The following is a 55588-nucleotide window of genomic DNA, read 5'->3' on the forward strand; positions in this document are numbered from 1 at the left end:
GCCGGCGATCTCCACCCCGGCGGGCAGCGTCGCCTGCACCGCCAGGTGGTCGTGCGGAGCGTCGCCCGCGTAGCGAACGGCCGGCCGGACCCCCGTACCGGCCGGCGACGCACGGTCCGGTCAGCTGCCGTCGGAGGCGTTCAGCGTCACCCGGGCGTTGTTGTCGGCCGGCGTGGCGTCAGCCACCGCGCCGTCGCCGTAGCTGGTGCTCAGGACGAAGTCGACGGCCCCCAGCTCACCGGCGACGGTGTCCGCCGACGTGCGGAACAGCACCGCGAAGGTGCGCTCCTCTCCTTCGGCCATCCGCCCACCGGGGACCTCGAAGAACCCGCCGAAGCTCGGCGAATCCTGCGGGTCGGTGCCGGCGATCTCCACCCCGGCGGGCAGCGTCGCCTGCACCGCCAGGTGGTCGTGCGGAGCGTCGCCCGCGTAGCGAACTGTCACCGGCAGCCGGCCCGCGTACGTCCCGTCGGCCTGCCGGGTCAGGGTGAGCGCGTCAGCTCCGGCCGTCAGCGACGCGTTCGGCGAGGTGTCCTGGACGTACGGCCGCGGGTGGCGCAGCGAACCGTTCGTGGCCCGGAACAGTGTGGTGACGTCCCGGCCGGCCGCGACCTGCTGGGTGCGCCCGGGCACGACCTCGACCCGCCCATCCGCCGCCGTCATCGCGTACCGGCGGGGTGCGGTCAGCACCTCGAAGAAGATGTCGACGCTGCGTCGCTCGCCCGGCTCGAGATCCGGCCCGCCCACCGAGCACTCGAAGACCCGCCGGTTCTCCACCGGGTCGGCCTGGAAGCAGGGGCCGCCGGGCGCCAACCCGTCGAAGGAACCGGCGACCGGTTCGGTGACCAGGATGCTGTAGTAGTCGGCGGCCCGGCTGCGGTTGGTGATCGTCACCGGCAGGGTGCCCCGGTAGCCGTTCCCGGTCGGCTCCAGGACCAGCCGGCCCGCCGAGATGGCGGCCGGCGCGCCGGTCGACGCCAACGCGGCGGTGCCCGGCAGCGTGGCCAGCAGCGCCAGCGCCGAGCCCACCAGCACACCTGCGCGGAGCGTGGTACGAGTGTTCATGGACGTTCCCTCCCCGTTGTCGGCGGCCGTGCTCGGCGCGCCATACCCCGTTAGAAGTCCCGAACGGGCCTCGGGGTTGCAGCCGGACGCTGTGGTTGACTGTCGGGAGGGGGACAGGAGGGGGTCGTCGTGCAGCTGCCGGCAGTGCTCGGTGAGCCGATCCGGTTCGTGCTGAACTGGGGGCGCCGCTACTCGCTCTGGGTGTTCAACTTCGGCCTGGCCTGCTGCGCCATCGAGTTCATCGCCACCAGCATGGGTCGGCACGACTTCATCCGGCTCGGCGTGATCCCGTTCGCCCACGGCCCCCGGCAGGCCGACCTGATGGTGGTCTCCGGCACGGTGACCGACAAGATGGCCCCGGCGATCAAGCGGCTCTACGACCAGATGCCCGAGCCGAAGTACGTCATCTCGTTCGGCGCCTGCTCCAACTGCGGCGGCCCCTACTGGGACTCGTACTCGGTGACCAAGGGCGTCGACCAGATCATCCCGGTCGACGTGTACGTGCCCGGCTGCCCGCCCCGGCCGGAGGCCCTGTTGCACGGCATCCTCCGCCTCCAGGAGAAGATCGCCGCCGAGCAGTCCGGCATCGGCGGTGTGCCACAACGGGACGTGCTTGCCGCCCCGCTGGACGCCCCGCCCCGCGAGGCCGCCGCTCCCCGTACTGTCGACTCGCTCACCGCCCCGCCGGTACGCCCACCCGCCGCGACCTGAGGTCACGCACGTCGCGCCGGGCTTTCCACGCAGCATGATCGATGGATGGTCGGTTCGCCACCCCGTCCTGGACCGGCCGCACTAGCCTGCGGACTATGAGCAGCTCAGTGGACCAGCGGTCCACCCACATCGTCGACGTGCTCACCGAGGAGTTCGGCGCGTCGATGGCGATCGACCCGGCCGCCTTCCGCCGCAAGTTCCGCAAGATGGCGGCATCGCCGTTCGCCTTCTACCGGGGCAGCGCCGCGCTGTTCTACGCCGACCAGCGCGGAGAATTCGCCGACGACCGGTTCGCCGACGAACGGACCAGCCGGGTGTGGATCCACGGCGACCTGCACGCGGAGAACTTCGGCACCTACATGAACGCCTCCGGGCAACTCGTGTTCAACGTCAACGACTTCGACGAGGCGTACGTCGGGCCGTTCACCTGGGACCTTCGCCGGCTCGCGGCGAGCGTGGCGCTGCTCGGCTACGGCAAGGCGCTCTCCGACACCGCGATCGGGGACCTGGTGGCCGGGTTCGCCCGGTCGTACCTGACCGAGCTGCGGGCCATCGCCGCCGGCGGTGACGACGCCATCGGTTCGATCACCCTGGACAACGCCGACGGGGTGCTGCGCCGGGTGCTCCAACGGGCCCGGCTCAACACCCGCGTCGACCTGCTGGCCGCGCAGACCACAATCGACAACTACGAACGGCGCTTCTCCATCGGCGACGGGGTCTTCGAGATCGACGACCCCACCCGGGACCTCGTCAGCGCCGCCTTCCAGGACTACCTGGGCACCCTGCCCACCGCCTCGACGCAACTGCGCCCGGTCGCCGCGCGGATCAAGGACGTGGTGCTGCGCAAGGGAGTGGGCATCGGCTCGGCCGGGCTGCCGTCGTACAACCTGCTCCTGGAGGGAAACACCCAGGCACTCGAGAACGACGTCGTCATCTACATGAAGCAGGCGCAGGTGCCGGCCGTGGCGCGGTACGTCACCGACGAGTCGGTCCGGGGCTACTTCCAGCACCAGGGGCACCGGACCGCCGAGTCGCAGCGGGCGTTGCAGGCCCACGCCGACCCGTGGCTGGGCTACACCGAGCTGAACGGGGCCGGGCAACTCGTCGCCGAGGTCTCCCCGTACGCCGCCGACCTGGACTGGTCGGACGTCAACGAGCCGGACGAGCTGACCGGTGTCCTCGTCGACCTCGGCCGGGCGGTGGCCCGGATGCACTCGGTGGCCGACGACGAATCCAGTCACGACCTGGTGGACTACTCCACCGAAGAGGCGATCGTCGCGGCGGTGGACTCCGACGAGCCGGGCTTCGTCACCCACCTGGTGGACTTCGCCCACTCGTACGGGGTGCGCGCCCGGCAGGACCATCAGCTCTTCGTCGACCTGTTCCGCAACGGTCGGCTGCCGGGCATCTGATCGCGGGCGGCGTCGCTCAGGACGCGAACTCCAGCACCACCTTGATGTCGTCCCGCCCCGGGGTGTACGCGTCGGCGTACCGGTTCACCGGCACCCGCCTGGTGATCAGCGACTCCAGCCAGACCTGGTCGGCGCGGGCGAGCGCCTGCGCGGCCATGTTCCAGTGCCGCCGGTTGGCGTTCACCGAGCCGAACACCACGTTGTTCTCCAGCACCAACGTCCGGTTGAGAGCACCGGCGTCGAAGTCGATGATCCGGCCACCGCTGGACACCCCCGCCAGGCAGACGATCCCGGTCGGGGCCGCCTTGCACATGACGTCGAGGACCACTGTCGGAGCGCCGGTGCACTCGATCACCACGTCCGGCTCGAAGGGCAGGTCGTTGACCGGCACCGTGTGGTACGTGGCGCCCAGCCCCGCAACCAACTCCGGCTTCGGCCCGTCGGTCGCCCGATCCAACACGTGCACGGACAGCCCGCGCTGAGTGCCCAGCAACGCGGCCAGCAGCCCGATCGGCCCCGCCCCGGTCACCAGGACGGTCTGCGGCTGCCACTCCGCCCGATGCCCGATCCGCTCGATGTGGTCCCACGCCTTCGCCACCACGCTCGTCGGCTCCAGCAACACGCCGACCTGGGCCAGCGCCGGATCGAGAGCCACAGCGAACTGCGGCTCGACCCGCCAGCGATCCCGGGCGAACCCGGCCAGTGCCTTGATGCCGTGCTCGGTGTACCGACCATTGCGGCACATGTCCCACTCGCCCACCGCGCAGTTCACGCAGGGCACCGGATCGGGATACCTCACGATCCCCGCCACCAGGTCACCGGGTTGCAGGGTGCCGCTCGAATCCTCGATCACCCGGCCCAGTGACTCGTGCCCGATGACCAGGCGGTCGGCACCCGGCGGCGCCTCGCCGTACTCCCCGGCGATGATCTCGTGGTCGGTGCCGCAGATCCCCACCGCCAACGCCTCGACCAGGACAGAACCCTCCTCGGCAGCCGGCTCCGGCTGATCCTCGACAAGGCTCAGCGAGTTGGCGACCCCAGGTCTCACCGTCACAGCGCGCACGCCCCCCATCTTTCCCCGCCGGAGCGTGCGCCGCGACCAAAGCCGGCAGATCGCCGGGCCTCGACGGCGGCCAGGCGTGGACCCGGGCGGCACTAGGATCAGCGGCATGACTCCCGAAGAGGTCGGCGCTCGACTGGTCGCGCTGCTCGCGCCGGTCGAGGCGACCCCGTCGGTCTCCGGCGGGCAACGGTTCGCCCGGGCCACAGTCGACGTGCCGTCGGCGAGTTGGCTGACCGCGATCACCGCCGCCCGCGACGACACCGAGCTGGCCTGCGACTACTTCGACTGGCTGTCCGCCGTCGACGAACTGGCCGAGGGCTTCGACGTCGTTGCCCACCTCTGGTCGACGCGGCTGCGCCACGGCCTGCTGCTACGTACCCGGCTATCCCGCGGCACGCCGACTGTCGCCTCGATCATCGACGTCTACCCCGGGGCCGCCTGGCACGAGCGGGAAACGCACGAGATGTTCGGCATCGACTTCGCCGGGCACGGGGAACTGCTGCCACTGCTGCTGCCCCCGGAATTCGAGGGCCACCCGCTGCGCAAGGAGTTCGTGCTCGCCTCCCGGGTGGCCAAGCCGTGGCCGGGCGCGAAGGAGCCGGGCGAGTCCGAGGCCGGCGGCGGCCGTCGACCCATCCGCCCGCCTGGCGTTCCCGCCCCAGGCGAGTGGGGCACCACGCCCACCCCGGCCGGCGCCGGTGGGGTGGGGGAGGGCCCGCGCGGCGGCACCCCGGCCAGACCAGCCCGGGAGCGTCCGGCGCGGCCCGCCCCAGGTACCCGTCCGGCGCGTACACCCCGGCCTGCCGGCACCGTCGACGGCCCGATCCCCGCCGACCAGCCCGCGCCCGGCGTCGGCCCGGTCGAGTCCGCGCCCGGCGTCGGCCCGGCCGCCGAGTCCGCGCCCGGCGCTGGCCCGGCGGGTGAGTCTGTGCCTGGCGTTGGCCCGGCCGCCGAGTCCGCGCCCGGCGCTGGCCCGGCGGGTGAGTCTGTGCCTGGCGTTGGCCCGGCCGACCAGCGCACGTCCGGTGTGGGCCCGGCAGATTCCGCGCCTGGTGCCGGTCCGGCCGAGTCCGCGCCCGGTGTTGGCCGGGCCGGTGAGTCCGTGCCTGGCGTTGGCCCTGCCGGTGGATCCGCGGGCGATGGTGGCCAGGCCGACCAGTCCGCGCGCGACGCCGGCATGCCGGGCACGCCGGGCGAGGGCCCGGCCGCGTCGGGCGGCGAGCCGATCGCGGACCCGCCAGGCCGTGGGCGGAGCGACCACGACGGGGGTACGGCCTGATGCCGCTCTGGGTGGAGTTGGTGCTCCGGATCGGCGGCGTGGTCGTCGCGTTCCTCACCCTGCCGCTGCTCGTCGGCCAGGCCGAGCACAAGGTGATGGCGCACATGCAGGGCCGGCTCGGCCCGATGTACGCAGGTGGCTTCCACGGCTGGGCGCAACTCGTGGCCGATGGGGTCAAGTTCGTGCAGAAGGAGGACATCACGCCGCGCGAGGCGGACCGGGCGGTGTTCCGGCTGGCCCCCGTGGTGGCTCTGGTGCCATACCTGCTGGTGTTGCTGGTCATCCCGCTCGGTCCGAACGACCTGGTCGGGCAACCGTTGGACATCGGCCTCTTCTTCGTGCTGGCAGTGGTCGGCGTCGGGGTGGTGGCGGTGCTGATGTCGGCGTGGGCCTCGGCCAACAAGTACAGCCTGCTGGGCGGGTTGCGAGGGGCGGCCCAGTTGCTCGGATACGAGCTGCCGCTGGTGCTGGCCGCCGCGTCGGTGGCGATGGCGGCGGGCACCCTCAGCCTCTCCGGCATCGTCGAGGCATGGCAGCCGTGGTGGCTCCTCTGGCAGGCGCCCGCAATGATCATCTTCTTCGTCGCCGGGCTGGCCGAGATTCGTCGACCTCCGTTCGACATGCCGGTGGCCGACTCGGAGCTGGTCTTCGGCTACATGACCGAATACACCGGTCTGCGGTTCGCGTTCTTCCTGCTCGCCGAGTACGTCGGCATCGTGGTGATCGCCGCCCTGACCACTGTGCTGTTCCTGGGCGGCTGGCAGGGCCCGTTCGCCGACGACCAGCTGGGCTGGCTCTGGACGCTGCTCAAGATCTTCGCGGTGTCCTTCGTGATCATCTGGCTCCGGGTGTCCTACCCCCGGCTGCGCGAGGACCAACTGCAACGCCTCTGCTGGCTGGTACTGGTCCCCGCCTCCCTGGCCCAGCTGGTCCTGACCGCAGCCGTCCGCCTGGCGCTGTAAAGCCCCGCCGCCGACCGCCCTTGCCCTGCCTGCCCGGCCCCCTGCCTGCCCGGCCCCCTGCCTGCCCGGCCTCGCCTCGCCCCGCCCCGCCCTGCCCTGCGTCGATCATGGAGTTGTGGTGGGGGACATATAGCCCAAAGAGCTTGAATCCGGGCACCACAACTCCATGATCGACGGGCTCAAGGCCCCGTAACCCGCGATCTTGCACTTGCTGTGCCGGCATAAGGGATGTAGCACTCGAATCGCCATCCGAAAGTGCAAGATCGGCGCAGGAGTGGGGGCTGCGGCTGGGCTGGGCGGGCTGGTGCGTGACGGCCGGCGCTGATGCTGGCGGGCGGTGTTGTCAGGTCAGCGGGGTGTGGTTTGGGTTTACGGGTTCGGCTGGCGGTGGGGGTGGGGTGCCGTTGCCGAAGGGGCGGCCGCCGAGTGCTTCCCGGCCGTGTGGGGTGAGCCAGTTGGACAGGTCGGGGCCGAGCGGGACAATCCCGGTCGGGTTGATGTCGCGGTGCACCTCGTAGTAGTGCCGCTTGATGTGGTCGAAGTCGATGGTGTCGCCGAACCCGGGGGTGTGGAACAGGTCCCGGGCGTACGCCCACAGCACCGGCATCTCGCTCAGTTTCTGCCTGTTGCACTTGAAGTGACCGTGATAGACCGGGTCGAAGCGGACCAGCGTGGTGAACAGCCGCACGTCGGCCTCGGTGATGGTGTCGCCGACGAGGTAGCGCTGGTCGGTCAGCCGTGCGGTAAGCCAGTCCAGTCGGTCGAAGAGTTGGTGGTACGCCTTGTCGTACGCCCCCTGGCTGCCCGCGAATCCGCACCGGTAGACGCCGTTGTTGACGTCTCGGAACACCACGACGTTCACCTCGTCGATCTGCTCCCGAAGGTGTTCGGGGTAGAGCTGCGGGGCGCCCTCGCGGTGGTACGCGCCCCACTGCGTGGAGAGGTCCAGGCTCATCTGCGCGTAGTCGTTGGTCACCACCTGCCCGGTCGGCACGTCCACGATCGCCGGCACTGTGATGCCGCGCTCGTAGCCGGGGAAGCGCTTGAAGTACGCCTCCTGGATGCGCTCGATGCCGAGCACCGGGTCCCGTCCGTCCGGGTCGAGGTCGAAGGTCCAGCTTCGCGCGTCGTGGGTCGGGCCGGCGACTGCCATCGAGATGGCGTCCTCGAGACCGAGCAGCCGCCGTACGATGATCAGTCGGTTGGCCCAGGGGCAGGCCCGGCTGACGGCCAGCCGATACCGGCCCGGCTCCACCGGGTAGCCGTCACGCCCGTCCTTGGTGATCCGGGTGGCGATGTACCGCTGGTCGCGGGTGAACTCCCCGCCCGGCTCGACGTACGTGCCGCCTTTTTCCTCGCCCACGTCACCCTCCCGGTCTGGGTCAGTGTGTCTCTACCCCATCCTCACGGATCTACGGCTCCACGGCGGCCCCGGATACCCTGCCGGCATGATGGATGTGGAGGGGGCGGCCCGGCGGTTCATCGCGGATGTGTGGAATGCCCGCCAGGAGGAGTCGGCGTACGAACTGGTTGCCGAGGAGTGCCCGGGGCTGGGCGGCACCGGGCCGGAGGCCACGCTGGCCTGGCATCGTGAGCGCCGGGTGGCCTTCCCGGACCTGCGCTACAAGATCGTCGACGTGGTCGCGGCCGGCGAGCGGGTGGCGGTGCACTGGCGGGCCGCCGGCACTCACGTCGGGCAGTTCGGGCCGGTGCCGCCGACGGGTCAGGTGGTCAGCTATTCGGGGGCGACGTTCCTGCGTTTCGACGCGGCGGGTCGGATCGTCGAGGTGTGGAGCTGCAACGAGTTGTTCCAGTTGCTGCAACAACTCGGCGTGGAGATGCTCCCGCCGGCCGTCGTCAGCGGACCCGGGGCGTGATGCGGCTGATCGGCAGGTTGATCGGGAAGGGCTCGCCGGTGTCGACGAACTTCGTCCACCGCCCGGTCTCGGTGTAGACCTCGTTCACCGCGTCACGTCGTAGCCGTCGGGGCAGTCCTCGTCGAGCGCAGCACCCAGGAGCCCGGTGATGGTCTGGTGGCTGCCGGTGGGGGAGGGAGGCATCAGCAGCACCCCATCGAGCAGTTCCCGGCGGCGGCCATCCTCGGGCAGCGCATCCAGGTCGTCAGTCGTCCATCCGCCTTCGGGCGGGCAGACGCTCTGCAGCGCGGCGGTCATGGCGGGTCCTTCCAGGCGTGTCGTTCTCTCACGAGCACCGTACGGCCGTCGACCTGTGGGTGGTGGTCGCGCGCGCCGTGGCCACAGGGCAGGATGGTCGACATGAGCGACCCCAGCGAGCGCGGTGACGCCGGCGAACGCGGCCTTCCCGGCGCGGGCCTGGTGAAGGGGCTGGCGGTCACCCTCAAGACGATGACCAGCCGGTCGACCACCCAGCAGTACCCGGACGTGGCCCCCGACCTGCCGCCCCGCTCGCGTGGGGTGATCGCGCTGTCGGAGGAGAACTGCACTGTCTGCATGCTCTGCGCCCGCGAGTGTCCGGACTGGTGCATCTACATCGACTCGCACAAGGAGGAGGTGGCGGTGCCTGGCGCCGCCCGCCCCCGCCAGCGCAACGTGCTCGACAAGTTCGACATCGACTTTTCGCTGTGCATGTACTGCGGCATCTGCATCGAGGTCTGCCCCTTCGACGCGCTCTACTGGTCGCCGGAGTTCGAGTACGCCGAGTACGACATCAAGGACCTGCTGCACGACAAGGACCACCTCGGTCAGTGGATGGCGACCGTTCCGCCGCCGCCCGCACACGACCCGAACGGCGAGCCGGCGAAGGAGGAGACGTCCGCCGCCCGCAAGGCGGCAGCCGCACGTCCGGCTCCTCCGGTGGTACGCCTCGACGCCGACCAGGACCCGGCGTCGTGACCGCCCGAGCCGGTGGGGCGGCCCGGTGACCGGGGCGGATGTGCTGCTGCTCGCTCTCGGCGCGGTGGCGGTAGGTGCCGGTGTGCTGGTGGTGACCACGAAACACCTGGTCCGGGCCGGGCTCTACCTGGTGGTGTGCCTGGGCGCGTTGGCCGGTGACTTCCTGGTGCTCAGTGCCGAGTTGGTGGCCTGGGTGCAGGTGTTGATCTACGTGGGCGCGGTGGTGGTCCTGCTGCTCTTCGCGGTGATGCTGACCCGGGCTCCGATCGGTGTCTCCGACGACCTGGACCGGCCCGGCTGGCCGGCCGCCCTGATCGGTGGTGGCGCGGGGCTGGGATTGACCGCCCTGCTCGTCGACGCGTACCGCTGGAGCACCGTCACACTGCCCGCCGCGGGCACCGCCGAGCGGCTGGGTGAGCAGATCTTCCAAACCTGGGTGCTGCCGTTCGAGGTGCTCTCGGTGTTGTTGCTGTCCGCCCTGGTGGGCGCGATCGTGCTGTCCCGCCCGGACATCGGCCGAGCCGCCCCGCAACGCGACGGCCGGGCAGCCGACCTGGTCGACAGCGAGCCCGGGGGGCACCGGTGAGGCCGGTCATCCCGTACGTCACCGCCGCCCTGCTGTTCGGCCTCGGCGTGTACGGCGTCCTGCGCCGCCGCAACGCGGTGCTGGTGCTGATGTCGGTCGAGTTGATGCTCAACGCGGTCAATTTGATCCTGGTCACCGCTGACACCACCGCCCGGGCCGTGCTCCCGCACTCGGGTCAGGTCTTCGCGCTGTTCGTGATCGTTCTCGCCGCCGCCGAGATCGGGGTGGGGCTGGCGATCGTCCTTCAGCTCTATCGGCTGCGGGCCACTGTGGCGGTGGATGACGTGCCGCTCACCGAGTCGCCGGCTCCCGTCGGCGGACGCGAGCCGGCTGTCCTGGATTCGGAGGCGGGCCGGTGAGCGGGGTGCTCGGGGCGCTGCTGCCCGCCGTGCCGCTGGTTGCCGGGCTGCTCGGGCTGCTGCTGCCACCGGCCCCCCGGCGGGACGGCGTGCCCGGCGGCGACCGGGCCCGCACGGTTGCCGTGACGCTCGGGGTCACCGGCGCGGCCGGGGCGTTGGCGCTGGCCGTGGCGCTGCTGTTCACCGTCGACGGCTCGACGGAGACGTCGACCACCTGGGTCGACGTCGGCGGGCTGGTGGTGACCCTCGGCGTCCGGCTGGACGGTGCCGCCGCGCTCGTCGCGGTGGCGGTCACCGCTGTCGCCCTGGCCGTGCAGGTCTACTCGACCGGTTACCTGCGGCGCGGTCCCCACGACGACGTCGACGTGGATCATCGTTACCCGCCCTACGCCGCCCAGATCAGCCTCTTCACCGGTGCCATGCTGCTGGTGGTGGTAGCCGGTGATCTGATCATGCTGCTGGTCGGCTGGGAGGTGATGGGTCTCTGCTCGTACCTCCTGATCGCCCACGACCGCCGACTGGCCGGCGCCCCCGCCGCGGCCATGAAGGCGTTCCTGGTGACCCGGGTCGGTGACGTCGGGTTCCTGCTCGGCATCGCGCTGCTGGGTGTGTCGACGGGCAGCTTCCGGATAGCCGACGTGCTCGCCCACGACCATTCGGGCGTCACGTTGACCGCCGCCGGCCTGCTGCTGCTCGCCGGTGTGGCCGGTAAGAGCGCGCAGTTCCCGCTGCACACCTGGCTGCCGGACGCGATGGCCGGCCCGACGCCGATCTCCGCGCTGATCCACGCCGCGACGATGGTCGCCGCCGGGGTGTACGCGGTGGCTCGGCTCTACCCGCTGTTCACTGCCGCGCCTGTCACCCTGACCGTGCTGGGTGTGCTCGGCGCGATCACGCTGCTGCTCGGCGCGCTCGCCGCCACCGCCCAGGACGACATCAAACGCGTGCTGGCCTGGTCGACGGTGTCCCAACTGGGTTACCTGACCGGCGCGCTGGCGGTCGGCTCACCGTCGGCGGCACTGTTCCACCTGCTCACCCACGCCGCCTTCAAGGCGCTGTTGTTCCTCGCCGCCGGCGCGGTGATCCACGCCGTGGGCACCACACTGATGTCGGAGATGGGCGGGCTGCGACGCAGCATGCCCGTGACGTTCTGGTGCACTGTGGTGGGCCTGGGCTCGCTGGCCGGGGTGCCGCCGTTGGCCGGCTTCTGGAGCAAGGACGGCGTACTGGCGGTCGCCGAGTCGGCCGCTCTGGAGGGCACCGGCGCGGCCCCGTCCTGGGTGGGCTGGATCGTCTGGGTCGCCGGGTTGATCGGTGTGGCACTCACCGCCTGGTACGCCGGTCGGCTGCTCCTGCGCGCCTTCTTCGGCGCTCCACGTCTGCCGCTGGTCCAGCCGCACGACCCGCCGGCGGTGCTGCGCTGGCCGGTGCTGCTGCTGGCAGTGCCGGCCGCGCTGCTCGGTCTGGCCGGGTTCGCCGGGGCGTTCGCCGACCGGCTGCGGTTCCCCACCGTCCCGGTGGCGGGTTCCGAGGACGGCCTGGTCCACCTGGGGCCGGGGGTGCTGTTGCCGCTCGCGTTCCTGCTTGCCGGCGCGGCACTCGTCACGCTCGGGTGGCGTCGTGATCCGGCCGGCGACCCGGCGGCCGCGCTGGGTCCGCTGCGGCCGGTCTTCGCCAGCGGGTTCCGGCTCGACGACGTCCAGCACACCCTTGTGGTACGTCCCGTCCGCGCGCTGGCCCGCGCCGCGCGCACCGGTGACGAGGTGGTGGTGGACGGCGCGGTCGAGGGCAGCGGGCGAGCCGCTTCCGGCCTGGGCGCGGGGCTGGCCGCGCTGCACCGCGCGGCGTTGCCCCGGGCCGCCGCCGGCGTACTGGCCGGTGCGCTGCTGATCGGCCTGGCCGCCGCCCTCCTTGGAGCTAACTCATGACGTTTGGGCAGGGGTTGCTTGTCGCTGTCCTGGCGCTGCCGGCGCTGGGTGCGGTCGCTGTGGTGGCGACGCCCCGGGACCGGGCGGCCCGGCTGGTCGGCACGGTCGCGGCGGCGCTGACCCTGCTGGCGGCGGTGCCGCTGGTGTTCGGCCGTCGAGGCTGGGTCGCCTGGTCGGCCGACGCCCCGGCGGTGCGCCCGTGGCACCAGCTGGATCTGCAGTGGGTGCCGGGTCTGGAGCTGCGCTTCCACCTTGGCGTCGACGGCATCTCCTGGCCGCTCGTGGTGTTGACCGCGCTGCTCACGTTGCTCTGCTGCGCGTACACGGTGTGGCGGGTGCCGGACGGCGGCACCGGCCGGGCGCTCGTGGCGTTGCTGTTGGTGGTCGAGGTGGGCATCCTGGGCACCTTCCTCGCCCTGGACCTGGTGCTGTTCTTCCTCTTCTTCGAGGTCGTCCTGCTGCCGATGTACGCGATCATCGCCGGCTGGGGTGGGGCGGACAGGCGTCGGGCGGCCCGCAAGTTCGCCCTCTACACGCTGTTTGGCTCGGTGTTGCTGCTGGTCGGCGTGTACGTGGTGGTCGCCGCCGCCGGCACCGCCGACCTGGTGGCGCTCACCGGTGGCGCGGGGATGTCCCGGGGCACCCAGTTGGCCGCGTTCACACTGCTGGCGTTGGCGTTCGCGGTGAAGAGCCCGCTGTGGCCGCTGCACTCGTGGCTGCCCGACGCGCACACCCAGGCTCCCACCGTGGGCAGTGTCGTGTTGGCCGGTGTGCTGCTCAAGATGGGCACGTACGGCCTGATCCGGGTGGCGGTCGGGGTGGCCCCGGAGGGTGCCCGTTGGGCGGCGCCGGTGCTGGGCGTGCTGGCGGTCGCCGCGATCCTGATCGGTGCGCTCGTCTGCCTGGCCCAGACCGACGTGAAGCGGCTGATCGCCTACTCCAGCGTGGGGCACATGGGCTTCGTCCTGCTGGGCGTTGCCACTCTGACCACCGTCGGCATCCAGGCGGCGCTGATCGGCAACGTCGCGCACGGTGTGATCACCGGTCTGCTGTTCTTCCTGGCCGGGGCGGTGAAGGACCGTACCGGCACGGGCACCCTCGCCGAGCTGTCCGGGTTGCGGGAGACCGCGCCCCGGCTGGCGGGTCTGCTCGCGTTCGCGGCGATCGCGTCGCTGGGCCTGCCCGGGTTGGCCGGCTTCTGGGGCGAGGCGTTCGCGGTGATCGCCGCCGTGCAGGTGGGCGGCCCGCTCTGGACCACGCTGGGGGTGTTGGCGGCTGTCGGTGGGGCGCTCACCGCCGCGTACTTCCTGCGGTTGCTGCGTCAGGTCACCCACAACCGGCCGAGCCCTGCGGTCGGGCAGGTCGGCCCCGGTCTGGCCGGGGCGGAGCTGACCGCCTGGGTGCCGCTGGTGCTGCTCGCGTTGGCCATCGGGCTGGCGCCGACGCTGGTCCTCGGCGTCGCCGAGGCTCCCGTCGACGCCCTGATCGGGGTGGTCAAACCATGAACGTCGTGCAGAGCGTGGACAGCGTCGCGTTGCTGCCGGCCTACCTGGCCGCCGGCACTGCCGTACTCGTGCTCGTCACCGATCTGATCGTCGCCCGGCCTCGGGCCACCATCGCGGTGGCCGCGCTCGGGGCGCTCGGCACCGCCGTCGGCGCCGCGCTGGTCGGGGCGGGTGCGGAGCGGCGGACGTTCTGCGTGGGCGCCGACTGCTCCTGGATCTTCGGCGGTCGTGCTGCTCTGGTCGGTGTGGTGGTAGCGCTGCTCACAGTGGGCGTGCTCGGGCTGTCGGTGCCCGCGCTGCGGGCCGGACGCGCACCGGCCGGGGAGTACGCCTTCCTGCTGGCCTGCTCGATGACCGGCGGCGTGGTGCTCGGCGCGGCCGGCGACCTGATCACGTTGATCGTCGCTCTGGAGACGTTGACCCTGCCGCTGTACGTGCTTGTCGGCCTGCGCCGGGGGAGCCTCGCGAGCGCCGAGGCGGCCTTGACCTTCTTCGTGGTCAGCGTGGTGGCGACCACGTTGACTCTGCTCGGCGCGGCGCTGCTGTACGCGGTGACCGGAGGGCTGCACCTGGACCGGCTCGGCGCGTTGCTCGCCGAGCAGCCGGAACTGCGGGACCTGCCGCTGACCACCGCCGCGGTGGCGGTGCTGCTCGTCGGGTTGGCGTTCAAGGTGGCGGCGGTGCCGTTCCACGCCTGGGCGCCGGCCACCTACGACGGCGCGCCGCTGCCGGTGGCCGCGTACCTGTCCACCGCCTCGAAGCTCGGCGGCCTGGTGGCCCTGCTCGCCGTGGTGCAGCGGGCGCTACCCGCCGACCAGACCGGTCCGGTGCTCGCCCTGCTCGCCGTGCTCACCATGACCGTCGGCAACCTGGTCGCGCTGCGTCAGCAACGGACCGTCCGGCTGCTCGCCTGGTCGTCGGTCGCGCAGGCCGGGTACATCCTCGCTCCGCTGGGAGCGTTGGCGCTGGCCGCCGGGCGCACGGATGAGGCACTGTCCGCCGCGTACGCGGCCGCCGTGGCGTACGCCGTCTTCTTCGTGGTGTTGGAGCTGGCCGCGTTCGCCGGAGTGACGGCACTGCGGCCGGCCGGAGCGGACGGGGGCACGCTCGACGACCTGCGCGGCGCGGCCCGGCGGCACCCGTGGCGGGCGGCGGCGTTCGGTCTGGCGCTCCTGGGTCTGGCGGGCCTGCCGCCGGGGTTGGCCGGCCTGTTCGCGAAGGTGACAGTGGTCCGAGCGCTGCTGGACGGTGGCGCGGCCTGGCTGGCGCTCGTGGTGGCGCTGAACGCCGTGATCGGCCTTGCCTACTACCTGAGGGTGACCGCCGCGCTCTGGGCGCCGACGCCCCTCGCTCCCGCGAATGGCGGCGGCGCTGTGGCCGTACCCCTGGGGGGTGTGGTGGCGGTGGTGCTGGGGGTGGCGACGGTGGCCGCCGTGGTGCTCGGCGTCGCCCCGCAGTTGGTGCTCGACCTGGCCGGCCGGTGACCTGACCTGCGGCGCGGTCTCAGTCAACTCTCAGCGTTGGGAAGGATGGTTGACGGGTACCGGGTTGTTGGACCGGTCAGCGGATCCCGGCGATCCGTGCACCGAAGGAGACATCGTGCACCACAACCGTCTGAAGACCGCAGCGCTGCTCGGCCTGCTCAGCGCCCTGATCCTGGCGGTGGGCTACTGGTTCGGCGGCAGCAGCGGCCTGGTCATCGCCGTCGTCGTGTCTCTGGTCATGAACGGCGTCACCTACTTTTACTCCGACAAGCTCGCACTGCGCTCGATGGGGGCGCAACCGGTCACCGAGGCACAGTTCCCCGAGCTGTACCGAATGGTCAGGGAGTTGGCCACCGACGCCCGGCAGCCGATGCCCCGGTTGTACGTGAGCCCGACCGCGCAGCCCAACGCGTTCGCCACGGGTCGCAACCCGCAGCACGCGGCCGTCTGCGTGACCCAGGGCATCACCGAGATCCTCGACTACCGCGAGTTGCGTGGCGTGATCGGGCACGAGCTGTCCCACGTCTACAACCGGGACATCCTGATCTCCAGCGTGGCGGCCGGCCTGGCCAGCATCATCACCCTGCTGGCGAACCTCGCGTTCTTCATCCCGATCGGCGGCGGCGACGACGAGGACCGGCCCAACCCGGCCGTGCTGTTGCTCACCCTGATCCTGGGCCCGATCGCGGCCACTGTGATCCAGTTGGCGATCAGCCGGAGCCGCGAGTTCCAGGCGGACGCCTCCGGCGCCGAGCTGAGCCGCGACCCGCTGGCCCTGGCCAGTGCGCTGCGCAAGATCGACGCGGTGGCCCGACGTCGGCCGTTGCCGGCTCAGGGCCAGCTCACCAGCACCGCCCACCTCATGATCGCCAACCCGTTCCGGGGCGGCGGCATGGCGGCACTCTTCTCCACCCACCCCAAGATGGAGGACCGCGTCGCCCGGCTGGAGCAGATGGCCCGCAACTCCGGGCCGGTGCAGTTCCAGCGCTGACCCACTGATCCACCGCCTCCGCCCGTACCCGGTCGCCCCGGGTGCGGGCGGAGTGCTGTATTTCCGTTGCCTCCCGGCCGGGCAGTGGCGTTAGGGTCATAACGGTTCACGCTCATTACACGTTCGGGAGGTTCACGGTGACCGCGCTGCGTCAGTACCTGGGTGTCTGGCGGATCCCCGGCGCTCCCATGCTGCTGATCACCGGCATCATCGGGCGGCTCGGCATCGGCATGACCCCGCTGGCGCTGCTCCTGGTGGTCGAGCAGGTGACCGGGCGCTACTCGCTGGCCGCCATCGCGGGCGGTATCTACGCGCTCGCCGGCGCCGCGCTCAGCCCGATCGCCGGACGGATCGCCGACCGGGTCGGGCCCAGCCCCGTCCTGCTCCTCACCGCCGTGGCCCACCCGCTGGCGCTCATCGGGCTGCTGCTGGCCAGCCGCTCCGGCGACGACGCCCTCCCCGTCATCTACCTCGCCTCAGGCGTCGCCGGCGCCACCTATCCGCCACTCACCGCCGCCATCCGAGGCGCCTGGAACGACCTGACCAGCCCCACCTCCGGCCGGTACCCCCTCCGCAACACCGCCCTCGCCGCCGAGACCACGCTGTTCGAAATCGTCTTCGTCCTCGGTCCGCTGCTCGTCGCCGGCTTCGTCCTCGTCGCCGACGCCGCAGCCGCGCTGATCGGTGCCGCAGTCGTCACCCTCGTCGGCACGACAGCCGTGGCCCTCGGCCGGGTCATGCGCGGCTGGCGTCCGCACCCGCGGGAACACCACGCCCGCGGCCTCGGCCCGCTGCGCGTCCCCGGCTTCCCCGCCCTGCTGATCTGCGTGGCCGGCCTCGGCATCGCGTTCGGCGCCGCCGGGGTCATCGTGCCGGCATTCGCGGGCGACCACGCCACCAACGACCCGGAAAGCCTCGCCGGCCTGCTGCTCGCCGTCTGGGGGATCGGCAGCGCCATCGGCGGGATCTGGTTCGGCGTCCGCAAGCCAGCACCCAACATGACCCGCCAGTTCGCCCTGCTGCTCGGCGCGCTGGCCGCCACCTTCGCCGTCTTCGCGGTGATGCCCACCCCACTGGCACTGGGAGTCGCGCTGATCGCCGGCGGGGCCACCATCGCGCCCGCGCTGACCCTGGAAAACACCCTGGTCGGCCGGATCGCCCCCACCGGCATGCTGAACGAGGCGTACACCTGGGTGGTCACCGTCGCGGTCGCGTCGAGCGCCGCCGGCGGCTCGGTGGCCGGCGTGATCGTGGACCACGCCGGCGGCGTCCGCTGGGCGTTCCTGTTCGCCGGGGCAGCCGTCGCCGTCGGTGCCGCGGTCGCCGCCCTACCCGCCGGGCCCATCGCCCGCGCCGAAACCGCAGCGGTACGCACCGAGCCCCCCGTCACCGTCGCTTGATCGACTCGGGTTCCTGAATGTCGTGGTGTCCCGGTCGCCCGGATGCTCCGACTTCAAGGAACCCGAGTCGATCTCAGCCGGGTGCGCTGCGTTCGCGGGCGGGCCAAATCGCCGCGAACGGCCCTCAGCGGTAGTTGTTGAACTGGAGGGCGACGCCGAAGTCCTCGCCCTTGAGCAGCGAGATGACTGCCTGAAGATCGTCGCGCTTCTTGCCGGTCACCCGCAGCTGGTCACCCTGGATCTGCGCCTGCACGCCCTTGGGGCCCTCGTCGCGGATCTTCTTGCTGATGGCCTTGGCCTTGTCCGTCTCGATGCCCTGGATCACCTTGCAGTCGATCTTGAAAATCTTGCCCGATGGACGCGGCTCACCAGCGTCCAGCGACTTCAGCGAGATGTTCCGCTTGACCAGCTTCTCCTTGAACACGTCAAGCGCAGCGAGGACGCGCTCCTCGGTCTCCGCCTGAAGACCGATCGCCTCCTCGCCGGACCAGGAAATCTCCGCGCCGGTGCCGCGGAAGTCGAACCGCGTCGCGAGCTCCTTCTCCGCCTGCCGAAGGGCGTTGTCGACCTCCTGCCGGTCAACCTTGCTCACGATGTCGAACGACGGGTTCGCTGCCATGTTTCTGCTCCTGCTGTCCGGCGGTCTGGGCCTGCCGTCGGCCGCCGACCAGCGACACGACCCCCTGACCGTACCCGGTTGCGTCGGCACCGGGGGGAGCCGCTATTGTTGCTTCCGCCGCCGCGTTGCGACGCGGTGGGGTGCCCTGGCGGGTTGCCCGAGCGGCCAATGGGAGCGGACTGTAAATCCGTCGCGAAAGCTTCAGAGGTTCGAATCCTCTACCCGCCACCAGGTGCAGACACGGCCCTCGACCAGCAGAGATGCTGATCGTGGGCCGTTGTCGTTTGTCTGGCCGCCGATCGAGGTCGCCCGACGCCGAAGTCCAGGGCGCCGCCCTCCTGCTCCGCGTCTACGTCAACCGCATCGACGGCGGCGACGACACGATAGTGACTAGATCTGCGACGCCCTCGGATTGGGCGGGCGAGGGCGTCAGTGCTGGGCACCGATACATCGTGCGACGAAGTGCCAGCGTTGTCTCCGTCAAATTCGTCTGCTGTGGATCGGCCAAGCGTTCCGGTGTCGGCTACAACCTCACCCGAACCGCCCCGTACCCCCTTGCAGCCAGCGCGATTCTGCAGTGCGGCGGGGAGAGGGCTGCGGCGAGCAGTCGACGCCCGGAACCCTGGAGGTCAGCGGGGGTGGTAGATGACCGCTCTGGCACCCGTGTCCGTGCGGATCGACGCGGCGATGCGGCCCCGATCATCGAGGTCGACGACTTCGCCGTATCTGCTGATCCCGGCGAGGCTGAGGTCGTGCAGGACGCCCCGCCGCCACAGCGCCGGGCGGGAGGTTCCGTCGCTGCTCTGGGAGATGGCCAGGATCTCGCCGCGATTGTTGATTGCTCTCGCTTCGGTGGAGCTGCCGCCGAGAGTGCCGACGTCCAGGGTCCGGCCGTGCCGCCAGAGGATGCCGCGGGGGTACTGGTCAGCCGAGAACTGCCAGCCGATCACCCAGCCGCGGTCGTTGAGGGCGTACGTGTTGCTGCGGTTGAAGGGGCCGGCGCCGAGGTCGGTGACCCGTCCGTTGTGCCACCGGGTGGCGTGGAAGCCGTCCGGCGGCAGCAATATTCCTCCCGAGATCTGGCCGTGCTCGTTGATGTCGGACACGTCGGTGAGGGGCAAGGGTCGGGCGCGCCCGTTCGTCCACAGGACGGGGCCCCCGTCGGTGTAGCCGACGACCTGACCCCGGTTGTTGATCGCCACGGGCCGTGCGGACGGGCCGTCCAGCGGCCGCAGGACACCGTGGTGCCAGATGTGCCCGCCGGAGCTGGAGTAGCCGATCACCTGGCCGCGGTCGTTGACGTCGGTGGGGGTGAAGGCGCCGAGATCGACCATCCGGCCGTGGCGCCAAAGGAAGCCGCGGTAGGTCCCGTCGGCTGCCTGAGCGCGGCCGACCACGTCACCGCGGCCGTTCATGGCGCTGGCGGAGCTGCTGTCGCCGCCGAGGGTGCCGAGGTCCACCAGGCGGTAGCTGGTCGGGGCGCCGGGCACGGGGGCGGCGACCGATGCTGTTGGTGCGACCGTCAAGGCGGCCGCGAGGATGGCGGTGCCGAGGATGGATGGCATGGGACAGCTCCCTTCGGAGCGTCGCCGGTCAAAGCGTGCGCTGAGCGTGGGCGGCTCCTTCCACTCTGTCACGGTCCCGTCGCCTGGTCGACAGCCTCGCCGTCCTGTTCACGAACGGCACTGAGTGGATCCGTTGTTCTCGCGCACGTGCCCTGACGGGGTGCTGAGTCACGGGGGCGATGCATCGGGCACAACTGCGCACCGTGCTCGAGTACGCCCTGCCGGAGCTCTTGCCCCGCAGGTGCGGGCTGCCTTCCATCCGCTGCGGTAACTTCGAGTCCACGCCGCAGATCCGTCGCGAAGGCTACAGAGTCTCGAACGATCCACCTCGGGTGGTGATAATCGAGAAGCTCCGATCCTATGGATCGGAGAGGATTGTTGTGTTCAACTGGTCACCGGTTGCGAGTCCACCCAGCGGGGCGCTCATGGTCCTGGGGGAGCGGGAGGTTCCGGTACCGCCACCGGCCTGCTTTGCGTTCCCGGCGGGCTTTGCTACTGGAAGCGGCATCCATGACGTAGATCCAAATTGCGGCTATAACTTGAACACGCATCATCTGCGCGTCTCCTGGGACAAGCCAACGACCTTGCTGGGCTTCCGTCGTTGAAGCGTTCGGGCCGGCTGGATGGGCCTGCGCCCTCAGCCGTCCGACCGCTTTGCGGGCTGCCTCGTGTGTGGCACCATCGTGGAATCTTGCCTTCCCGACACCCCTGCCACGAGGAGCACACGATGTCTGGTCAAAGGCTGGCCCGGCGGGTCGGCATGGTATTCGCAGCACTGGCTTTCGTTGTCATGGCAGGCGGGGCTTCCGGGAGTTTCGGGGACTTTCAGGCTTTTGACTACGTTTGGACGGCGCCGCAGCACTAGTCGAGGCAGTAACACCTACTGTCGCGTCTGACGGTGTCGTCAGCTTCGTTTCCGGGCGCACATCCTTCGCAGCAGTGACCGGTAAGGAGTGGGATGGCTGGCCGCCGGTCCGCGTCGGGTGGCTCGGGGTCTCCGCGGCGCCCGGCCCAGTACGCATGGTTCATCACCGGCCCGTTGATGTTCCTGGCCGTCGTCTTCTCGATGACGATCGGGCTGGTGAGCCCGAACCGGCCGCACCCCTCCGGGTCCTGGGGGCTCGCCGCCGTCCTGCTCGGCGTGATGGTGATCGCCGGCCTGCCGATGCTGAACTTCGTCATCGGGCGGCAGTCCTTCGGGGTGCGGCTCGTCGAGATCCCGCTGGTGCCGGCGTTCGTCTTCCTTCCGCCGCTGATGGTCGTCCTGGTCTACACCCTGTCCACGCTGATAACCCACCTGCGGTACCGCTTCGGCGCGGAGAAACTGGCCTTCAACGTCGCTAACGCCGCTGCGGCCGTGTCGCTGGCCGGCCTCGTGTTGTTGGCGCTTCCACCGGTCGTGGGCGTCGGGCCGCGGACGTGGGGTGTGCTCTTCGCATCCGTCGGCACCGTCGTGGTGTCGACGCTCGCCGGCGTGGCCGGGGTGATCGCGATCATGCACGGGCGGCACGCCGCGCTGGGTGTGCTGCGTAGCGGGTTGCCCTCCCTACTGGCCAACGGTGTCAATCTCGTGGTCGGGTTGATCGTCCTGATCGCGGTGGACAGCACCTGGTGGTCCGCCGTTCTGATCGTCGTGCTCGGGTTCGCTCTCGCGAAGGTCTATCGGTCGTACGAGCAGTTCTTCCGGCAGCACCGGACGCTCGGCGACATGTACGAACTCACCCAGGCGATGACCGCCAACGGGCAGAGCGGCAACCTGGCTGACGTCCTCCTCGGTCGGATCCGAGGGCTGATGCAGGCCGAGTACGCGACGCTGTGGCTGCCGGCTCAGGGGCGTCACCCGGAGGTCATGCTGACCGCGCGGGTCGACGACGCCGGCCTGTTGGACACGTCGCCGACGCCGCTAGCCGTACGCGAGGAGGCGCTTCGCCAGCGCCGCAGCCTGGCGATGGGTGTGCGACTAGGGGACGAGGAGAGCCTGCGGGAAACGTTGCGGGCCACCGGTGTGAAGGACATCATCGTCGTGCCGCTCTACTCGGGTCAGGCGGTGATCGGCACACTCGAGGTGGTCAACCGGCTCAGCGACGTCGGTCACTTCACGCCGGGCGACATCCCCGTCTTCGAGACGGTCGCCGCGCACGCGGCCGTGGCCCTCGAGAATTCGCGGCTTGTCGACCGGCTGCGGCACGACGCGCACCACGACACGTTGACCCGACTGCCCAACCGGCGGCGTATCACCGAGGCGTTGCACGAGTCGGTGAAGATCCGCGCACCCGGCGAAGTGGTGGCGCTGCTGCTCTTCGACGTGGACGGGCTGCGGCAGGTCAACGAGGCGTTGGGCCACGCCGCGGGGGACAAGGTCCTCGCCGAGGTCGCCAACCGACTGCGGGCCAACGCACCGTCATCGGCGCTGGTGGGCCGCGCGAGCGGTGACGAGTTCCTGGTGACGCTGCGGTTGGAGAGCCCTGAGGCGGCACTTGAGTTGGCCGCCCAACTGCGCGACCAGATCCGCGACGAGATGGTGTTCGACGCGCTCACCCTCGACGTGAACACGGCCGTCGGGGTGGCCGTACACCCGGATCATGGCAGCGATGCGGCGACCCTGCTGCTGCGGGTCGACCTTGCCGCCACGGCGGCCAAGTCGGTGCCGGGCAGTGTGCAGTTGTTCAACCCGGCGCTGGAGTCGCGGTCCCTGCGCCGGCTGGGTCTGGCCGGTGATCTGCGCCGCGCACTGGATCAGGACGAGTTGGAGGTCTACTTCCAGCCCAAGGTGACTCTGCGGGACCGGCGCCTGGTCGGTGTGGAGTGTCTGGCCCGGTGGGAGCACCCGGCGCACGGCACTGTCGCGCCGGAGGACTTCGTGGCGGTGGCCGAGCACACCGGCCAGTTGAGTCGGCTCACCGAGGTGGTGCTCCGGGAGGGCCTGCGCCGCAGCCGGGACTGGGCGCTCGCCGACCAGCCGCTGCCCATCGCGGTGAACCTCTCGGCTCGTACGCTCATCGACCAGCACTTCCCGGACCGGGTGCAGGAGTTGCTGACCGAGTACAAGGTGCCGGCGCAGCGACTCACCCTGGAGATCACCGAGTCGGGGGTGCTGGACGGCACGGACCGGCCCATCCCCACCCTGCAACGGTTGCGGGACCTTGGCGTACGGCTGTCGGTGGATGACTTCGGCACCGGGGACTCGTCTTTGGCGCATCTGCGCCGGCTGCCGGTGCACGAGGTGAAGGTGGACCGTTCCTTCGTGCAGGGCATGGCGACGGATCCGGGGGACCTGGCGATCGTCAACGCGGTGGTGACCCTCTCCCAGCAGTTCGGTCTTGCCGTGGTGGCCGAGGGCGTGGAGAGCGAGCTGACCCTGGAGCTTCTTCAGGACATCGGCTGTGAGATCGGGCAGGGCTTCCTGTTCAGCCGGCCGCTGCCGTACGAGCGCCTGGCCGCCTGGTTCGGCGCCCAGGTCGAGCCGGAGACGATCTCCAACGGGGAGCTTCCGCGCCTTCGTGTCGTGCCCTGAGCAGGGCGCGAACGATCACCGGGGATCCGATTTCACCTGTCGGACCGGGCCGTGTACTCTTACTCCTGCGCGCCCTACGGGGAGATCGCGCAGGCCCCCTTAGCTCAGTCGGCAGAGCGTCTCCATGGTAAGGAGAAGGTCTACGGTTCGATTCCGTAAGGGGGCTCGAGGGTTCAGCTGGACCCATCGCAGCGGTGTAGCTCAGATGGTAGAGCAAGCGGCTCATAATCGCTGTGTCGCCGGTTCAAGTCCGGCCACCGCTACTCTCGTCTTCCGGGCTCGTTGCCGGTGGTCGTAAGAATGGGCGCTTCCGGCGCCCACTTTGCATGTCCGCGCTGTCAGCGTCTAGGCTGGCGCGTCGTAGTTGTTTCCGTTAGCGAGGAAGGCACTCCGCCGTGGCGAAGGCTACCGATGTCCGGCCGAAGATCACTTTGGCGTGTGTGGAGTGCAAGGAGCGCAACTACATCACGCGCAAGAACCGCCGCAACGACCCCGACCGCATCGAGCTGAAGAAGTTCTGCCCGCGCGACGGTCGGCACACGGCTCACCGCGAGACCCGCTGATCACCGGCCGACCTCAGGGTCGGCCGCTGTAGAAGCTTTCCGATCGCCGATCTGACCGGTTTGGCGCGGCTCCGCCGCTGCCTACCGATCAGGTCGGCGATTGGGCTTTCCGTGTAGGTTCGCGGCATGTCTCTGGACCCTTCCTTTGTCGGCCGGACGTATCCGCCGACGGCCCCCTACCAGGTGGGCCGAGAAAAGATCCGCGAGTTTGCCGGAGCCATCGGTGCCACCGAGCCGGCCCACCATGATCCGGAGGCCGCGCGGGCGCTGGGCCACCCCGACGTGGTGGCCCCGCCGACCTTCCCGGTGATCGTGACGATGGCCGCGAGCAGCCAGATCATCGAGGATCCGGCCCTGGGTGTCGACTACAGCCGCCTGGTGCACGGTGACCAGCGGTTCGCGTACACCCGGCCGGTGTTCGCCGGCGACGAGCTGGTGTGCACTAACACCATCGAGGACGTCAGCACCAGGGGTGGGCACGGCTTCCTGACCACGCGCACCGACGTGAACACCGTCGGCGGGGAACCTGTGGTCGCCGTCTGGGCCAGGTACGTCATTCGCGGGGAGGCCTGAGATGGATCTGCCAGCACAGACGTTCCGGGTGACCCGCGCGGACCTGGTCCGCTACGCCGGCGCCTCCGGCGACTTCAACCCGATCCACTGGAGTGACCGGGTCGCCACCTCGGTGGGTCTGCCCGGGGTCATCGCCCACGGCATGTTCACCATGGCGTTGGTCGGCCGGGCGGTCACCGAGTGGGCCGGGTCGCCGGACGCGGTGGTCGAGTACGGCGTCCGTTTCACCCGGCCGGTGGTGGTCCCGGACGACGACAAGGGGACCGAGATCGAGGTGACCGCGCGGGTCCGTGACGTGACCGAGGACGGTCTCACCCGACTCGAGGTGACGGCCACCTGCGGGGGCGAGAAGGTGCTGTCGCAGGCGCGGGCGACCATCCGGACGGCACGCTGAACCAGGCCCGCCACGCGTGGCGGAGAGACCGGTTGGGAAAGTCGGGTGGCTACCCGTACACTGGTCCGCCGTGGGGCAAGTGACCCCTGCTCGGTCGTCTGTGACCGCGTGGGGCGAGTGTTGCCACATAGGGGTGTAGCTCAATTGGCAGAGCAGCGGTCTCCAAAACCGCAGGCTGCAGGTTCAAGTCCTGTCACCCCTGCGCCTCAGGCCTGACCGTTCCCGTGGGTCGCGCCGCCAGCTTGGCGGCGTCCGGCCCGTGGTGGTGGCGTCGGCGGGGTGGCTCCGAGGCATTCGGGGCCCTCCGGGCGATCCACCGGCCGCGGCCCGTCGCGGGACGGTTGGGTCCGGCCGGCGTGACCAGCGCCGCGTACGCCACTCGGCGTGCGACCCCAGATTCCGCGACGGAGGGCGAAGTGGCCGACAACAAGCGGCACGGCGAGGACGCCGGCGACGATCGTCTGGACGACGAGGTCGTCGACGAGGTAGCCGACGACGACGCCTCCGGTGCGGACGAGCCGGTTTCCAGGGGGGGCACCGCCACGCGGTCCCGTGCCCGGGCGGAGTCGGCGGACAGCCGGCCGACCACGCGGTCGGAAACGGGTCGGGTGGGCGTCTTCGGCCGCATCGCCCGGTTCTTCCGCGAGGTCGTAGCTGAACTGCGTAAGGTCATCTGGCCGACCCGCAAGGAGTTGTTGACCTACACCGCCGTGGTGGTGGCGTTCGTCGCGGTGATGCTGACGATCGTGGGTGTGCTGGACTTCGGCTTCGCCAAGGTCGTGTTGTTTGTCTTTGGCAACTCGGACTGACCGGCTGCCTTCAGCCATAGTGACGGAAGTGAGCGAGCGTGCCTGAGAACGACGAGACCGCCGGACCGGTGGACGAGCAGTCCACCGTCGCGACGGCGGCTGGTGACGAGTCGGTTGAGGCCGCCAGCGAGCCGGAGTTCCCTACGACTGAGCCCGCCCCGGACGAGGACTACGACCCCGTCGCGGAGCTGCGGCAGAAGCTGCGCTACGCGCCGGGCGACTGGTACGTGGTGCACTCGTACGCCGGCTACGAGAACAAGGTCAAGACCAACCTCGAGACCCGGATCACGAGCCTCGACATGGAGGACTTCATCTACCAGGTCGAGGTGCCGACCCGGGAAGAGATCGAGGTCAAGAACGGTAAGCGTTCGCAGATCCAGGCCAAGGTCTTCCCGGGTTACATCCTGGTTCGGATGGAGCTGACCGCCGAGTCCTACTCCTGCGTCCGGAACACCCCGGGTGTGACCGGCTTCGTCGGCGCGACCGACCGGGCCGACCGGCCTGCTCCGCTCTCGCTCGACGAGGTGCTGAAGTGGCTGGCGCCCGCTGTCGAGACCGAGCAGAAGAAGTCGAAGCCGGAGATCAAGGTCCTCGACTTCGAGGTGGGCGATTCCGTCACCGTCACCGACGGCGCGTTCGCGTCGCTGCCGGCCACGATCAGTGAGATCAACGCCGACCAGCAGAAGCTCAAGGTGCTGGTGTCGATCTTCGGTCGCGAGACGCCGGTGGAGCTCAACTTCAACCAGGTCGCCAAGATCTGATTGGTCGTCGGCGGCGGGTCAGGCCCGCCGCCGACGTCGGCGTACGCGCTCTTGCTCGACCTCGGCGGACGGGTGGGCTGCGGCCTGCGCTACTCTTGAATGTCGCCGCTGTCGCACCGCGCTGACCGTGCGCGCCCGAGGGCGGCGACAGCCGCATTTTCCCAGCTCCAAGCCCCAGGAAGTGACATGCCTCCGAAGAAGAAGCTCGTCAAGACGTTCACGCTTCAGTTGCCGGCTGGCCAGGCCACGCCGGCGCCGCCGGTCGGCCCCGCGCTCGGCCAGCACGGCGTCAACATCATGGAGTTCTGCAAGTCCTACAACGCGCAGACCGAGTCTCAGCGGGGCGACATCGTCCCCGCCGAGATCAGCGTGTTCGAGGACCGGTCCTTCTCGTTCGTGCTGAAGACCCCGCCCGCCGCCCGGTTGCTGATCAAGGCCGCCGGCGTGCAGAAGGGCTCGGGTGTTCCGCAGTCTGAGAAGGTCGGCTCGGTCAGCCGCGCCCAGCTGCGTGAGATCGCCGAGAAGAAGATGGCCGACCTCAACGCCAACGACATCGCCCAGGCCGAGAAGATCATCGCCGGCACCGCCCGGTCGATGGGCATCACCGTCAACGACTGACGTCGGCCCCGGCCTTCGTTCCGACAGTGGGAGGGCTCGCGCCGAGCGGCCCGCCAGAGACCACAGGAGTAATCAGCAATGCAGCGCAGCAAGAGCTACCGCAAGGCCGCCGATGTCATCGACCGGTCGAAGCTCTACACCCCCACCGAGGCCGTGAAGCTGGCCAAGGAGACCACCAACGTCAAGTTCGACGCCACGGTCGAGGTCGCCATGCGCCTCGGCGTCGACCCCCGCAAGGCGGACCAGATGGTCCGCGGCGTGGTCAACCTGCCGCACGGCACCGGTAAGACCGCCCGCGTGATCGTGTTCGCCAGCGGCGCGAAGGCCGAAGAGGCCGCCGCCGCGGGTGCGGACGAGGTGGGCACCGATGAGCTGGTCGCCCGCATCCAGGGTGGTTGGCTCGACTTCGACGCGGCGATCGCCACGCCGGACCAGATGGCCAAGATCGGCCGGATCGCGCGGATCCTGGGCCCGCGCGGTCTCATGCCGAACCCGAAGACCGGCACGGTGACCATGGACGTCACCAAGGCGGTGTCGGACATCAAGGGCGGCAAGATCACCTTCCGGGTGGACAAGCACTCCAACCTGCACCTGATCATCGGCAAGGCCTCCTTCACGGAGACCCAGCTGGTGGACAACTACGCCGCGGTGCTCGACGAGGTGCTGCGTGCCAAGCCGTCGGCGGCCAAGGGCAAGTACCTTCGCAAGGTCATCCTGACCACCACGATGGGCCCGGGCGTCCCGGTCGACCCGAACCTGGTGAAGAACCTTCGGGAGGACCAGGCCGACGCCTGAGTCGACAGTTCGCTCCGCCGGGGCGCCGCCACGACTGTGGCGGCGCCCCGGCGCGTTCCAGGTGTGGCAGGCTCGACCCATGCGCCTGGAGGACATCTGGTTGCGGTACCACCGGCGGGGGCCGTGGGTGCTGCAGGGCATCGACGCGCGGATCGGCCCCGGCGAGGTGGCGATCGTGTTGGGTCGTAACGGGGTGGGCAAGTCGACTCTGCTCCAGGTGGCCGCGGGGGTCCTGCGGCCCGGCCGGGGCCGGGTGACCGACCGGCCGGCGCGGGTGGCCTGGGTGCCGGAGCGTTTCCCCGCCGACCAACAGTTCACCGTGACCCGCTATCTGACCGGGATGGCCCGGGTGGCGGGGCTGAGCACCGCTGCAGCCGACGAGGCGGTGGCCTCCTGGACCGACCGGCTTGGGCTGTCCGCCTTCCGTTCGGTCCGGCTGCCGGATCTGTCCAAGGGCACCGCGCAGAAGGTCGGCCTCGCCCAGGCCATGCTGCGCCCGCCGGGCCTGCTGGTCCTCGACGAGCCGTGGGAGGGGTTGGACGCCTCCACCCGCGAGTTGGTGCCCGAGCTGATCGCCGAGGTGCTCGCCGCCGACGGCTCCGTCCTGGTCAGCGACCACCGCGGCGAGACGGTCCGGTTACCGGCCGCGCGCCGCTGGTTGGTGGCCGACGGCTCGCTCACCGAGGAGACCTTGTCGGCCGACGAGACGATCGCCGTGGTCGAGGTCGCGGTGCCGGTCGCGCGGGTCGCCGGCACCGTCGCCCGGTTGCGCGCCGAGGGCCACCAGGTGCTGCGGGTACGCGCCGACGCAGCGGTCGAACCGGCAGCGGGGGAGGCCCGGTGAGCGCCCTGGTCCGGATGCGCCTGACCGGCTTTCTGCGGACGGGCAGGGCGGTGGCGCCGTTGCTCGCCGGCCTCATCACGCTCGGCACGCTCTACGGCGGTGGCCGCGCCCAACCGGCGGAGGCGTACGGCGTCTCCGCTGTGGTGCTCTTCCCGGTGCTCGCCTGGCAGACCAAGATCCTGTTGGACGTCGAGCCGGACGTGCAGCGTCGGCTGGCGCAGGTGACGGTCGGGGCGGCGCGGGAGCGATCGGCTGGTCTGCTCGCCGCCGCGGTGGCGGCCCTGGTGACTGTGGCGATCGCGCTGCTCTTTCCGTGGCTGGTCGGCGGGGTGTCCGGCCCGGTCGACCCGGGTGACCGGTCCGTTCCGGTCGGGCTCGCGCTGGGGTTGTGGGCGCACCTGCTGGTCGTACCCGCCGCTGTTGCTCTCGGGGCGCTGGCCAGCCGGGCGTCGGTGGGTGGGGCCGGGTACGGCGTGGCGGTGTTGGCCCTCGGCGGGGTCGGCGCTGTGGTGCTCGGCCTGAACGGCTCGGTTGCTCCCTGGTTGGCGCCGCCGATCATGGCTGCGGCTCGCACCACGGCCGGCGACGCCGCCGCGCTGACCCTGCTGGGGTTGACCGCGTGGGCGTTGGCCTGGAGTTCGGCGGTCGTCGGCGGCTACCTGTGGCGGCGGCGGGCCCAGGGCTGACCGGCCGGGGTCCTGGTGACGTGGCTCACCGGGCGCGATTTGGTGCTGCCGACCGGTGCGCGTACTCTTCAAACGTCATCCGTGTTCTCATGGATGAGGAACCACCCAAAGACCGCTGGTCACCGTGCTTCGGCACGGTCGAAGGTCCCGCGACGACGGGCGACCCGCGTAGGGCGGCAAGCGTAACTCGGCAGTGATCGTGGTCCGCCGACCACGATGATCCGCCGGCCCTCGCCCCGTGCGCCCTGCGCCGGGGCTTTTTCGTTGTCGTGCTGCCTCCGCCCCCGTTCCGGTTTCGGCCAGGACGGGGACCAGCCTCGAGTAACGAGAGAGGAGGGACATGGCGGACAAGCCGATCCGGGCCGACAAGGCCACGGCCGTCGCTGAGCTGACCGAGAGCTTCCGCAGCTCGGGCGCCACCGTGCTGACCGAGTACCGCGGTCTGACGGTCTCCCAGCTCACCCAGCTTCGGCGCTCGCTCGGCGCCGAGACCAGCTACACGGTCGCGAAGAACACGCTGGCCAAGCGTGCTGCGACGGACGCGGGCATCACCGGCCTCGACGAGCTGTTCACCGGTCCTACCGCGCTGACTTTCGTTTCGGGCGACGTCGTCGAGGCGGCGAAGGGGCTTCGCGACTTCGCGAAGGCCAACCCGAAGCTCGTCATCAAGGGCGGTGTCTTCGAGGGCAAGGCCATTTCCGCGGCCGAGGTCACGAAGCTCGCCGACCTGGAGTCCCGCGAGGTGCTGCTGGCCAAGCTGGCCGGCGCGATGAAGGGCAACCTGAGCAAGGCCGCGGCCCTGTTCCAGGCCCCGCTGTCGAAGACCGCCCGTCTGGCGGCTGCACTGCAGGACAAGCGCGAGAAGGAGGGCGCCGAGGCGGCCTGAGGCCCCCACGGCGCACCAGTTCTTTACTTAACAGAATCAGGAAAGGACGCCAGATATGGCGAAGCTCAGCACCGACGAGCTGCTCGACGCGTTCAAGGAGATGACGCTGATCGAGCTCTCTGAGTTCGTGAAGCAGTTCGAGACGACCTTCGAGGTCACCGCCGCCGCTCCGGTCGCGATCGCCGGTCCGGGCGCTGGCCCGGCCGCCGCCGAGGCCGAGCCGGAGCAGGACGAGTTCGACGTCATCCTCGAGGCTGACGGCGGCAAGAAGATCCAGGTCATCAAGGTCGTGCGTGAGCTGACCGGCCTGGGCCTCAAGGAGGCCAAGGACGCGGTCGAGGCCGCGCCGAAGGCCATCCTGGAGAAGGTCAACAAGGAGACCGCCGACAAGGCGAAGGCCAAGCTCGAGGGTGAGGGCGCCAAGGTCACCCTCAAGTGACCTGACGTTCCACACACGCGTACCCGGCTCGTGGGCCGGGACAGCATCGCGTCGCGGCGGGCGGTGATCCGACACGGATCACCGCCCGCCGTATTTGTGGAGTCGGCTCCGATCGGCAGTGAGCTGGGCTCCGACCAGCGGCTCAGTGGGCCGGAACGAGCGCGGCGGGGTCGCTCTCCGGGGGGAAACACGCAGCAGGGGGAATACCGGCCCTTGACGCGGCCCCGGGCTGCCAGGCACGCTGACACCAGCAAGACACCGCGCTTGCGACGGCCACGACGTGGGTATGACAGCGGCGGCACCATCGGCCGCGGTAACCCGAGCGGCCCAGTGGGGAGTTGCGTTCTTGAGCGGCCCGGCAGACCCCGGTTGACGGGGGCCGAGGCACGCTCCGCAAACAACCTGCGGGGTGGGCTGGACAGCGGTTAGCCTCTCGGCTACACTGCTAGTTTGCGCTGCCTTCCGACTTGACCCCTGCTCGGAAATGTCCGTTTACGGATATTTCTGGTGGGGTCATTGGAGTGCACGCGTACCAGCCGTTCTGCAGCACCGGTCCTCGGAAGGACGCATCTTGGCAGCTTCCCGCCCTGCGAAGACCAGTCGTACGTCGAGCGCATTCGCTCCCCGCCGAGTTTCATTCGGCAGGATCACCGAACACCTCGAGGTCCCCAACCTCCTTGCCATTCAGAACGAGTCCTTCGACTGGCTCGTCGGCAACGAGGCTTGGCAGGGCCGGTCGGCGGACGACCCGCACGCACGCTCGGGTCTCGCGGAGATCCTTGAAGAGATCAGTCCCATTGAGGACTTCTCCGGCACCATGTCGCTTTCCTTCTCGGCGCCGCGCTTCGACGAGGTCAAGGCCTCGATCGAGGAGTGCAAGGAGAAGGACCTGACCTACTGCGCTCCGCTCTTCGTGACCGCGGAGTTCACCAACAACACCACTGGCGAGATCAAGAGCCAGACGGTGTTCATGGGTGACTTCCCGATGATGACGCCCAAGGGCACCTTCGTCATCAACGGCACCGAGCGCGTCGTGGTCAGCCAGCTCGTCCGGTCCCCGGGCGTGTATTTCGACAAGCAGCCGGACAAGACCTCCGACCGCGACCTCTCCAGCGTCAAGGTCATCCCCAGTCGGGGTGCCTGGCTGGAGTTCGACATCGACAAGCGCGACACGGTCGGCGTACGCATCGACCGCAAGCGTCGGCAGGCCGTCACCGTCCTGCTCAAGGCCATCGGATGGTCGGCCGAGCGGATTCGTGAGAAGTTCGGCTGGTCCGAGCTGATGATGACCACGCTCGAGAAGGACCACATCGCCGGCGCCGACGAGGCCCTGCTCGACATCTACCGCAAGCTGCGCCCTGGCGAGCCGCCGACGCGCGAGAACGCCCAGACCCTCCTCGACAACCTCTTCTTCAACCCGAAGAGGTACGACGTCGCCAAGGTCGGGCGCTACAAGTTCAACAAGAAGCTGGAAGTTGGCGTGCCGATCACCACCGGCACGCTCACCGAGGACGACATCGTCGCCACCGTGGAGTACCTGTGCCGGCTGCACGCCGGTGAGGATGGCTACGAGGCCGACGACATCGACCACTTCGGCAACCGGCGCCTCCGTACCGTGGGCGAGCTGATCCAGAACCAGGTTCGGGTCGGTCTGTCCCGGATGGAGCGGGTCGTCCGCGAGCGGATGACCACGCAGGACGTCGAGGCGATCACCCCGCAGACCCTGATCAACATCCGCCCGGTGGTGGCGGCGATCAAGGAGTTCTTCGGGACGTCCCAGCTGTCCCAGTTCATGGACCAGACCAACCCGCTGGCGGGCCTGACCCACCGGCGTCGGCTGAGCGCGCTCGGCCCGGGTGGTCTGTCCCGGGAGCGGGCCGGCTTCGAGGTCCGCGACGTGCACCCGTCCCACTACGGCCGGATGTGCCCGATCGAGACGCCGGAAGGCCCGAACATCGGCCTGATCGGCGCGCTGTCCACCTTCGCCCGGGTCAACCCGTTCGGCTTCATCGAGACGCCGTACCGGAAGGTCGTCGAGGGTCGGGTCACCGACCAGATCGACTACCTGACCGCGGACGAGGAGGACCGGTTCGTCAAGGCCCAGGCCAACGCGCGCCTCAAGGCGGACGGCACGTTCGCCGAGGAGCGGGTGCTCTGCCGTCGTAAGGGCGGCGAGACCGAGGACGTCCTCCCCGGTGCCGTCGACTACATGGACGTCTCGCCCCGGCAGATGACCTCGGTCGCGACCGCCATGATCCCGTTCCTCGAGCACGACGACGCCAACCGGGCACTGATGGGCGCGAACATGCAGCGCCAGGCGGTGCCGCTGGTCAAGGCCGAGGCGCCGCTCGTGGGTACGGGCATGGAATACCGGGCCGCTGTCGACGCTGGCGACGTGGTGGTCGCCGAGGTCGGCGGTGTGATCGAGGATCTCTGCGCCGACTACGTCACCATCCACCAGGATGACGGCCACCGCCGGACGTACCTGCTGCACAAGTTCCGCCGCTCCAACGCCGGCTCCTGCGTCAACCAGAAGCCGGTCGTCTTCGAGGGCGACCGCGTCGAGGCCGGTCAGGTCATCGCCGACGGTCCGTGCACCGACGAGGGCGAGATGGCACTCGGACGCAACCTGCTGGTGGCGTTCATGTGCTGGGAGGGCCACAACTACGAGGACGCGATCATCCTGTCGCAGCGCCTCGTGCAGCAGGACGTGCTCACCTCGATCCACATCGAGGAGCACGAGGTCGACGCCCGGGACACCAAGCTCGGCCCGGAGGAGATCACCCGCGACATCCCGAACGTCAGCGAGGAAATGCTCGCTGACCTCGACGAGCGCGGCATCATCCGGATCGGTGCCGAGGTCGTCCCCGGCGACATCCTGGTCGGCAAGGTCACGCCCAAGGGTGAGACCGAGCTGACCCCGGAGGAGCGGCTGCTCCGCGCGATCTTCGGTGAGAAGGCGCGTGAGGTTCGGGACACCTCGCTGAAGGTGCCGCACGGCGAGACCGGCACGGTCATCGGTGTGCGCACGTTCTCCCGCGAGGACGGCGACGAGTTGCCGCCGGGTGTCAACGAGCTGGTCCGGGTCTACGTCGCCCAGAAGCGCAAGATCCAGGACGGCGACAAGCTCGCCGGCCGGCACGGCAACAAGGGCGTCATCTCGAAGATCCTGCCGGTCGAGGACATGCCGTTCCTCGAGGACGGCACTCCGGTCGACATCGTGCTCAACCCGCTCGGTGTGCCGAGCCGGATGAACATCGGCCAGGTGTTGGAGACCCACCTCGGTTGGGTCGCCAAGACCGGTTGGAAGGTCGAGGGCGACGACACCGACTGGAAGCGCCAGCTTCGCTCGATCGACGCGCACGAGTCCGTGGGTGACACGAACGTGGCCACCCCGGTCTTCGACGGTGCCCGCGAGGAGGAGATCTCCGGTCTGCTCGAGTCGACCCTGCCCAACCGGGACGGCAAGCAGCTGATCGGGCGTACCGGCAAGGCGCAGTTGTTCGACGGTCGTTCCGGTGAGCCGCTGCCGGACCCGATCGCGGTCGGCTACGTCTACATCCTGAAGCTCAACCACCTGGTCGACGACAAGATCCACGCTCGTTCGACCGGCCCGTACTCGATGATCACGCAGCAGCCGCTGGGTGGTAAGGCGCAGTTCGGTGGTCAGCGTTTCGGTGAGATGGAGTGCTGGGCGATGCAGGCGTACGGCGCTGCCTACGCCCTGCAGGAGTTGCTCACGATCAAGTCCGACGACGTGCTCGGCCGGGTGAAGGTCTACGAGGCCATCGTCAAGGGCGAGAACATCCCGGAGCCGGGCATCCCGGAGTCGTTCAAGGTGCTGCTCAAGGAGCTGCAGTCGCTGTGCCTCAACGTTGAGGTGCTCTCCAGCGACGGTGTGGCCCTGGAAATGCGCGAGACCGACGACGAGGTGTTCCGGGCCGCCGAGGAGCTGGGCATCGACCTGTCCCGGCGCGAGCCGAGCTCGGTCGAAGAGGTCTGAGGTGAGCGGTCGGGGGCCGGCTCGCCGGCCCCCGACCCGACCCGAGAATTAGCAGTACAGACGACGACATAGGGGACATAGTGCTCGACGTCAACTTCTTCGACGAGCTGCGCATTGGTCTCGCCACCGCCGACGACATCCGTCAGTGGTCGCACGGCGAGGTCAAGAAGCCTGAGACGATCAACTACCGCACCCTGAAGCCGGAAAAGGACGGGCTCTTCTGCGAGAAGATCTTCGGTCCTCAGCGGGACTGGGAGTGCTACTGCGGTAAGTACAAGCGCGTTCGGTTCAAGGGCATCATCTGTGAGCGCTGCGGCGTCGAGGTGACTCGCTCCAAGGTCCGTCGTGAGCGGATGGGGCACATCGAGCTCGCCGCTCCGGTGACCCACATCTGGTACTTCAAGGGCGTTCCGAGCCGGCTGGGCTACCTGCTGGACCTCGCCCCCAAGGACCTCGAAAAGATCATCTACTTCGCCTCGTACGTCGTGACGAGCGTGGACGCGGAGTCGCGTCACCGTGACCTCTCGACGATCGAGAACGAGATCCTGGCCGAGAAGCGGCAGTCCGAGAACAGCCGCGACTCGGAGATCGAGAAGCGGGCCGCCAAGCTCGAGGCCGACCTGGCCGAGCTGGAGGCCGAGGGTGCCAAGGCGGACGTCCGGCGCAAGGTCAAGGAGGGCGGAGAGCGCGAGATGCGCCAGATCCGCGACCGGGCCCAGCGCGAGATCGACCGCCTGGACGAGGTGCTGGACACCTTCCGCAAGCTGGAGCCGAAGCAGCTCGTCACCGACGAGCTGCTGTACCGCGAGCTGCGCGACCGGTTCGGTGAGTACTTCACCGGTTCCATGGGCGCCGAGGCGATCAAGGCGCTGGTCCAGAACATGGACCTCGACGCCGAGGCCGAGAGCCTGCGGGAGACCATCCGGTCCGGCAAGGGCCAGCGGAAGATCCGGGCGCTCAAGCGGCTCAAGGTCGTCGCGGCGTTCCTGAACACCCGCAACTCGCCGCTCGGCATGGTGCTGGACTGCGTCCCGGTCATCCCGCCGGACCTGCGCCCGATGGTGCAGCTCGACGGTGGCCGCTTCGCGACCTCGGACCTGAACGACCTGTACCGCCGCGTGATCAACCGGAACAACCGCCTCAAGCGGCTGATCGATCTCGGCGCGCCCGAAATCATCGTCAACAACGAGAAGCGGATGCTCCAGGAGGCCGTCGACGCGCTGTTCGACAACGGCCGTCGCGGCCGGCCGGTCACCGGCCCGGGTAACCGCCCGCTCAAGTCGCTGTCCGACATGCTCAAGGGCAAGCAGGGCCGGTTCCGCCAGAACCTGCTGGGCAAGCGCGTCGACTACTCCGGCCGTTCGGTCATCGTGGTCGGCCCGAAGCTCAAGCTGCACCAGTGCGGTCTGCCCAAGCAGATGGCACTGGAGTTGTTCAAGCCGTTCGTGATGAAGCGGCTGGTCGACCTCAACCACGCACAGAACATCAAGTCCGCCAAGCGGATGGTCGAGCGTCAGCGCCCGGTCGTGTGGGACGTGCTGGAAGAGGTCATCGGCGAGCACCCGGTGCTGCTGAACCGTGCACCGACCCTGCACCGCCTGGGCATCCAGGCCTTCGAGCCGCAGCTGGTCGAGGGCAAGGCCATCCAGATCCACCCGCTGGTCTGCACCGCGTTCAACGCTGACTTCGACGGTGACCAGATGGCGGTGCACGTGCCGCTGTCCGCCGAGGCTCAGGCCGAGGCACGGATCCTGATGCTGTCGTCGAACAACATCCTCAAGCCGGCCGACGGTAAGCCGGTCACCATGCCCACCCAGGACATGGTCATCGGTCTGTACCACCTCACCCACCTCACCGCAGGTGAGAAGGGCGAGGGCCGGGCGTTCAGCTCGGACGCCGAGACTCGGATGGCCTTCGACAACGGTGAGCTGCACCTGCAGGCGCCGGTGAAGATCCGCCTGCGTGGCGTGGTCGGTGTCGACAACGGTGCCGGCTCCGAGGCGTGGTCTGCCCCGGAGGGCTGGGTCGAGGGTGACCCGCTGACCGTGGAGACGACCCTGGGTCGGGTGCTGTTCAACGAGACGCTGCCGCAGGGCTACCGCTTCGTGAACTACGAGATCCGCAAGGGTCAGCTCTCCGCGATCGTCAACGACCTCGCCGAGCGCTTCCCCAAGGTGGCGCTGGCCGCCACCCTGGACGGGCTCAAGGAGGCCGGTTTCCACTGGGCCACCTGGTCCGGCGTGACGATCGGCATGGAGGACGTCATCGCACCGCCGCGTAAGGCGGAGATCCTGGCGCGGTACGAGAAGGACGCCGACCAGATCGACAAGCAGTACCAGCGTGGTCTGATGACCGCCGAGGAGCGTCGCGGCGAGCTCATCGAGATCTGGACCAAGGCGACCAATGAGGTCGCCAAGGAGATGGACACCGCTCTGCCGCAGGAGAACCCACTGTGGAAGATGATCCACTCGGGTGCCCGCGGTAACCTGCTCCAGCTTCGGCAGATCGCGGCGATCCGTGGTCTGGTGGCCAACCCCAAGGGCGAGATCATCCCGCGGCCGATCAAGGCCAGCTACCGGGAGGGTCTGTCCGTGCTGGAGTACTTCATCTCCACGCACGGTGCTCGTAAGGGTCTCGCCGACACCGCGCTGCGGACCGCCGACTCGGGTTACCTGACCCGTCGTCTGGTGGACGTCTCGCAGGACGTCATCATCCGTGAAGAGGACTGCGGCACCGACCGGGCGATCCCGATGCAGATCGGCGAGAAGCTGGACGGCAAGCTCGTCGTCCACACCCACGCCGAGACCAGCGTGCACGCCCGGACGCTGGCCGACGACATCAAGGGGCCGGACGGCACCGTGGTGGCCGAGCGCGGCCAGGACATCAACTCCATCGGGGTCGACAAGATCGTCGCCGCCGGTGTGGAGACGGTCCGGGTGCGCAGCGTGCTCACCTGCGAGTCGAAGCTGGGTGTCTGCGCGGCCTGCTACGGCCGGTCGCTGCCGACCGGTAAGTCGGTCGACATCGGCGAGGCGGTCGGCATCATCGCCGCCCAGTCCATCGGTGAGCCCGGTACGCAGCTGACGATGCGTACCTTCCACACCGGTGGTGTCGCTGGTGAGGACATCACCCAGGGTCTGCCGCGTGTTCAGGAAATCTTCGAGGCTCGGGTCCCGAAGGGTAAGGCGCCCATCGCCGACACCCCCGGCAAGATCCGGATCGAGGACGGCGAGCGCTCACGCAAGATCATCGTGGTGCCGGACGACGGCAGCGAAGAGATCGTCTACGACAAGATCTCGAAGCGCGTCAAGCTCCGGACCCACGACGGCGGTCACGTCGCGGTCGGCGAGAAGCTGACCGAGGGCACCATCGACCCGCACGAGCTTCTGCGGATCATGGGTCCGCGGGCGGTCCAGGTCCACCTGACCAGTGAGGTCCAGGAGGTCTACCGCTCGCAGGGTGTGCTCATCCACGACAAGCACATCGAGATCATCATCCGCCAGATGCTCAAGCGGGTGACGGTCATCGACTCCGGCTCGACCGAGTTCCTGCCGGGTGTGCTGGTCGACCGGGCGCTGTTCGAGTCGGAGAACCGCCGACTCGTCTCGGAGGGCGGCGAGCCCGCCGCTGGTCGTCCGGTGCTGATGGGTATCACCAAGGCCTCGCTGGCCACGGACTCCTGGCTCTCGGCGGCCTCCTTCCAGGAGACCACCCGGGTGCTGACCGACGCTGCGATCAACTCGCGCAGCGACTCGTTGGTCGGCCTCAAGGAGAACGTGATCATCGGAAAGCTCATCCCGGCGGGTACCGGCATCAGCAAGTACCGCAACGTCCGGGTCGAGCCGACCGAGGAGGCCAAGGCCAAGGTCTACTCGATGACCGGTTACCCGGAGACCGACTACGGGTTCGGGCCGGCCGGCGGGCAGGCCGTGCCGCTGGACGACTTCGACTTCGGGTCGTACCGCTAAGCACCAGTCACACGACGAGGCCCCCGGTGAAAGCCGGGGGCCTCGTCGTGTCCGTGCCCACCCACCCTCGGCTGGGGTTCGGCATGATGGGGGGATGACGACAGCACCCGGGCAGGTGTCCGTCGCCCAGCCGGGCCTGCGCCACCCGCTGGACCCGGACCCGGCCCGAGCCACGAAGGCACGGGCGGTCTTCGCGTTGGGCCTGCTCGGCATGCTCACCGGGCTGTTCATCGGCGGTGTGGTGCCGGCGACGGTGGCCCTGCAACTGGCCCGGCAGGCGCGACGCGAGGCGTACGCCTCGGGGGGTTTCCTGACCGGCAGCGTCTGGCTGCGGCGGGGGGAGTGGATGGCCTGGACCGGCCTGGTGCTGGTCGCGGTGAGCGTGGTGGCCGCTGTGGTCATCGGGGTGGTCCGGATGGCCGGCGCCCCGTTCGGCCACGACTACCCGGCAAACATGGACTGAGCCGCCGGTGGCCGCGCCCGGCGCGGGCGGCGACGGTCGCGGCGGTAGCCTGGCCGCAGTCCGCCGTGTGGCGGTGGCGGCCTTTCGACAGGAGGACCTCGTGACGGAACCGGCGCGGCCCCCTGCTGACGAACCGGCCGACGTTCCGGAGCCGCCGGCTCCTTCGTCCGAGTCGAGTGACTGGTCGCGACCCGGTCCGAGCGGTGAGCCACAGCCACCGGTGTCCACGCCGAGCCCGGCGCCGCCGTCCTCCTGGGGTCCGGCCGGCTGGGGTGCGACCACCCCACCCGGCCCCGGGCAGCAGTACCCGGTCTCCAGCGCGCCCGCCTCGATGCCGCCCCCGGGTTGGGGTCCGCCGCCGTCGGGGCCGGGGATGCCGCCGCCGGGTTGGGGTCCGCCGCCGTCGGCGCCGGGTGCGCCGCCGCCGGGTTGGGGTCCGCCCTCGTCCGGGCCTGGTGCGCCGTACGGCTGGGGCCCTCCGGCAGTGGGCCCTGGTGCGCCGTACGGCTGGGGGCCGCCGTCGTCCGGGCCCGGGGCGCCGCCCGGGTGGGGTCCGCCGGGGCACGGCCCCGGGTGGGGTGCCCCGCCGGCGCGTTCGGTGCCGCCGCCCACGGACGACAAACGCCGACCGCCGAAGCGGGTGGAGGCGGTCTCGGGTACACCGTTCGGCGTCGTGCACCTGGACGTGGCACCGGTCACCTCCGGGCTGGCCATCGGGGCGCTGGTGGCGGGGATCGCGTCGGTACTGGTCTCGCTGTTGGTGATCTGTTTCGGGGTGGCCTTCAGGAACGACGGTGGGGCCTGGGCCTCCGGGGCGTTCGCCGCGCTGGGTGTGCTGGCCGGCGGTGCGGCTGTCGTCGTCGGGCTGCTCGCCCGGCGGCAGATCCGCCGGCCGGTCGCGTCCTCGGCGGTCCAGTTCACCGGGCGTGGGTTGGCGATGGCCGGGATCGGCTGTGGCGCGGCGGGCGCACTGCTCAGCCTGCTGGGCCTGGGGTTGGCAGTGCTTCTCGCAGTGGCCTGAGGGCGGCCACCGACAGCCGTGGCGTGCGACGCGGGTTTCCCGCGGGGGGCTTCGGTCCCTCCGGGGGCGATGGGTGCTTCCGTGGGGATGCCGGTACACTTGTATTCGTAGGTGCCCATCGCGGGCGACGGGGCAGGACGAGATCCGGCCGGCGGGTGTGAGACGGTCGCCGGGCCATTCCGTTTTGACCTGGGCGGTTGTGGTAGGTACTCTTTCCCCTTGTGCCCGGGCATGCCCGGGCAACTCGTGCGTGCGCTGTTTCCGGCTTACGGGCGGCGGCACGACACGTCAAGGATCCGGGGCGGGGCAATCCGCGCGCCGGTGACACAAACCCGGTTCGCACGCGAGAGCGGCGCGACGGGGCCGTGATGAGGGCGACACGCCCGACCGCGGGTGCCGGGGTCTCCGTGAGGCGACCCTGGTCGGAATGTAGGAGAGCCGGTCATCAGGCCGGCTAACGAGCAGACGGCGCGGCCGCGGATGCGGCCGAAGGGAGCGGAGAAACCCGGTGCCCACGATCCAGCAGCTGGTCCGAAAGGGCCGCCAGGCGAAGACGACCAAGACCAAGACCCCGGCGCTGAAGGGTTCTCCTCAGCGGCGCGGCGTGTGCACCCGCGTGTACACCACCACCCCGAAGAAGCCGAACTCGGCGCTGCGCAAGGTCGCTCGCGTGAAGCTCAGCAGCCAGATCGAGGTGACGGCGTACATCCCCGGCGTCGGTCACAACCTGCAGGAGCACTCGATCGTGCTCGTTCGCGGTGGCCGGGTGAAGGACCTCCCCGGCGTGCGTTACAAGATCGTTCGCGGCTCGCTGGACACCCAGGGTGTTCGCAACCGCAAGCAGGCGCGCAGCCGTTACGGCGCGAAGAAGGAGAAGAGCTGACATGCCGCGTAAAGGACCCGCTCCGCGGCGGCCACTGGTCGCTGACCCGGTGTACAACTCGCCGCTGGTCACCCAGCTGGTGAACAAGATCCTCCTTCGCGGCAAGCGCCAGCTCGCCGAGTCGATCGTGTACGCGGCCCTCGAGGGCTGCCGCGAGAAGTCCGGCACCGACCCGGTCGTCACCCTCAAGCGGGCGATGGACAACGTCAAGCCGACCCTCGAGGTGCGCAGCCGTCGTGTCGGTGGCGCCACCTACCAGGTTCCGGTGGAGGTCCGCCCGACCCGGGCGACCACCCTGGGCCTGCGCTGGCTGGTCACGTACTCCCGTGCCCGCCGCGAGAAGACCATGGTCGAGCGGCTGATGAACGAGCTGCTGGACGCGAGCAATGGCCTCGGTGCCGCCGTCAAGCGGCGCGAGGACACGCACAAGATGGCCGAGTCGAACAAGGCCTTCGCGCACTACCGCTGGTAACACCCTGGTTCCGGCGCCTCCGGGCGCCGGAACCGCCACCAGTTGAGTCGAGACGACGATAAGTAGGGATTGAAGTGGCCGCCGCAGACGCGCTCGCCAAGGTACGCAACATCGGCATTATGGCGCACATCGATGCCGGTAAGACCACGACCACCGAGCGAATCCTGTTCTACACCGGCATCACGTACAAGATCGGTGAGGTCCACGAGGGCGCTGCCGTCATGGACTGGATGGAGCAGGAGCAGGAGCGTGGTATCACCATCACCTCCGCTGCTACCAAGTGTGAGTGGAAAGACCACACGATCCAGATCATCGACACGCCCGGCCACGTCGACTTCACGGTCGAGGTCGAGCGGTCGCTGCGGGTCCTGGACGGTGCGGTAGCGGTCTACGACGGTGTCGCCGGCGTGGAACCGCAGACGGAGAACGTCTGGCGGCAGGCCGACAAGTACAACGTCCCGCGTATGTGCTTCGTCAACAAGCTCGACCGGACCGGCGCCGACTTCTTCCGCTGCGTGCAGATGATGATCGACCGGTTGAACGCCACTCCGCTGGTGCTCCAGATCCCGATCGGGCTCGAGGGCGACCACATCGGTGTCGTCGACCTGATCGGCATGCGCGCCCTCACCTGGCGTGGGGAGACCCAGAAGGGTGACGACTACGCGGTCGAGGAGATCCCGGCCGACCTGGCCGACTCCGCTGCCGAGTGGCGCGAGAAGCTGCTGGAGACCCTGGCCGACGTCGACGACTCGGTGATGGAGAAGTACCTGGAAGGCGAGGAGATCTCCGTCGAGGAGATCAAGGCCGCCATCCGGCGTTCCACGATCGCCGGCAAGGCCAACCCGGTGTTGTGCGGCTCGGCGTTCAAGAACAAGGGCGTTCAGCCCATGCTCGACGCCGTTGTCGACTTCCTGCCGTCGCCGCTGGACGTTCCGGCGATCGAGGGTACGGCCACCGACGGCGAGACCCCGCTGCTGCGTAAGCCGTCCAACTCGGAGCCCTTCTCCGGCCTGGCGTTCAAGATCCAGACGGACAAGCACCTGGGCAAGCTCACCTACGTGCGGGTCTACTCCGGCACGCTCGATTCCGGCTCCCAGGTGGTCAACTCCACCAAGGACCGCAAGGAGCGGATCGGCAAGATCTACCAGATGCACGCCAACAAGCGGGAAGAGCGTCCGTCGGCGCAGGCCGGCGACATCATCGCCGTGCAGGGTCTCAAGCAGACCACCACCGGCGACACTCTCTCCGACCCGGCGAACCCGGTCATCCTGGAGTCGATGACGTTCCCGGAGCCGGTCATCTCGGTGGCGATCGAGCCGAAGACCAAGTCCGACCAGGAGAAGCTGGGCACCGCCATCCAGCGCCTGGCCGAGGAGGACCCGACCTTCCGCGTCCAGTTGGACGAGGAGACCGGTCAGACGGTCATCTCCGGCATGGGTGAGCTGCACCTGGACATCCTGGTCGACCGGATGCGCCGCGAGTTCAACGTCGAGGCCAACGTCGGCAAGCCGCAGGTGGCGTACCGCGAGACCATCCGCCGCAAGGTGGACAAGGTCGAGTACACCCACAAGAAGCAGACCGGTGGTTCCGGCCAGTACGCCCGCGTGATCGTGAGCGTCGAGCCGCTTCCGCTGGACAACGACTCGCCGACCTACGAGTTCGCCAACGGCGTCAGCGGCGGCCGCATCCCCCGGGAGTTCATCCCCTCGGTGGACGCCGGTGCGCAGGACGCGCTGCAGTACGGCATCCTGGCGGGCTTCCCGCTGGTCGGCGTCAAGCTGACCCTGCTGGACGGCCAGTACCACGAGGTCGACTCGTCGGAAATGGCATTCAAGATCGCCGGCTCGATGGTGATGAAGGACGCGGCCCGCAAGGCCGACCCGGCGTTGCTCGAGCCGATGATGGCCGTTGAAGTCACCACTCCTGAGGAGAACATGGGTGACGTCATCGGTGACCTCAACTCCCGTCGCGGCATCATCCAGGCGATGGAGGAGCGCAGCGGCGCCCGCATCGTCCGGGCCCTGGTGCCGTTGTCGGAGATGTTCGGCTACGTCGGCGACCTGCGGTCGAAGACCCAGGGCCGGGCTAGCTACAGCATGCAGTTCGACTCCTACGCCGAGGTTCCGCAGAGCGTCGCGAAGGAGATCATCGCCAAGGCAACGGGCGAGTAACGCCCTGAGCTGGTGATTCGTGGTTGGTCGCGGGAGGGTTCACCCGCCTGCGGCCACCACGATCGGATTGCGTGAGACCGGGCCTGTAGGCTTCATCGCCGCAGAACCCACAAAGGCTCTCCGGCCGTCAGGCCGGAAAGGCTGTCGACAGAGTCCTAAGCGCCGACCGGCGCGCCGGGCGTACGAACCAAGAAGTCCACAGGAGGACACCAGTGGCGAAGGCTAAGTTCGAGCGGACTAAGCCGCACGTCAACATCGGCACCATTGGTCACATCGACCACGGTAAGACGACGCTGACGGCGGCCATCACCAAGGTCCTGCACGACCAGTACCCGGACCTGAACCCTTACACGCCGTTCGACGAGATCGACAAGGCGCCGGAGGAGAAGGCCCGCGGTATCACGATCTCGATCGCGCACGTCGAGTACCAGACCGAGTCGCGGCACTACGCGCACGTCGACTGCCCTGGTCACGCCGACTACATCAAGAACATGATCACCGGTGCCGCGCAGATGGACGGCGCGATCCTGGTGGTCGCGGCGACCGACGGCCCGATGCCGCAGACCCGCGAGCACGTGCTGCTGGCCCGTCAGGTCGGTGTGCCGTACATCGTCGTGGCGCTCAACAAGAGCGACATGGTCGATGACGAGGAGCTCCTGGAGCTCGTCGAGCTCGAGGTCCGTGAGCTGCTCTCCTCGCAGGAGTACCCGGGTGACGACCTGCCGGTCGTTCGGGTTTCGGCGCTGAAGGCCCTCGAGGGTGACCCCGAGTGGACCGGCAAGCTGCTGGACCTGATGGCCGCTGTCGACACCTCGATCCCGCAGCCGGAGCGCGAGGTTGACAAGCCGTTCCTGATGCCGGTTGAGGACGTGTTCACGATCACCGGTCGTGGCACCGTCGTCACCGGTCGCGTGGAGCGCGGCGTTCTCCTGCCGAACGAGGATGTTGAGCTCGTCGGTATCAAGGAGAAGAGCTTCAAGACCAAGGTCACCGCGATCGAGATGTTCCGGAAGACCCTTGACGACGCCCGCGCAGGCGAGAACGTCGGCCTGCTGCTGCGTGGTACCAAGCGCGACGAGGTCGAGCGCGGCATGGTCGTCGTGAAGCCGGGCTCGAACACCCCTCACACGGAGTTCGAGGCGACGGTCTACATCCTCTCCAAGGAGGAGGGCGGCCGGCACACCCCGTTCTTCCAGAACTACCGTCCGCAGTTCTACTTCCGGACCACGGACGTCACCGGTGTCGTCACCCTCCCCGAGGGCACCGAGATGGTCATGCCTGGTGACAACACCTCCATGTCGGTGAAGCTGATCCAGCCCATCGCCATGGAGGAGAACCTCAAGTTCGCGATCCGCGAGGGTGGCCGCACCGTCGGCGCCGGGTTCGTCACCAAGATCAACAAGTGAGCTAGGTAACCCCGATTAGACCCGCCGCCGGTCGTGCGGCATACTAGTCAGGTTGCGTAACGACAGTTCGTCGCCTGTGTTCGGCTTTCGCTGAACCTCCGGGTGGCGAGTCAGTCGAGCGTAGGGTGGTTGGCGGCCCAGTCGCCAACCACCCTCGCACGGCGTTCAGGTCGCGGTAATGCGATCGGCGCCTTGACCCCCCGCGCGGTCAGCACCACTCCGGAACCACGGGGCGGAGCCCGGCCCGAGGGCGCGACACGCCCGACCGCGGGGGTCGGCGAAGTGGGCCTGTGCCAGCCGGTACAGGCGCCCGCAACACAGCGGCATCGAGAGAAGGAACAGAAGCCACCATGGCGGGACAGAAGATCCGCATCCGGCTCAAGGCCTATGACCACGAGGTCGTCGACTCCTCGGCTCGGAAGATCGTCGAGACGGTGACGCGCACCGGGGCGCAGGTCGCGGGCCCGGTGCCGCTGCCCACGGAGATCAACCGTTTCTGCGTTATCCGCTCGCCGCACAAGTACAAGGACTCGCGCGAGCACTTCGAGATGCGCACGCACAAGCGGCTGATCGACATCATCGACCCGACCCCGAAGACGGTCGACTCGCTCATGCGCCTCGACCTGCCGGCTGGCGTCGACATCGAGATCAAGCTGTAGGGACCGGACAAATGGACAGGCAAGTCAAGGGGATCCTGGGCGCCAAGCTCGGCATGACCCAGGTCTGGGACAACAACCGTGTTGTTCCCGTGACCGTGGTCGAGGCCGGCCCGTGCGTCATCAGCCAGGTTCGTAGCGCCGAGAAGGACGGTTACGCAGCGGTCCAGCTGGCCTACGGCACCATCGACCCGCGCAAGGTCAAGAAGCCGATCAGCGGGCACTACGCCAAGGCGGACGTGGCGCCGCGCCGGCACATCGTCGAGCTGCGCACCACGGACGCCGGGGAATACTCGCTCGGCCAGGAAGTCACTGTCGACGAGTTCCCGGCCGGCGTCACCATCGACGTCACCGGCAAGACCAAGGGCAAGGGCTACGCCGGCCCGATGAAGCGGCACGGCTTCCACGGTCTGGGCAGCAGCCACGGTGTCGAGCGCAAGCACCGCTCGCCCGGCTCCATCGGCGCCTGCGCCACTCCGGGTCGCGTCTTCAAGGGCACCCGGATGGCCGGCCGGATGGGTGGCGTGCGCTACACCGTGCAGAACCTCACCGTCCAGGCGGTCGACACCGAGAACAACCTGCTGCTCGTCCGCGGTGCCATTCCTGGCCCCAAGGGCGCGCTGGTTCTGGTCCGTACCGCGGCCAAGAGCAAGGTGAAGAAGGGCGGTGCGGCCAAGTGACCACCGTTGACGTGCGCACCGTCGAAGGCACCACCAGCAGCTCCGTGGAGTTGCCGGCGGACATCTTCGACGTGCAGTCCAACGTCGCGCTGATGCACCAGGTCGTGGTGGCCCAGCTCGCGGCGGCCCGACAGGGCACACACAAGACCAAGACCCGGGCTGAGGTCGCCGGTGGCGGCAAGAAGCCTTACAAGCAGAAGGGCACCGGTCGCGCCCGGCAGGGCTCGATCCGCGCGCCGCAGTTCGCCGGCGGTGGCGTCGTGCACGGTCCCGTGCCGCGCGACTACAGCCAGCGGACCCCGAAGAAGATGAAGGCCGCCGCTCTGCGGGGTGCCCTCTCCGACCGGGCCCGCGCCGGGCAGGTGCACGTCGTCGAGGCGTTCGTCTCGGGCGAGAAGCCGTCGACCAAGGCGGCCCTTGCCACGCTGACCAAGCTCACCGAGGCCCGTCGGGTCCTGGTCGTGCTGAGCAGCACCGACGAGCTGAACTGGGTGTCGCTGCGCAACGAGCCGCGGGTGCACCTGATCGAGTCCGGCCAGCTGAACACGTACGACGTGCTGGTGGCCGACGACGTGGTCTTCACCAAGGACGCCCTGGACGAGTTCCTGGGTGTGCCCGCCGAGACCACCGAGGAGGGTGGCAAGTGAGCACCATCGCCGACCCGCGCGACATCATCGTGGCGCCGGTCGTCTCGGAGAAGAGCTACAGCGAGCTGAACCGGAACTGGTACACCTTCCTGGTGCACCCGGACGCGAACAAGACCGAGATCAAGATCGCTATCCAGCAGATCTTCAACGTCCGCGTCCTGACGGTCAACACGCTCAACCGCCAGGGTAAGCGCAAGCGCACCAAGACCGGTTTCGGTCAGCGCAAGGCGACCAAGCGGGCGATCGTCAAGCTGGCTGACGGTGACCGTATCGAGGCCTTCGGCGGCCCGGTCAGCTGAGGGGTGTAGACAATGGCTATCCGTAAGTACAAGCCGACGACGCCGGGCCGACGTGGCTCGAGTGTCGCTGACTTCGCCGAGATCACCCGGTCCACGCCGGAGAAGTCGCTGCTGGCTCCGTTGCCGAAGAAGGGCGGGCGTAACGCCCACGGCCGGATCACCACGCGGCACCACGGCGGCGGTCACAAGCGCCAGTACCGTCTGATCGACTTCAAGCGGGTCGACAAGGACGGCGTGCCGGCGAAGGTCGCTCACATCGAGTACGACCCGAACCGCACGGCGCGTATCGCGCTGCTGCACTACGCCGACGGCGAGAAGCGGTACATCCTCGCGCCGAAGGACATGAAGCAGGGCGACCGCGTCGAGTCCGGTCCGGGCGCCGACATCAAGCCGGGTAACAACCTGCCGCTGCGCAACATCCCGGTCGGTACCACGATCCACAACGTGGAGCTGCGTCCGGGCGGCGGGGCCAAGCTGGCCCGTTCCGCCGGCGTCGGCATCCAGCTGCTCGGCCGCGAGGGCGCGTACGCGACCCTGCGTATGCCGTCCGGTGAGATCCGGCGGGTGGACGTTCGCTGCCGCGCCAGCGTCGGCGAGATCGGCAACGCCGACCAGTCGAACATCAACTGGGGTAAGGCCGGCCGGATGCGGTGGAAGGGCAAGCGCCCGACCGTCCGTGGTGTCGCCATGAACCCGGTCGACCACCCGCACGGTGGTGGTGAGGGTAAGACCTCCGGTGGTCGCCACCCGGTCAACCCGCAGGGTAAGCCCGAGGGCCGCACCCGCCGTAAGGGCCAGCCGAGTGACCGGCTGATCGTCCGCCGTCGCTACGCCACGCGTAAGCGCGGCTGAGGGAGATAAGACATGCCTCGCAGCCTGAAGAAGGGCCCGTTCGTCGACGACCACCTGCTCAAGAAGGTGGAAGTTCAGAACGACAAGGGCTCCAAGAACGTGATCAAGACCTGGTCGCGGCGCTCGACGATCATCCCCGAGATGCTGGGGCACACGATCGCGGTGCATGACGGACGCAAGCACGTCCCGGTGTTCGTGACCGAGGCGATGGTCGGGCACAAGCTCGGCGAGTTCGCGCTGACCCGTACGTTCAAGGGTCACGAGAAGGACGACCGGAAGAGCCGTCGGCGCTGACGCCGCGGGCATACGGATAGAGGGAACAAGGGGTTACAGCGATGCCAGGAAAGGGCGACGCTCCGGTGCTTCCGGGCGCGCGGGCGGTTGCGCGGCACGTGCGCATCTCGCCGATGAAGGCGCGCCGGGTGGTCAACCTCGTCCGCGGCCTGCCCGCGAAGGAGGCTCTCACGGTGCTGCAGTTCGCGCCGCAGGCTGCGAGCGAGCAGGTGTACAAGGTGCTCGCTAGCGCGATCGCCAACGCGGAGAACAACGAGCGGCTGGACCCCGACGCGCTGCTCGTCAGCGAGGCCTTCGTTGACGAGGGCCCGACGATGAAGCGGTTCCAGCCGCGGGCGCAGGGTCGGGCGTACCGAATCCGCAAGCGCACCTGCCACATCACCGTGGCGGTCGAAGCGGTCGCGCCGGCAGCGCCGAGGAAGGCCGCGGCGAAGAAGGCCGCCCCGGCCACGGAGGCCGCACCGGCCGAAGCGCAGAGCAAGACGGAGGACGCCGAGTAATGGGTCAGAAGGTTCACCCCACTGGGTTCCGGCTCGGCATCTCGACCGACTGGAAGTCCCGCTGGTTCGCGGACAAGCTCTACAAGGACTACATCGGCGAGGATGTCAAGATCCGCCGCATGATGTCCAAGGGCCTCGAGCGTGCCGGAATTTCCAAGGTCGACATCGAGCGCACCCGCGACCGGGTCCGGGTCGACATCCACACCGCCCGGCCGGGCATCGTCATCGGCCGTAAGGGTGCGGAGGCCGACCGGATCCGCGGCGAGCTGGAGAAGCTCACCGGCAAGCAGGTTCAGCTGAACATCATCGAGGTGAAGAACCCCGAGTCGGACGCTCAGCTTGTCGCGCAGGGCGTGGCCGAGCAGCTGTCCAGCCGGGTCAGCTTCCGTCGGGCGATGCGCAAGGCCATGCAGTCGGCGATGAAGAACCCGGTCTGCAAGGGCATCCGGGTTCAGGTCTCGGGTCGCCTCGGCGGCGCCGAGATGAGCCGGACCGAGTTCTACCGTGAGGGCCGGGTTCCGCTGCACACGCTGCGGGCCAACATCGAGTACGGCTTCTTTGAGGCCCGTACCACGTTCGGCCGGATCGGTGTGAAGGTCTGGATCTACAAGGGCGACGCCGTCATGGGCCGGGAGACTCCGGCCGAGGCTGGTCCGTCCCGCCCGCGTCGTGGTGAGCGCGGCGACCGTCCCGAGCGTCCGCGCCGTGGCCGGTCGGGTTCGTCCGGCACCACGGCCGGTGGCACCGAGGCCGGTCGGGCTGCTGCGACCACCATCGCGCAGCAGGCCGAGACGCCGAGCGGCGAGCCGGTGGACAGCGCTGCTGTCGCCGCCACTGCTGCTCCGGCAGAAACGCAGCAGGAGGGCTGACAGATGCTGATGCCGCGCAAGCCTCCGAAGGGCTTCCGCAAGCCGCACCACCCGGACCGCAGTGGCGCGTCCAAGGGTGGTAACCGGGTGGTGTTCGGCGAGTTCGGGATTCAGGCTCTCGAGCCGGCGTACGTGACGAACCGGCAGATCGAGTCGGCACGTATCGCGATGACTCGCCACATCAAGCGTGGTGGCAAGGTCTGGATCACGATCTTCCCGGACCAGGCCCTCACCAAGAAGCCCGCCGAGACCCGGATGGGTTCCGGCAAGGGCTCGCCCGAGTGGTGGGTCGCCAACGTCAAACCGGGGCGGATTCTCTTCGAGATGTCCTTCCCCAGCGAGCAGACCGCGCGAGAGGCCATGCGTCGCGCGATCCACAAGCTCCCGATGAAGTGCCGCATTGTTACGCGCGAAGTGGGTGAATCCTGATGGCAGCGGGCGTTAAGGCGACCGAGCTGCGTGAGCTCTCCGAAGAGGAGCTGGTCACGAAGCTGCGGGAGGCCAAGGCGGAGCTGTTCAACCTCCGCGTACAGGCCGCAACCGGGCAGCTGGACAACAACCGGCGGTTGCAGGTCATCCGTCGGGAGATCGCCCGGATCTACACGATCATGCGTGAGCGTGAGCTGGGGCTCTCGGCCGCGCCGACTGAGGTGACTGCATCATGACCGAAGAGACCGCCACCGCCGCCGCGCGGTCGCGCCGCAAGGTCCGCGAGGGCCTGGTGATCAGCGACAAGATGGACAAGACCGTCGTTGTCGAGGTCGAGGACCGGGTTCGGCACGCGCTGTACGGCAAGATCATGCGCCGTACCGCCAAGCTGAAGGTGCACGACGAGCAGAACGCCGCTGGCACCGGTGACCGGGTTCTCATCATGGAGACCCGGCCGCTGAGCGCCACCAAGCGTTGGCGGATCGTGGAGATCCTGGACAAGGCCAAGTAGCGAAGGCTCGAGCCCGGCGGTTGCGTCGGGCGTAGGTTCCGCCAGGCTCCGGCCGCTACGGCGGCCGGAGAACCGGCAGACATAGGAGATAGACGTGATTCAGCAGGAGTCGCGACTGCGCGTCGCCGACAACACGGGTGCTCGGGAGATCCTTTGCATCCGGGTTCTCGGTGGCTCCGGTCGGCGCTACGCGAGCATCGGCGACGTCATCGTGGCCACGGTCAAGGACGCGATCCCGGGTGCCGGCGTGAAGAAGGGCGATGTCGTCAAGGCGGTCATCGTTCGCACGGCCAAGGAGAGGCGTCGGCCGGATGGCTCGTACATCCGCTTCGACGAGAACGCCGCCGTCATCATCAAGGACGGCGGGGACCCGCGTGGAACCCGTATCTTCGGCCCGGTGGGTCGGGAGCTGCGGGACAAGCGGTTCATGAAGATCATTTCCCTCGCGCCGGAGGTGTTGTGACCGTGAAGGTCAAGAAGGGCGACACGGTCGTCATCATCGCCGGCAAGGACAAGGGTGCCAAGGGCAAGGTCATCCAGGCCTACCCGCGGCAGGACAAGGTCCTGGTCGAGGGCGTGAACCGGGTCAAGAAGCACACCCGCATCAGCACCACCCAGCGTGGCGCCAAGACCGGCGGCATCGTCACTCAGGAGGCCCCGATCCACGTCTCGAACGTGCAGGTCCTGGACTCCGACGGCAAGCCGACCCGCGTCGGTTACCGGATCGACGACAACGGCCAGAAGGTCCGCATCGCGCGTAGCACCGGTAAGGACCTCTGATGACCACGGCTACCGAAAAGACCCTGCCGCGCCTCAAGGAGCGGTACCGCAACGAGATCGTGGCCCAGCTGCGTGAGCAGCGCAGCTACGGCAACCCCATGCAGGTGCCGCGGCTGGTCAAGATCGTCGTCAACATGGGTGTCGGCGAGGCTGCTCGCGACGCCAAGCTGATCGACGGCGCGGTCCGCGACCTCGCCACGATCACCGGCCAGAAGCCGCAGGTGCGGCGGGCGACCAAGTCCATCGCGCAGTTCAAGCTCCGCGAGGGCATGCCGATCGGCGCGAAGGTGACTCTTCGCGGCGACCGGATGTGGGAGTTCCTGGACCGGCTGCTCTCCATCTCGCTGCCGCGTATCCGCGACTTCCGCGGCCTCGATGGGCGCAAGCTGGACGGGCACGGCAACTACACGTTCGGTCTGACCGAGCAGTCTGTGTTCCACGAGATCGACCAGGACCGGATCGATCGCCAGCGGGGCATGGACATCACGGTGGTCACCACCGCCACGACCGACGACGAGGGCCGGGCGCTGCTCAAGCTCCTGGGCTTCCCGTTCAAGGAGAACTGAGATGGCCAAGAAGGCGCTGATCATCAAGGCGGCCGCGAAGCCGAAGTTCTCGGTTCGCGCGTACACCCGCTGCCAGCGGTGCGGGCGTCCGAAGGCGGTCTACCGCAAGTTCGGGCTCTGCCGGATCTGCATCCGGGAGATGGCTCACCGTGGTGAGCTTCCGGGCGTGTCCAAGGCTTCCTGGTAAGGGCGACCGCGTCCCGGCCGTCGGCCGGGAACTCCTGCACCGATTAGGTATTGCTCTTCGCCGTAGGCCCGGGGCTGATGCCCCGGGAACCCCGGCGAGAAAGGCTGACGAAATCCATGACGATGACCGACCCGATCGCAGACATGCTCACGCGTCTGCGTAACGCCAACCAGGCGTACCACGATCAGGTGAAGATGCCCTACTCCAAGATCAAGGCGAACATCGCCGAGGTCTTGAAGGCCGAGGGTTACATCGCCACCTGGTCGGTCGAGGAGCCCGAGGAGGGTGCCGTCGGCAAGCGACTGGTCGTCGAGCTGAAGTACGGCCAGAGCCGCGAGCGGAGCCTGGCCGGCATCAAGCGCGTGTCCAAGCCCGGTCTCCGGGTGTACGCCAAGTCGGACGGGCTCCCGCGGGTGCTCGGTGGGCTGGGCGTGGCGATCATTTCGACGTCCCAGGGGCTGCTGACCGACCGGCAGGCCCGCAAGCGGAGTGTTGGCGGGGAAGTCCTCGCCTTCGTCTGGTAACGGGAGACAGGTAGAAATGTCGCGAATTGGACGTAAGTCGATCCCGGTGCCAGCCGGCGTCGACATCACGATCGACGGGCAGACCGTCAAGGTCAAGGGCCCCAAGGGCCAGCTCCAGCACATCCTCGCCGAGCCGATCACGATCGAGCGGGCCGAGGGCGGGGAGCTGAGCGTCAACCGGCCGAACGACGAGCGCAAGGCCAAGGAACTCCACGGCCTGAGCCGTACGCTGGTTGCCAATATGATCGTCGGGGTCACCGAGGGCTACCGCAAGAGCCTGGAGATCGCCGGCACCGGTTACCGGGTCACCGCCAAGGGTTCGGACCTCGAGTTCGCGCTCGGGTTCTCGCACCCGGTGGTCGTTCCCGCCCCGGCAGGCATCACCTTCACTGTGGAGCGGCCGACCCTGTTCCACGTGGCTGGCATCGACAAGCAGCAGGTCGGTGAGGTCGCCGCCAACATCCGGAAGATCCGCCCGCCGGAGCCCTACAAGGGCAAGGGCGTCAAGTACCAGGGCGAGGTCATCCGCCGCAAGGCTGGAAAGGCAGGTAAGAAGTGAGCGCCACGCTGCTCAAGCGCCGCCGCGGTGTCGCCGCCAAGCGCGCCGTTGGGCGTGCGCGTCGACACTTCCGCGTCCGCAAGAACGTCAGCGGTACGGCCGAGCGTCCGCGCCTGGTCGTCACCCGCTCGCTGCGGCACATGGTCGCCCAGGTCGTCGACGACAACAAGGGTCACACCCTGGCGTCGGCGTCGACCCTGGACGCCTCGCTGCGCGGTGCGGAGGGCGACAAGAGCGCCCTGGCTGGCAAGGTGGGCGCGCTGCTCGCCGAGCGGGCCAAGGCTGCTGGCGTCTCCAAGGTCGTCTTCGACCGCGGCGGCAACCGGTACGCGGGGCGGGTCGCCGCGCTTGCCGATGCCGCCCGCGAAGCCGGGCTCGAGTTCTAACAACCCCGTCACGAGAGAGAAGGAAGGCTGCTGATGCCAGGTCAACAGCGCCGTGGCGGCGGGTCCGGTGGCAACGAGGGTGGTCGCCGCGACAACCGCCGTGAGGGCGGCCGCGGAAACGCGCCCGTCGAGAAGACCCCGCACCTCGAGCGGGTCGTCGCGATCAACCGCGTCGCCAAGGTCGTGAAGGGTGGTCGTCGCTTCAGCTTCACCGCCCTGGTGATCGTGGGCGACGGCGACGGCACGGTGGGCGTGGGCTACGGAAAGGCCAAGGAGGTGCCCGCGGCCATCGCCAAGGGTGTCGAGGAGGCCAAGAAGCACTTCTTCAAGGTCCCGCGGATCGGTCAGTCGATCCCGCACCCGGTGACGGGTGAGGACGCCGCTGGTGTGGTGCTGCTCAAGCCGGCCTCGGCCGGTACGGGTGTCATCGCCGGCGGACCGGTGCGTGCCGTGCTGGAGTGCGCCGGGATCCACGACGTGCTCTCCAAGAGCCTCGGATCGTCGAACCCGATCAACATCGTGCACGCCACTGTGGCGGCCCTGAAGGGGCTTGAGTCCCCCGAGCAGGTCGCGGCGCGTCGTGGTCTGCCGGTGGAGGACGTCGCGCCGGCCGCCATGCTGGCGTCGCGTGCGGGGGTGGCGCGCTGATGGCACGCCTGAAGGTCACCCAGCTCCGGTCCGGTATCGGGACCAAGCACAACCAGCGTGAGTCGCTGCGTTCGCTCGGTCTCAAGCGGATCAACGACGTGGTGGTCAAGGAGGACCGGCCCGAGATCCGCGGCATGATCTTCACTGTGAGCCACCTCGTGAAGGTCGAGGAGGTCGAGTAATGACGATCAAGGTGCATCACCTGCGCCCGGCGCCCGGTTCCAAGACCGCGAAGACCCGTGTGGGTCGCGGTGAGGGTTCCAAGGGCAAGACCGCTGGTCGCGGTACCAAGGGCTCCAAGGCCCGCAAGAACATCTCGGCGGCGTTCGAGGGTGGGCAGATGCCCATCCACATGCGCCTGCCGAAGATGAAGGGCTTCAAGAACAAGTTCAAGGTGGTCTTCCAGGTGGTCAACCTGGACCGACTCGCTGAGCTGTTCCCGAACGGTGGTCAGGTCGGCCCGCTGGAGCTGGTGGAGTCCGGCGCGGTCCGCAAGGGTCACCCGGTCAAGGTCCTCGGCACCGGGGATCTCGGCGGTGTGGCGCTCCAGGTGTCGGCGCACGCGTTCAGTGCGTCGGCCAAGGAGAAGATCGCTGCCGCCGGTGGCTCCGTCACCGAGCTGTAAGGCGTACGACCATGGCGCCCGTCCAGTTGAACGCAACTGGCGGGCGCCATGGTCTGCCTGGGGCCTGAGCGCCCGGTAACATCGGAATCGATTTATGTAGTCGGGCGCATCTGCCCGGACCGGGGTGAGGCTGTTAGAGTCCCATCCCAGCCATGGATTGCGGGCACTCGCTCGTGATCCAACCCGACCCGCCAGGGATCACCGGCGGCCCGCCTCGCGCAGGAGGAAGAAGTTGCTGTCCGCCTTTCTCAGTGCGTTCCGTACGCCTGACCTGCGCAAGAAGCTGCTGTTCACAGTAGGCATCATCGCGGTCTACCGGCTGGGTGCAACGCTCCCCAGCCCGGGCGTCTCGTACGGCAACGTGCAGAAGTGCCTCGACACCATCCAGGGTGACACCACCGGGGTGGTGAACCTGCTCAACCTCTTCTCCGGCGGAGCGCTGCTACAGCTCTCGGTCTTCGCGCTGGGCATCATGCCCTACATCACCGCGTCGATCATCCTGCAG

Annotated in this window: 60 protein-coding genes, 4 tRNA genes and 1 pseudogene (1 of these 65 cut by a window edge); 59 read left to right on the forward strand and 6 right to left on the reverse strand. The window is 69.1% G+C overall.

The features are described from left to right. Nucleotides 1-120: 120 nt before the first annotated feature. Nucleotides 121-1065 (reverse strand): hypothetical protein, encoded by a 945-nt coding sequence (locus ABZ406_RS20470; protein ID WP_357763856.1) that lies wholly within the window; start codon nucleotides 1063-1065, stop codon nucleotides 121-123. 129 nt (nucleotides 1066-1194) lie between these two features. On the opposite strand from ABZ406_RS20470, the gene ABZ406_RS20475 reads away from it, so the two are divergent. Next, nucleotides 1195-1776, forward strand: a complete 582-nt coding sequence (locus tag ABZ406_RS20475) for an NADH-quinone oxidoreductase subunit B family protein (RefSeq protein WP_357763858.1) — start codon at nucleotides 1195-1197, stop codon at nucleotides 1774-1776. 95 nt (nucleotides 1777-1871) lie between these two features. Then, the gene (locus ABZ406_RS20480; RefSeq protein WP_357763861.1) at nucleotides 1872-3188 is read left to right on the forward strand and encodes a DUF2252 domain-containing protein; all 1317 of its coding nucleotides are present in this window, start codon (nucleotides 1872-1874) and stop codon (nucleotides 3186-3188) included. Nucleotides 3189-3204: 16 nt separating this feature from the next. On the opposite strand, the gene ABZ406_RS20485 is transcribed toward ABZ406_RS20480, so the two are convergent. Beyond that, entirely contained in the window at nucleotides 3205-4251 is a 1047-nt protein-coding gene (locus tag ABZ406_RS20485; RefSeq protein WP_357763864.1) for a glucose 1-dehydrogenase, read from the reverse strand. A 106-nt stretch (nucleotides 4252-4357) separates the two neighbouring features. Here ABZ406_RS20485 and ABZ406_RS20490 point away from each other — a divergent pair. Next, nucleotides 4358-4924, forward strand: a pseudogene (locus ABZ406_RS20490) (NADH-quinone oxidoreductase subunit C); the annotation flags it as partial. Nucleotides 4925-5529: 605 nt separating this feature from the next. Next, the gene (locus tag ABZ406_RS20495; RefSeq protein ID WP_357763867.1) at nucleotides 5530-6492 is read left to right on the forward strand and encodes a complex I subunit 1 family protein; all 963 of its coding nucleotides are present in this window, start codon (nucleotides 5530-5532) and stop codon (nucleotides 6490-6492) included. 343 nt (nucleotides 6493-6835) lie between these two features. Here ABZ406_RS20495 and ABZ406_RS20500 read toward each other — a convergent pair whose 3' ends face one another. Continuing rightward, complete coding sequence (locus ABZ406_RS20500; protein ID WP_357763870.1) at nucleotides 6836-7855, reverse strand: glutathione S-transferase C-terminal domain-containing protein; 1020 nt, start codon at nucleotides 7853-7855, stop codon at nucleotides 6836-6838. 85 nt (nucleotides 7856-7940) lie between these two features. On the opposite strand from ABZ406_RS20500, the gene ABZ406_RS20505 reads away from it, so the two are divergent. Continuing rightward, complete coding sequence (locus ABZ406_RS20505) at nucleotides 7941-8369, forward strand: ester cyclase (protein ID WP_357763873.1); 429 nt, start codon at nucleotides 7941-7943, stop codon at nucleotides 8367-8369. A gap of 84 nt (nucleotides 8370-8453) precedes the next feature. Here the strand turns inward: ABZ406_RS20505 and ABZ406_RS20510 are convergent, their stop codons facing one another. Further along, on the reverse strand, nucleotides 8454-8666 hold the full coding sequence (locus tag ABZ406_RS20510) for a hypothetical protein (RefSeq protein WP_357763875.1): 213 nt from the start codon (nucleotides 8664-8666) through the stop codon (nucleotides 8454-8456). A 102-nt stretch (nucleotides 8667-8768) separates the two neighbouring features. Here ABZ406_RS20510 and ABZ406_RS20515 point away from each other — a divergent pair, with 102 nt between their 5' ends. From ABZ406_RS20515 to ABZ406_RS20550, 8 genes are all read left to right on the forward strand, one after another. Beyond that, entirely contained in the window at nucleotides 8769-9365 is a 597-nt protein-coding gene (locus ABZ406_RS20515; protein WP_357763877.1) for an NADH-quinone oxidoreductase subunit I, read from the forward strand. Nucleotides 9366-9390: 25 nt separating this feature from the next. After that, nucleotides 9391-9951 (forward strand): NADH-quinone oxidoreductase subunit J, encoded by a 561-nt coding sequence (locus ABZ406_RS20520; RefSeq protein ID WP_357763880.1) that lies wholly within the window; start codon nucleotides 9391-9393, stop codon nucleotides 9949-9951. Continuing rightward, nucleotides 9948-10310, forward strand: a complete 363-nt coding sequence (gene nuoK, locus ABZ406_RS20525; protein WP_357763883.1) for an NADH-quinone oxidoreductase subunit NuoK — start codon at nucleotides 9948-9950, stop codon at nucleotides 10308-10310. The genes ABZ406_RS20520 and nuoK overlap by 4 nt, the downstream gene beginning before the upstream one ends. Continuing rightward, the gene (locus ABZ406_RS20530; RefSeq protein ID WP_357763886.1) at nucleotides 10307-12238 is read left to right on the forward strand and encodes an NADH-quinone oxidoreductase subunit L; all 1932 of its coding nucleotides are present in this window, start codon (nucleotides 10307-10309) and stop codon (nucleotides 12236-12238) included. Before nuoK ends, ABZ406_RS20530 begins: the two co-directional genes overlap by 4 nt. Continuing rightward, a complete protein-coding gene (locus tag ABZ406_RS20535; protein WP_357763889.1) occupies nucleotides 12235-13743 on the forward strand; it encodes an NADH-quinone oxidoreductase subunit M in 1509 nt (502 codons plus the stop codon). Before ABZ406_RS20530 ends, ABZ406_RS20535 begins: the two co-directional genes overlap by 4 nt. Beyond that, entirely contained in the window at nucleotides 13740-15227 is a 1488-nt protein-coding gene (locus tag ABZ406_RS20540) for a proton-conducting transporter membrane subunit (RefSeq protein WP_357763891.1), read from the forward strand. The genes ABZ406_RS20535 and ABZ406_RS20540 overlap by 4 nt, the downstream gene beginning before the upstream one ends. Before the next feature lie 115 nt (nucleotides 15228-15342). Then, entirely contained in the window at nucleotides 15343-16218 is an 876-nt protein-coding gene (gene htpX / locus ABZ406_RS20545; RefSeq protein ID WP_357763894.1) for a zinc metalloprotease HtpX, read from the forward strand. A 137-nt stretch (nucleotides 16219-16355) separates the two neighbouring features. Further along, on the forward strand, nucleotides 16356-17618 hold the full coding sequence (locus ABZ406_RS20550) for an MFS transporter (RefSeq protein WP_357763897.1): 1263 nt from the start codon (nucleotides 16356-16358) through the stop codon (nucleotides 17616-17618). A 124-nt stretch (nucleotides 17619-17742) separates the two neighbouring features. Here ABZ406_RS20550 and ABZ406_RS20555 read toward each other — a convergent pair whose 3' ends face one another. Then, nucleotides 17743-18237, reverse strand: coding sequence for a YajQ family cyclic di-GMP-binding protein (locus ABZ406_RS20555; RefSeq protein WP_088950253.1), 495 nt, complete (start codon nucleotides 18235-18237; stop codon nucleotides 17743-17745). Between the two features lie 147 nt (nucleotides 18238-18384). Between ABZ406_RS20555 and ABZ406_RS20560 the strand changes: the two genes are divergently transcribed. Then, nucleotides 18385-18468 (forward strand) — tRNA-Tyr (locus ABZ406_RS20560). Nucleotides 18469-18866: 398 nt separating this feature from the next. Here ABZ406_RS20560 and ABZ406_RS20565 read toward each other — a convergent pair. Next, entirely contained in the window at nucleotides 18867-19802 is a 936-nt protein-coding gene (locus ABZ406_RS20565; protein WP_357763901.1) for a hypothetical protein, read from the reverse strand. A gap of 1042 nt (nucleotides 19803-20844) precedes the next feature. Between ABZ406_RS20565 and ABZ406_RS20570 the strand changes: the two genes are divergently transcribed. The 45 genes from ABZ406_RS20570 to secY all read left to right on the forward strand — a co-directional run. Continuing rightward, nucleotides 20845-23316: a bifunctional diguanylate cyclase/phosphodiesterase gene (locus ABZ406_RS20570; RefSeq protein WP_357764227.1), complete on the forward strand. Its 2472-nt coding sequence runs from the start codon at nucleotides 20845-20847 to the stop codon at nucleotides 23314-23316. A 93-nt stretch (nucleotides 23317-23409) separates the two neighbouring features. Beyond that, nucleotides 23410-23482, forward strand: a tRNA-Thr gene (locus ABZ406_RS20575). 24 nt (nucleotides 23483-23506) lie between these two features. After that, a tRNA-Met gene (locus ABZ406_RS20580) sits at nucleotides 23507-23579 on the forward strand. A 132-nt stretch (nucleotides 23580-23711) separates the two neighbouring features. Next, complete coding sequence (gene rpmG, locus ABZ406_RS20585; RefSeq protein ID WP_092378713.1) at nucleotides 23712-23879, forward strand: 50S ribosomal protein L33; 168 nt, start codon at nucleotides 23712-23714, stop codon at nucleotides 23877-23879. A 126-nt stretch (nucleotides 23880-24005) separates the two neighbouring features. Continuing rightward, nucleotides 24006-24452 (forward strand): MaoC family dehydratase N-terminal domain-containing protein, encoded by a 447-nt coding sequence (locus tag ABZ406_RS20590; protein ID WP_357763904.1) that lies wholly within the window; start codon nucleotides 24006-24008, stop codon nucleotides 24450-24452. Nucleotide 24453: 1 nt separating this feature from the next. Continuing rightward, the gene (locus ABZ406_RS20595; protein WP_357763907.1) at nucleotides 24454-24846 is read left to right on the forward strand and encodes a MaoC family dehydratase; all 393 of its coding nucleotides are present in this window, start codon (nucleotides 24454-24456) and stop codon (nucleotides 24844-24846) included. Between the two features lie 129 nt (nucleotides 24847-24975). Beyond that, nucleotides 24976-25048: transfer RNA gene (locus ABZ406_RS20600), tRNA-Trp, on the forward strand. A 214-nt stretch (nucleotides 25049-25262) separates the two neighbouring features. Further along, entirely contained in the window at nucleotides 25263-25655 is a 393-nt protein-coding gene (secE, locus tag ABZ406_RS20605; protein WP_357763910.1) for a preprotein translocase subunit SecE, read from the forward strand. 38 nt (nucleotides 25656-25693) lie between these two features. Then, nucleotides 25694-26416 carry a transcription termination/antitermination protein NusG gene (gene nusG, locus ABZ406_RS20610; protein ID WP_357763913.1) on the forward strand — a complete coding sequence of 241 codons (723 nt, stop codon included), beginning with the start codon at nucleotides 25694-25696 and terminating at the stop codon, nucleotides 26414-26416. A gap of 186 nt (nucleotides 26417-26602) precedes the next feature. Further along, nucleotides 26603-27034, forward strand: coding sequence for a 50S ribosomal protein L11 (gene rplK, locus ABZ406_RS20615; RefSeq protein ID WP_354946522.1), 432 nt, complete (start codon nucleotides 26603-26605; stop codon nucleotides 27032-27034). A gap of 78 nt (nucleotides 27035-27112) precedes the next feature. Next, nucleotides 27113-27829 carry a 50S ribosomal protein L1 gene (rplA, locus tag ABZ406_RS20620; RefSeq protein ID WP_238667528.1) on the forward strand — a complete coding sequence of 239 codons (717 nt, stop codon included), beginning with the start codon at nucleotides 27113-27115 and terminating at the stop codon, nucleotides 27827-27829. 79 nt (nucleotides 27830-27908) lie between these two features. Continuing rightward, nucleotides 27909-28673 carry an ATP-binding cassette domain-containing protein gene (locus ABZ406_RS20625; RefSeq protein WP_357763916.1) on the forward strand — a complete coding sequence of 255 codons (765 nt, stop codon included), beginning with the start codon at nucleotides 27909-27911 and terminating at the stop codon, nucleotides 28671-28673. Beyond that, on the forward strand, nucleotides 28670-29359 hold the full coding sequence (locus ABZ406_RS20630; protein WP_357763919.1) for a hypothetical protein: 690 nt from the start codon (nucleotides 28670-28672) through the stop codon (nucleotides 29357-29359). Before ABZ406_RS20625 ends, ABZ406_RS20630 begins: the two co-directional genes overlap by 4 nt. Nucleotides 29360-29699: 340 nt before the next feature. Next, the gene (gene rplJ, locus ABZ406_RS20635) at nucleotides 29700-30245 is read left to right on the forward strand and encodes a 50S ribosomal protein L10 (protein WP_238645346.1); all 546 of its coding nucleotides are present in this window, start codon (nucleotides 29700-29702) and stop codon (nucleotides 30243-30245) included. Between the two features lie 55 nt (nucleotides 30246-30300). After that, nucleotides 30301-30684, forward strand: coding sequence for a 50S ribosomal protein L7/L12 (gene rplL / locus ABZ406_RS20640; RefSeq protein ID WP_357763922.1), 384 nt, complete (start codon nucleotides 30301-30303; stop codon nucleotides 30682-30684). Nucleotides 30685-31255: 571 nt separating this feature from the next. Then, nucleotides 31256-34687, forward strand: coding sequence for a DNA-directed RNA polymerase subunit beta (locus tag ABZ406_RS20645; RefSeq protein WP_357763925.1), 3432 nt, complete (start codon nucleotides 31256-31258; stop codon nucleotides 34685-34687). Between the two features lie 80 nt (nucleotides 34688-34767). Further along, nucleotides 34768-38655, forward strand: coding sequence for a DNA-directed RNA polymerase subunit beta' (locus ABZ406_RS20650; RefSeq protein ID WP_357763928.1), 3888 nt, complete (start codon nucleotides 34768-34770; stop codon nucleotides 38653-38655). 94 nt (nucleotides 38656-38749) lie between these two features. Further along, complete coding sequence (locus ABZ406_RS20655; RefSeq protein ID WP_357763931.1) at nucleotides 38750-39118, forward strand: hypothetical protein; 369 nt, start codon at nucleotides 38750-38752, stop codon at nucleotides 39116-39118. 640 nt (nucleotides 39119-39758) lie between these two features. Beyond that, nucleotides 39759-40139, forward strand: coding sequence for a hypothetical protein (locus ABZ406_RS20660; RefSeq protein WP_357764229.1), 381 nt, complete (start codon nucleotides 39759-39761; stop codon nucleotides 40137-40139). A gap of 508 nt (nucleotides 40140-40647) precedes the next feature. Then, nucleotides 40648-41022, forward strand: a complete 375-nt coding sequence (rpsL, locus tag ABZ406_RS20665) for a 30S ribosomal protein S12 (protein WP_007465318.1) — start codon at nucleotides 40648-40650, stop codon at nucleotides 41020-41022. 1 nt (nucleotide 41023) lies between these two features. Then, nucleotides 41024-41494: a 30S ribosomal protein S7 gene (gene rpsG / locus ABZ406_RS20670; protein ID WP_007465317.1), complete on the forward strand. Its 471-nt coding sequence runs from the start codon at nucleotides 41024-41026 to the stop codon at nucleotides 41492-41494. 74 nt (nucleotides 41495-41568) lie between these two features. Continuing rightward, complete coding sequence (gene fusA, locus ABZ406_RS20675; protein WP_357763933.1) at nucleotides 41569-43665, forward strand: elongation factor G; 2097 nt, start codon at nucleotides 41569-41571, stop codon at nucleotides 43663-43665. Between the two features lie 212 nt (nucleotides 43666-43877). Then, nucleotides 43878-45071, forward strand: a complete 1194-nt coding sequence (gene tuf / locus ABZ406_RS20680; RefSeq protein WP_357763936.1) for an elongation factor Tu — start codon at nucleotides 43878-43880, stop codon at nucleotides 45069-45071. 350 nt (nucleotides 45072-45421) lie between these two features. Beyond that, the gene (gene rpsJ / locus ABZ406_RS20685; protein ID WP_007073037.1) at nucleotides 45422-45730 is read left to right on the forward strand and encodes a 30S ribosomal protein S10; all 309 of its coding nucleotides are present in this window, start codon (nucleotides 45422-45424) and stop codon (nucleotides 45728-45730) included. 11 nt (nucleotides 45731-45741) lie between these two features. Further along, complete coding sequence (gene rplC / locus ABZ406_RS20690) at nucleotides 45742-46407, forward strand: 50S ribosomal protein L3 (protein WP_357763939.1); 666 nt, start codon at nucleotides 45742-45744, stop codon at nucleotides 46405-46407. After that, nucleotides 46404-47054 carry a 50S ribosomal protein L4 gene (gene rplD, locus ABZ406_RS20695; RefSeq protein WP_357763942.1) on the forward strand — a complete coding sequence of 217 codons (651 nt, stop codon included), beginning with the start codon at nucleotides 46404-46406 and terminating at the stop codon, nucleotides 47052-47054. The genes rplC and rplD overlap by 4 nt, the downstream gene beginning before the upstream one ends. Then, nucleotides 47051-47353 carry a 50S ribosomal protein L23 gene (rplW, locus tag ABZ406_RS20700; RefSeq protein WP_007465304.1) on the forward strand — a complete coding sequence of 101 codons (303 nt, stop codon included), beginning with the start codon at nucleotides 47051-47053 and terminating at the stop codon, nucleotides 47351-47353. The genes rplD and rplW overlap by 4 nt, the downstream gene beginning before the upstream one ends. 12 nt (nucleotides 47354-47365) lie before the next feature. Further along, a complete protein-coding gene (gene rplB / locus ABZ406_RS20705) occupies nucleotides 47366-48205 on the forward strand; it encodes a 50S ribosomal protein L2 (RefSeq protein ID WP_053653944.1) in 840 nt (279 codons plus the stop codon). 12 nt (nucleotides 48206-48217) lie between these two features. Continuing rightward, nucleotides 48218-48499 carry a 30S ribosomal protein S19 gene (gene rpsS / locus ABZ406_RS20710; protein WP_007465299.1) on the forward strand — a complete coding sequence of 94 codons (282 nt, stop codon included), beginning with the start codon at nucleotides 48218-48220 and terminating at the stop codon, nucleotides 48497-48499. A gap of 41 nt (nucleotides 48500-48540) precedes the next feature. Beyond that, nucleotides 48541-48999, forward strand: coding sequence for a 50S ribosomal protein L22 (rplV, locus tag ABZ406_RS20715; RefSeq protein WP_007465297.1), 459 nt, complete (start codon nucleotides 48541-48543; stop codon nucleotides 48997-48999). Continuing rightward, complete coding sequence (gene rpsC, locus ABZ406_RS20720) at nucleotides 48999-49868, forward strand: 30S ribosomal protein S3 (RefSeq protein ID WP_030489589.1); 870 nt, start codon at nucleotides 48999-49001, stop codon at nucleotides 49866-49868. The genes rplV and rpsC overlap by 1 nt, the downstream gene beginning before the upstream one ends. A 3-nt stretch (nucleotides 49869-49871) precedes the next feature. Continuing rightward, nucleotides 49872-50297 (forward strand): 50S ribosomal protein L16, encoded by a 426-nt coding sequence (rplP, locus tag ABZ406_RS20725; RefSeq protein WP_357763946.1) that lies wholly within the window; start codon nucleotides 49872-49874, stop codon nucleotides 50295-50297. Continuing rightward, a complete protein-coding gene (gene rpmC / locus ABZ406_RS20730; protein ID WP_007465283.1) occupies nucleotides 50297-50533 on the forward strand; it encodes a 50S ribosomal protein L29 in 237 nt (78 codons plus the stop codon). Before rplP ends, rpmC begins: the two co-directional genes overlap by 1 nt. Then, nucleotides 50530-50808: a 30S ribosomal protein S17 gene (rpsQ, locus tag ABZ406_RS20735; protein ID WP_357008045.1), complete on the forward strand. Its 279-nt coding sequence runs from the start codon at nucleotides 50530-50532 to the stop codon at nucleotides 50806-50808. The genes rpmC and rpsQ overlap by 4 nt, the downstream gene beginning before the upstream one ends. Before the next feature lie 94 nt (nucleotides 50809-50902). After that, nucleotides 50903-51271 carry a 50S ribosomal protein L14 gene (gene rplN, locus ABZ406_RS20740; protein WP_023358185.1) on the forward strand — a complete coding sequence of 123 codons (369 nt, stop codon included), beginning with the start codon at nucleotides 50903-50905 and terminating at the stop codon, nucleotides 51269-51271. Then, on the forward strand, nucleotides 51268-51588 hold the full coding sequence (rplX, locus tag ABZ406_RS20745) for a 50S ribosomal protein L24 (RefSeq protein ID WP_203120238.1): 321 nt from the start codon (nucleotides 51268-51270) through the stop codon (nucleotides 51586-51588). Before rplN ends, rplX begins: the two co-directional genes overlap by 4 nt. Beyond that, complete coding sequence (gene rplE, locus ABZ406_RS20750) at nucleotides 51588-52154, forward strand: 50S ribosomal protein L5 (protein ID WP_110563094.1); 567 nt, start codon at nucleotides 51588-51590, stop codon at nucleotides 52152-52154. The genes rplX and rplE overlap by 1 nt, the downstream gene beginning before the upstream one ends. A gap of 1 nt (nucleotide 52155) precedes the next feature. Then, on the forward strand, nucleotides 52156-52341 hold the full coding sequence (locus ABZ406_RS20755; protein WP_272613587.1) for a type Z 30S ribosomal protein S14: 186 nt from the start codon (nucleotides 52156-52158) through the stop codon (nucleotides 52339-52341). Nucleotides 52342-52457: 116 nt separating this feature from the next. Continuing rightward, nucleotides 52458-52865, forward strand: coding sequence for a 30S ribosomal protein S8 (gene rpsH / locus ABZ406_RS20760; RefSeq protein ID WP_272613586.1), 408 nt, complete (start codon nucleotides 52458-52460; stop codon nucleotides 52863-52865). A gap of 16 nt (nucleotides 52866-52881) precedes the next feature. After that, nucleotides 52882-53424: a 50S ribosomal protein L6 gene (rplF, locus tag ABZ406_RS20765; RefSeq protein ID WP_357763953.1), complete on the forward strand. Its 543-nt coding sequence runs from the start codon at nucleotides 52882-52884 to the stop codon at nucleotides 53422-53424. An 8-nt stretch (nucleotides 53425-53432) separates the two neighbouring features. Continuing rightward, entirely contained in the window at nucleotides 53433-53810 is a 378-nt protein-coding gene (gene rplR, locus ABZ406_RS20770; RefSeq protein WP_357764232.1) for a 50S ribosomal protein L18, read from the forward strand. Nucleotides 53811-53843: 33 nt separating this feature from the next. Continuing rightward, nucleotides 53844-54458 (forward strand): 30S ribosomal protein S5, encoded by a 615-nt coding sequence (rpsE, locus tag ABZ406_RS20775; protein WP_007465263.1) that lies wholly within the window; start codon nucleotides 53844-53846, stop codon nucleotides 54456-54458. Further along, nucleotides 54458-54640: a 50S ribosomal protein L30 gene (gene rpmD / locus ABZ406_RS20780; RefSeq protein ID WP_007465262.1), complete on the forward strand. Its 183-nt coding sequence runs from the start codon at nucleotides 54458-54460 to the stop codon at nucleotides 54638-54640. The genes rpsE and rpmD overlap by 1 nt, the downstream gene beginning before the upstream one ends. Next, nucleotides 54640-55083, forward strand: a complete 444-nt coding sequence (gene rplO, locus ABZ406_RS20785) for a 50S ribosomal protein L15 (protein ID WP_030329906.1) — start codon at nucleotides 54640-54642, stop codon at nucleotides 55081-55083. The genes rpmD and rplO overlap by 1 nt, the downstream gene beginning before the upstream one ends. A 232-nt stretch (nucleotides 55084-55315) precedes the next feature. Further along, nucleotides 55316-55588, forward strand: partial view of a preprotein translocase subunit SecY gene (gene secY, locus ABZ406_RS20790; protein ID WP_357763957.1) — the beginning only. 1056 nt of this gene lie beyond the right edge of the window; only the first 273 of its 1329 coding nucleotides appear in the window; its start codon is at nucleotides 55316-55318; the stop codon falls past the right edge of the window.

It is taken from the genome of Micromonospora sp. NPDC005710 (genome assembly GCF_040630995.1).
Classification (GTDB): domain Bacteria; phylum Actinomycetota; class Actinomycetes; order Mycobacteriales; family Micromonosporaceae; genus Micromonospora.

Coding starts and splice junctions, on each gene's coding strand:
- ABZ406_RS20470 (WP_357763856.1), bottom strand. CDS start 1,065: ATGAACACTCGTACCACGCTCCGCGCAGGTGTGCTGGTGGGCTCGGCG.
- ABZ406_RS20480 (WP_357763861.1), top strand. CDS start 1,872: ATGAGCAGCTCAGTGGACCAGCGGTCCACCCACATCGTCGACGTGCTC.
- ABZ406_RS20495 (WP_357763867.1), top strand. CDS start 5,530: ATGCCGCTCTGGGTGGAGTTGGTGCTCCGGATCGGCGGCGTGGTCGTC.
- ABZ406_RS20505 (WP_357763873.1), top strand. CDS start 7,941: ATGATGGATGTGGAGGGGGCGGCCCGGCGGTTCATCGCGGATGTGTGG.
- ABZ406_RS20510 (WP_357763875.1), bottom strand. CDS start 8,666: ATGACCGCCGCGCTGCAGAGCGTCTGCCCGCCCGAAGGCGGATGGACG.
- ABZ406_RS20515 (WP_357763877.1), top strand. CDS start 8,769: ATGAGCGACCCCAGCGAGCGCGGTGACGCCGGCGAACGCGGCCTTCCC.
- ABZ406_RS20535 (WP_357763889.1), top strand. CDS start 12,235: ATGACGTTTGGGCAGGGGTTGCTTGTCGCTGTCCTGGCGCTGCCGGCG.
- ABZ406_RS20540 (WP_357763891.1), top strand. CDS start 13,740: ATGAACGTCGTGCAGAGCGTGGACAGCGTCGCGTTGCTGCCGGCCTAC.
- ABZ406_RS20555 (WP_088950253.1), bottom strand. CDS start 18,237: ATGGCAGCGAACCCGTCGTTCGACATCGTGAGCAAGGTTGACCGGCAG.
- ABZ406_RS20565 (WP_357763901.1), bottom strand. CDS start 19,802: ATGCCATCCATCCTCGGCACCGCCATCCTCGCGGCCGCCTTGACGGTC.
- ABZ406_RS20570 (WP_357764227.1), top strand. CDS start 20,845: ATGTTCCTGGCCGTCGTCTTCTCGATGACGATCGGGCTGGTGAGCCCG.
- ABZ406_RS20590 (WP_357763904.1), top strand. CDS start 24,006: ATGTCTCTGGACCCTTCCTTTGTCGGCCGGACGTATCCGCCGACGGCC.
- ABZ406_RS20595 (WP_357763907.1), top strand. CDS start 24,454: ATGGATCTGCCAGCACAGACGTTCCGGGTGACCCGCGCGGACCTGGTC.
- rplK (WP_354946522.1), top strand. CDS start 26,603: ATGCCTCCGAAGAAGAAGCTCGTCAAGACGTTCACGCTTCAGTTGCCG.
- rplA (WP_238667528.1), top strand. CDS start 27,113: ATGCAGCGCAGCAAGAGCTACCGCAAGGCCGCCGATGTCATCGACCGG.
- ABZ406_RS20625 (WP_357763916.1), top strand. CDS start 27,909: ATGCGCCTGGAGGACATCTGGTTGCGGTACCACCGGCGGGGGCCGTGG.
- rplJ (WP_238645346.1), top strand. CDS start 29,700: ATGGCGGACAAGCCGATCCGGGCCGACAAGGCCACGGCCGTCGCTGAG.
- rplL (WP_357763922.1), top strand. CDS start 30,301: ATGGCGAAGCTCAGCACCGACGAGCTGCTCGACGCGTTCAAGGAGATG.
- ABZ406_RS20655 (WP_357763931.1), top strand. CDS start 38,750: ATGACGACAGCACCCGGGCAGGTGTCCGTCGCCCAGCCGGGCCTGCGC.
- rpsG (WP_007465317.1), top strand. CDS start 41,024: ATGCCGCGTAAAGGACCCGCTCCGCGGCGGCCACTGGTCGCTGACCCG.
- rpsJ (WP_007073037.1), top strand. CDS start 45,422: ATGGCGGGACAGAAGATCCGCATCCGGCTCAAGGCCTATGACCACGAG.
- rplC (WP_357763939.1), top strand. CDS start 45,742: ATGGACAGGCAAGTCAAGGGGATCCTGGGCGCCAAGCTCGGCATGACC.
- rplB (WP_053653944.1), top strand. CDS start 47,366: ATGGCTATCCGTAAGTACAAGCCGACGACGCCGGGCCGACGTGGCTCG.
- rpsS (WP_007465299.1), top strand. CDS start 48,218: ATGCCTCGCAGCCTGAAGAAGGGCCCGTTCGTCGACGACCACCTGCTC.
- rplV (WP_007465297.1), top strand. CDS start 48,541: ATGCCAGGAAAGGGCGACGCTCCGGTGCTTCCGGGCGCGCGGGCGGTT.
- rpsC (WP_030489589.1), top strand. CDS start 48,999: ATGGGTCAGAAGGTTCACCCCACTGGGTTCCGGCTCGGCATCTCGACC.
- rplP (WP_357763946.1), top strand. CDS start 49,872: ATGCTGATGCCGCGCAAGCCTCCGAAGGGCTTCCGCAAGCCGCACCAC.
- rpmC (WP_007465283.1), top strand. CDS start 50,297: ATGGCAGCGGGCGTTAAGGCGACCGAGCTGCGTGAGCTCTCCGAAGAG.
- rpsQ (WP_357008045.1), top strand. CDS start 50,530: ATGACCGAAGAGACCGCCACCGCCGCCGCGCGGTCGCGCCGCAAGGTC.
- rplE (WP_110563094.1), top strand. CDS start 51,588: ATGACCACGGCTACCGAAAAGACCCTGCCGCGCCTCAAGGAGCGGTAC.
- ABZ406_RS20755 (WP_272613587.1), top strand. CDS start 52,156: ATGGCCAAGAAGGCGCTGATCATCAAGGCGGCCGCGAAGCCGAAGTTC.
- rpsH (WP_272613586.1), top strand. CDS start 52,458: ATGACGATGACCGACCCGATCGCAGACATGCTCACGCGTCTGCGTAAC.
- rplF (WP_357763953.1), top strand. CDS start 52,882: ATGTCGCGAATTGGACGTAAGTCGATCCCGGTGCCAGCCGGCGTCGAC.
- rpsE (WP_007465263.1), top strand. CDS start 53,844: ATGCCAGGTCAACAGCGCCGTGGCGGCGGGTCCGGTGGCAACGAGGGT.
- rpmD (WP_007465262.1), top strand. CDS start 54,458: ATGGCACGCCTGAAGGTCACCCAGCTCCGGTCCGGTATCGGGACCAAG.
- rplO (WP_030329906.1), top strand. CDS start 54,640: ATGACGATCAAGGTGCATCACCTGCGCCCGGCGCCCGGTTCCAAGACC.